General features: G+C 67.4%; 44 protein-coding genes, 1 tRNA gene and 1 pseudogene (1 of these 46 running past the window's edge). 18 read left to right on the top strand and 28 right to left on the bottom strand.

The window, feature by feature from the left end; translation table 11 throughout:
- The 4 genes and pseudogenes from GXY47_02460 to GXY47_02445 form a co-directional block, all read right to left on the bottom strand.
- Positions 1 to 356 carry the 5' portion of a formate dehydrogenase subunit gamma gene (locus GXY47_02460; GenBank protein NLV29992.1) on the bottom strand. It extends 277 nt beyond the left edge of the window, so only the first 356 of its 633 coding nucleotides appear in the window; its start codon is at positions 354 to 356; its stop codon lies off the left edge, out of view.
- On the bottom strand, positions 353 to 1,225 hold the full coding sequence (gene fdxH, locus GXY47_02455) for a formate dehydrogenase subunit beta (protein ID NLV29991.1): 873 nt from the start codon (positions 1,223 to 1,225) through the stop codon (positions 353 to 355). The genes GXY47_02460 and fdxH overlap by 4 nt, the downstream gene beginning before the upstream one ends.
- Before the next feature lie 9 nt (positions 1,226 to 1,234).
- Positions 1,235 to 4,282, bottom strand: coding sequence for a formate dehydrogenase-N subunit alpha (fdnG, locus tag GXY47_02450; protein NLV29990.1), 3,048 nt, complete (start codon positions 4,280 to 4,282; stop codon positions 1,235 to 1,237).
- 197 nt (positions 4,283 to 4,479) lie between these two features.
- Positions 4,480 to 4,674, bottom strand: a pseudogene (locus GXY47_02445) (hypothetical protein).
- A 1,076-nt stretch (positions 4,675 to 5,750) separates the two neighbouring features.
- Between GXY47_02445 and GXY47_02440 the strand changes: the two are divergent.
- The 4 genes from GXY47_02440 to GXY47_02425 are packed head-to-tail and all read left to right on the top strand — an operon-like array spanning position 5,751 to position 11,172.
- The gene (locus GXY47_02440; protein ID NLV29989.1) at positions 5,751 to 6,317 is read left to right on the top strand and encodes a hypothetical protein; all 567 of its coding nucleotides are present in this window, start codon (positions 5,751 to 5,753) and stop codon (positions 6,315 to 6,317) included.
- 11 nt (positions 6,318 to 6,328) lie between these two features.
- Positions 6,329 to 7,129 carry a hypothetical protein gene (locus GXY47_02435; GenBank protein ID NLV29988.1) on the top strand — a complete coding sequence of 267 codons (801 nt, stop codon included), beginning with the start codon at positions 6,329 to 6,331 and terminating at the stop codon, positions 7,127 to 7,129.
- The gene (locus GXY47_02430) at positions 7,110 to 9,914 is read left to right on the top strand and encodes a hypothetical protein (protein NLV29987.1); all 2,805 of its coding nucleotides are present in this window, start codon (positions 7,110 to 7,112) and stop codon (positions 9,912 to 9,914) included. Before GXY47_02435 ends, GXY47_02430 begins: the two co-directional genes overlap by 20 nt.
- Entirely contained in the window at positions 9,904 to 11,172 is a 1,269-nt protein-coding gene (locus GXY47_02425; protein ID NLV29986.1) for a hypothetical protein, read from the top strand. Before GXY47_02430 ends, GXY47_02425 begins: the two co-directional genes overlap by 11 nt.
- Positions 11,173 to 11,206: 34 nt before the next feature.
- Here GXY47_02425 and GXY47_02420 read toward each other — a convergent pair whose 3' ends face one another.
- From GXY47_02420 to GXY47_02405, 4 genes are all read right to left on the bottom strand, one after another.
- Positions 11,207 to 12,142 carry a hypothetical protein gene (locus GXY47_02420; protein ID NLV29985.1) on the bottom strand — a complete coding sequence of 312 codons (936 nt, stop codon included), beginning with the start codon at positions 12,140 to 12,142 and terminating at the stop codon, positions 11,207 to 11,209.
- Positions 12,143 to 12,244: 102 nt separating this feature from the next.
- The gene (locus GXY47_02415) at positions 12,245 to 13,156 is read right to left on the bottom strand and encodes a hydrolase (GenBank protein NLV29984.1); all 912 of its coding nucleotides are present in this window, start codon (positions 13,154 to 13,156) and stop codon (positions 12,245 to 12,247) included.
- Positions 13,153 to 15,390: an FAD-binding protein gene (locus GXY47_02410; protein ID NLV29983.1), complete on the bottom strand. Its 2,238-nt coding sequence runs from the start codon at positions 15,388 to 15,390 to the stop codon at positions 13,153 to 13,155. Before GXY47_02410 ends, GXY47_02415 begins: the two co-directional genes overlap by 4 nt.
- 13 nt (positions 15,391 to 15,403) lie before the next feature.
- Positions 15,404 to 15,625 carry a ferredoxin family protein gene (locus GXY47_02405; protein ID NLV29982.1) on the bottom strand — a complete coding sequence of 74 codons (222 nt, stop codon included), beginning with the start codon at positions 15,623 to 15,625 and terminating at the stop codon, positions 15,404 to 15,406.
- 146 nt (positions 15,626 to 15,771) lie between these two features.
- Here GXY47_02405 and GXY47_02400 point away from each other — a divergent pair, with 146 nt between their 5' ends.
- The 3 genes from GXY47_02400 to GXY47_02390 all read left to right on the top strand — a co-directional run bounded on the left by GXY47_02400 (position 15,772) and on the right by GXY47_02390 (position 17,508).
- Complete coding sequence (locus GXY47_02400) at positions 15,772 to 16,722, top strand: LysR family transcriptional regulator (GenBank protein NLV29981.1); 951 nt, start codon at positions 15,772 to 15,774, stop codon at positions 16,720 to 16,722.
- A 193-nt stretch (positions 16,723 to 16,915) separates the two neighbouring features.
- Entirely contained in the window at positions 16,916 to 17,137 is a 222-nt protein-coding gene (locus tag GXY47_02395; GenBank protein NLV29980.1) for a DUF433 domain-containing protein, read from the top strand.
- Positions 17,137 to 17,508: a DUF5615 family PIN-like protein gene (locus GXY47_02390; GenBank protein ID NLV29979.1), complete on the top strand. Its 372-nt coding sequence runs from the start codon at positions 17,137 to 17,139 to the stop codon at positions 17,506 to 17,508. The genes GXY47_02395 and GXY47_02390 overlap by 1 nt, the downstream gene beginning before the upstream one ends.
- Positions 17,509 to 17,625: 117 nt before the next feature.
- On the opposite strand, the gene GXY47_02385 is transcribed toward GXY47_02390, so the two are convergent.
- The 12 genes from GXY47_02385 to GXY47_02330 form a co-directional block, all read right to left on the bottom strand.
- Positions 17,626 to 17,702 (bottom strand) — tRNA-Ile (locus GXY47_02385).
- Positions 17,703 to 17,917: 215 nt separating this feature from the next.
- A complete protein-coding gene (locus GXY47_02380; GenBank protein ID NLV29978.1) occupies positions 17,918 to 18,184 on the bottom strand; it encodes a BrnA antitoxin family protein in 267 nt (88 codons plus the stop codon).
- Positions 18,156 to 18,449 carry a hypothetical protein gene (locus tag GXY47_02375; GenBank protein ID NLV29977.1) on the bottom strand — a complete coding sequence of 98 codons (294 nt, stop codon included), beginning with the start codon at positions 18,447 to 18,449 and terminating at the stop codon, positions 18,156 to 18,158. The genes GXY47_02380 and GXY47_02375 overlap by 29 nt, the downstream gene beginning before the upstream one ends.
- A gap of 172 nt (positions 18,450 to 18,621) precedes the next feature.
- The gene (locus GXY47_02370; protein ID NLV29976.1) at positions 18,622 to 19,422 is read right to left on the bottom strand and encodes a phosphoribosylformylglycinamidine synthase subunit PurQ; all 801 of its coding nucleotides are present in this window, start codon (positions 19,420 to 19,422) and stop codon (positions 18,622 to 18,624) included.
- Positions 19,412 to 22,399 carry a phosphoribosylformylglycinamidine synthase gene (locus GXY47_02365; protein NLV29975.1) on the bottom strand — a complete coding sequence of 996 codons (2,988 nt, stop codon included), beginning with the start codon at positions 22,397 to 22,399 and terminating at the stop codon, positions 19,412 to 19,414. Before GXY47_02365 ends, GXY47_02370 begins: the two co-directional genes overlap by 11 nt.
- A gap of 88 nt (positions 22,400 to 22,487) precedes the next feature.
- Positions 22,488 to 24,182, bottom strand: coding sequence for an RNA polymerase sigma factor RpoD (gene rpoD / locus GXY47_02360; protein ID NLV29974.1), 1,695 nt, complete (start codon positions 24,180 to 24,182; stop codon positions 22,488 to 22,490).
- Positions 24,183 to 24,202: 20 nt separating this feature from the next.
- A complete protein-coding gene (locus GXY47_02355; protein NLV29973.1) occupies positions 24,203 to 25,981 on the bottom strand; it encodes a DNA primase in 1,779 nt (592 codons plus the stop codon).
- A gap of 123 nt (positions 25,982 to 26,104) precedes the next feature.
- Complete coding sequence (gene larB, locus GXY47_02350; protein NLV29972.1) at positions 26,105 to 26,863, bottom strand: nickel pincer cofactor biosynthesis protein LarB; 759 nt, start codon at positions 26,861 to 26,863, stop codon at positions 26,105 to 26,107.
- Positions 26,864 to 26,926: 63 nt separating this feature from the next.
- Entirely contained in the window at positions 26,927 to 29,134 is a 2,208-nt protein-coding gene (gene pnp / locus GXY47_02345; protein NLV29971.1) for a polyribonucleotide nucleotidyltransferase, read from the bottom strand.
- A gap of 328 nt (positions 29,135 to 29,462) precedes the next feature.
- Positions 29,463 to 29,732 carry a 30S ribosomal protein S15 gene (gene rpsO / locus GXY47_02340; GenBank protein ID NLV29970.1) on the bottom strand — a complete coding sequence of 90 codons (270 nt, stop codon included), beginning with the start codon at positions 29,730 to 29,732 and terminating at the stop codon, positions 29,463 to 29,465.
- A gap of 107 nt (positions 29,733 to 29,839) precedes the next feature.
- A complete protein-coding gene (locus GXY47_02335; GenBank protein ID NLV29969.1) occupies positions 29,840 to 30,139 on the bottom strand; it encodes a DUF721 domain-containing protein in 300 nt (99 codons plus the stop codon).
- Between the two features lies 1 nt (position 30,140).
- A complete protein-coding gene (locus tag GXY47_02330; GenBank protein ID NLV29968.1) occupies positions 30,141 to 34,910 on the bottom strand; it encodes a hypothetical protein in 4,770 nt (1,589 codons plus the stop codon).
- Between the two features lie 541 nt (positions 34,911 to 35,451).
- Between GXY47_02330 and GXY47_02325 the strand changes: the two genes are divergently transcribed.
- On the top strand, positions 35,452 to 38,886 hold the full coding sequence (locus GXY47_02325) for a TonB-dependent receptor (GenBank protein ID NLV29967.1): 3,435 nt from the start codon (positions 35,452 to 35,454) through the stop codon (positions 38,884 to 38,886).
- Between the two features lie 10 nt (positions 38,887 to 38,896).
- Entirely contained in the window at positions 38,897 to 39,604 is a 708-nt protein-coding gene (maf, locus tag GXY47_02320) for a septum formation protein Maf (GenBank protein ID NLV29966.1), read from the top strand.
- Here maf and GXY47_02315 read toward each other — a convergent pair.
- From GXY47_02315 to GXY47_02295, 5 genes are read right to left on the bottom strand one after another with little or no spacing between them, the layout of a single operon-like run.
- Positions 39,570 to 40,409 (bottom strand): NAD(+) kinase, encoded by an 840-nt coding sequence (locus GXY47_02315; GenBank protein NLV29965.1) that lies wholly within the window; start codon positions 40,407 to 40,409, stop codon positions 39,570 to 39,572. The two genes, maf and GXY47_02315, sit on opposite strands and share 35 nt — an antisense overlap.
- A 20-nt stretch (positions 40,410 to 40,429) precedes the next feature.
- Entirely contained in the window at positions 40,430 to 41,215 is a 786-nt protein-coding gene (locus tag GXY47_02310) for a TlyA family RNA methyltransferase (protein NLV29964.1), read from the bottom strand.
- A gap of 6 nt (positions 41,216 to 41,221) precedes the next feature.
- Positions 41,222 to 42,106 (bottom strand): polyprenyl synthetase family protein, encoded by an 885-nt coding sequence (locus tag GXY47_02305; protein NLV29963.1) that lies wholly within the window; start codon positions 42,104 to 42,106, stop codon positions 41,222 to 41,224.
- Positions 42,107 to 42,165: 59 nt separating this feature from the next.
- Positions 42,166 to 42,405, bottom strand: a complete 240-nt coding sequence (gene xseB, locus GXY47_02300; GenBank protein ID NLV29962.1) for an exodeoxyribonuclease VII small subunit — start codon at positions 42,403 to 42,405, stop codon at positions 42,166 to 42,168.
- 23 nt (positions 42,406 to 42,428) lie between these two features.
- The gene (locus GXY47_02295) at positions 42,429 to 43,769 is read right to left on the bottom strand and encodes an exodeoxyribonuclease VII large subunit (protein NLV29961.1); all 1,341 of its coding nucleotides are present in this window, start codon (positions 43,767 to 43,769) and stop codon (positions 42,429 to 42,431) included.
- A 250-nt stretch (positions 43,770 to 44,019) separates the two neighbouring features.
- Here GXY47_02295 and GXY47_02290 point away from each other — a divergent pair, with 250 nt between their 5' ends.
- Positions 44,020 to 45,546 (top strand): glycosyltransferase, encoded by a 1,527-nt coding sequence (locus tag GXY47_02290; protein NLV29960.1) that lies wholly within the window; start codon positions 44,020 to 44,022, stop codon positions 45,544 to 45,546.
- Here GXY47_02290 and GXY47_02285 read toward each other — a convergent pair.
- Positions 45,543 to 46,184 (bottom strand): nucleotidyltransferase family protein, encoded by a 642-nt coding sequence (locus tag GXY47_02285; GenBank protein NLV29959.1) that lies wholly within the window; start codon positions 46,182 to 46,184, stop codon positions 45,543 to 45,545. The genes GXY47_02290 and GXY47_02285 overlap by 4 nt on opposite strands.
- 10 nt (positions 46,185 to 46,194) lie before the next feature.
- A complete protein-coding gene (locus GXY47_02280; protein NLV29958.1) occupies positions 46,195 to 48,531 on the bottom strand; it encodes a xanthine dehydrogenase family protein molybdopterin-binding subunit in 2,337 nt (778 codons plus the stop codon).
- 160 nt (positions 48,532 to 48,691) lie between these two features.
- Here GXY47_02280 and dacB point away from each other — a divergent pair, with 160 nt between their 5' ends.
- From dacB to fsa, 6 genes are all read left to right on the top strand, one after another.
- Positions 48,692 to 50,194: a D-alanyl-D-alanine carboxypeptidase/D-alanyl-D-alanine-endopeptidase gene (dacB, locus tag GXY47_02275; protein NLV29957.1), complete on the top strand. Its 1,503-nt coding sequence runs from the start codon at positions 48,692 to 48,694 to the stop codon at positions 50,192 to 50,194.
- Positions 50,191 to 50,727, top strand: a complete 537-nt coding sequence (locus GXY47_02270) for a hypothetical protein (GenBank protein NLV29956.1) — start codon at positions 50,191 to 50,193, stop codon at positions 50,725 to 50,727. Before dacB ends, GXY47_02270 begins: the two co-directional genes overlap by 4 nt.
- Before the next feature lie 50 nt (positions 50,728 to 50,777).
- Positions 50,778 to 51,320 (top strand): ATP-dependent protease subunit HslV, encoded by a 543-nt coding sequence (gene hslV / locus GXY47_02265; protein ID NLV29955.1) that lies wholly within the window; start codon positions 50,778 to 50,780, stop codon positions 51,318 to 51,320.
- A gap of 116 nt (positions 51,321 to 51,436) precedes the next feature.
- Complete coding sequence (hslU, locus tag GXY47_02260) at positions 51,437 to 52,786, top strand: ATP-dependent protease ATPase subunit HslU (protein NLV29954.1); 1,350 nt, start codon at positions 51,437 to 51,439, stop codon at positions 52,784 to 52,786.
- A gap of 32 nt (positions 52,787 to 52,818) precedes the next feature.
- The gene (locus tag GXY47_02255) at positions 52,819 to 53,901 is read left to right on the top strand and encodes a hypothetical protein (protein ID NLV29953.1); all 1,083 of its coding nucleotides are present in this window, start codon (positions 52,819 to 52,821) and stop codon (positions 53,899 to 53,901) included.
- Between the two features lie 52 nt (positions 53,902 to 53,953).
- Entirely contained in the window at positions 53,954 to 54,610 is a 657-nt protein-coding gene (gene fsa / locus GXY47_02250; protein ID NLV29952.1) for a fructose-6-phosphate aldolase, read from the top strand.
- On the opposite strand, the gene GXY47_02245 is transcribed toward fsa, so the two are convergent.
- Positions 54,607 to 55,920, bottom strand: a complete 1,314-nt coding sequence (locus GXY47_02245) for a bifunctional folylpolyglutamate synthase/dihydrofolate synthase (protein ID NLV29951.1) — start codon at positions 55,918 to 55,920, stop codon at positions 54,607 to 54,609. The genes fsa and GXY47_02245 overlap by 4 nt on opposite strands.
- Before the next feature lie 281 nt (positions 55,921 to 56,201).
- Between GXY47_02245 and GXY47_02240 the strand changes: the two genes are divergently transcribed.
- Both GXY47_02240 and GXY47_02235 read left to right on the top strand, forming a co-directional pair.
- On the top strand, positions 56,202 to 56,825 hold the full coding sequence (locus tag GXY47_02240; GenBank protein NLV29950.1) for a nuclease: 624 nt from the start codon (positions 56,202 to 56,204) through the stop codon (positions 56,823 to 56,825).
- Positions 56,826 to 56,968: 143 nt separating this feature from the next.
- Positions 56,969 to 57,556, top strand: a complete 588-nt coding sequence (locus tag GXY47_02235; GenBank protein ID NLV29949.1) for a hypothetical protein — start codon at positions 56,969 to 56,971, stop codon at positions 57,554 to 57,556.
- Positions 57,557 to 57,671 lie beyond the last annotated feature (115 nt).

Genomic DNA, 57,671 nt, shown 5'->3' with positions numbered 1-57,671 from the left:
CAGAACATCAGCTTCTGGCCGGCGTTGTATTTCCCCGTGTCGGACGGGTGCACCTCCTTGCGCATGAACGCCCACATCTGCCTCACCCACCCGTCGTCGGCCGCCGTCCAGCGGTTGTCCCGCCACACCCTGGCGGCGTAGGGATAGAAGAGCACGACGAGCAGCACCCCGGCGAGCGGGTGCAGGAACCGCATCATCTGGCCGCTCCCGTACAGGGAGGCGATCCAGAAGAAGAAGGGGTGGAACAGCGCCAGTCCCGAGGTGAAGAGGAAGAGGAAGACGATGGCGACGGCCCAGTGAGTGACGCGCTCCCCCACCGGGTGCCGCAGGATCGTGTCGATGCGCTCTCGAGTCATGGCTCGTTCTCCTCTTTTTCCCCGGGGGCCTGCAGCGGCCCGTGCCTCATGTAGTGCAGGATGCCGGCCGCGAGGACCGCGAACATGGTGAAGACGCCGATGCCGCGCGCCACCGGGCTGCGCCACACCTCGACGACGGGGCTTACGGCCGGGTCGCGCGGGAGCCCGTACGCCTCCGGCCGGTCGCCGTGCGGGAGCACGTAAAAGACGTGGGTCCCCGAAACGCCCGGGGGATCGTACGGGGCGGCGTTCCGGTAGCCGCGCCCGCGCAGCTCCGCGACCCTTTCAGCGGCCACGGCGTGCATTTCCCCGCGGGAGCCGAACATCAGGGCCTGCGTCGGGCAGCTCTTGACGCAGGCGGGGGCGAGCCCGACCGCCACCCGGTCGGAGCATAGGGTGCACTTATAGACCCTGGAGTCCTCCCGGCGGAGGCGCGGGATGTCAAACGGGCAGCCCGAGATGCAGTAGCCGCAGCCGATGCACTTCTCCTGGTCGAAATCGACGATGCCGTTCGAGTGGCGCACGACGGCGCCCGGCGCGGGGCAGGCGCGCAGGCACCCCGGGTCGGCGCAGTGCATGCAGCCGTCCTTCAGGATCAGCCACTGGAGCGCGCCGTCGATCTCCTCCTCGTGAAACCGCATCAGGCACCAGTTCTGGTCGTCGAGATCGGGCGGGTTGGTATAGGCGCCCTCGAAGCCCCCCACCGGGCCGCGCAGGTCGTTCCACTCCAGGCAGGCGGCCTGGCACGCCTTGCACCCGATGCAGCGGGACACGTCGATGAGCTTGGCCACCTCCAGCGTCCGGCGCGCCGAGGGGGAGGAGAACGTGGTAGCGGAGCTTTGAACGATGTCGAGCGCATGCTGCGCCATGGCGTCCTCCTATGCCTTCTGGATGTCGACGAGGAAGGCCTTGAATTCAGGGGTCTCCACGTTCGGGTCCCCCACGAAGGGGGTCAGGGTGTTGACGAGGTGCCCCGGCCGGGTCAGCCCGTCGAACCCCCAGTGCAGCGGAAGCCCCACCAGGTGCACCGTGTTCCCCTCGACCTGGAGGGGGCGGATGCGCTTCGTCACCAGGGCCGCCAGCCGGATCCGGCCGCGGCGTGACCGGACCACGACCATGTCCCCGCTTCGGATGCCGCGCAGCTCGGCCAGGCCTTCGCCGATCTCGGCGAAGGCCTGCGGCTGCAGGATGGCCGGGATCCCGGCGTGCTTGGTCCAGAAGTGGAAGTGCTCGGTCAGCCGGTAGGTGGTGGCGACAAAGGGAAACTCGTCGGCCCCTCCGAGCTTTTCCCGGTCCTCCTCGAACAGGCGCACGGCGGGGTTGGAGACGGCCCGGGGCGCGAACCGGTTGCCGCCGAGCGGGGTCTCGAAAGGCTCGTAGTGGGTGGGAAAGGGGCCTTCGGCCATCCCGCCCAGGGCGAAGAGGCGGCCGACCCCCTCCGCGTTCATGATGAAGGGGCCCATGCCGTCCTCCGGAAGGCTGTCGGCCTTGTAGTCGGGGACGTCGGCCCCCCCCCACCGCTCCCCGTCCCAGAACACGTATTTTCGCTCCGGGTCCCAGGGGCGCCCCCCGGCGTCGGCCGAGGCGCGGTTATAGAGGATGCGGCGGTTGGCCGGCCAGGACCAGGCCCAGCCCGGGGTGACGCCCAGACCGTAGGGGTCGGCGGGGTCGCGCCGCGCCATCTGGTTGCCCGCCTCGGTCCAGCAGCCGGCGTAGATCCAGCAGCCGCAGGCGGTCCGCCCGTCCGCCTGCAGGGCGCCGAAGCCCGGCACCTGTTCCCCCCGGCGCGCCAGGAACTTTCCCGGTCGTCCCGGCACGGGGATGTCCTCGAGGGCGTAGCCGTTGAACTCCCGCGCCAGCTCCTCCGCCGACGGCACCGCCTCGATCCGGTAGGGCCAGTACAGGTTGAGGACCGGGTCGGGGAACGCGCCCCCTTCGGCCGCGTACAGCCGGCGCAGGCGCGTGAAGAGACCGGCCATGATCTCGACGTCCCCCCGCGCCTCCTCGGGCGGCTCCGCCCCCTTCCAGTGCCACTGCAGCCAGCGGCCGGAGTTCACGAGCGAACCCTCCTCCTCGGCGAAACAGGTGGAGGGGAGGCGGAAGACCTCGGTTGGAATCGCCGCGGGGTCCACGTCGTTGAACTCGCCGTGGTTCTGCCAGAAGTTCGAGGTCTCGGTCGCGAGCGGGTCGATGACCACGAGGAACTTGAGCTTCGCCATCGCCGACGACAGCTTCCCCTTGTCGGGCACGGAGGCCAGCGGGTTGAACCCCTGGCAGACGTAGCCGTGGACCTTCCCCTCGGCCATCAGCTGGAACACCTGCAGGATGTCGTAGACCTTGTCGTTCTTCGGCAGCCAGTCGTAGGCGAAGTCGTTTCCCCGGGTGGCGGCGGGGCCGTACCACGCCTTCAGGAGCGAAACGAAGAACTTCGGGTAGTTCTGCCAGTAGTTCATCTGCCCCGGCCGCAGCGGCCTCGGCGTGCGCCGGGCGAGATGGGTCCCGAGATCGGGCTCCGCCTCCGTCGGGATGCCGAGGTAGCCGGGGAGGAGGTGGCTCATCACCCCCAGGTCGGTCAGCCCCTGGATGTTCGAGTGGCCCCGCAGCGCGTTCACCCCCCCGCCCGGCATCCCCATGTTCCCCAGCAGGAGCTGGATGCAGGCGATCGCGCGGATGTTCTGACTCCCGACCGTGTGCTGCGTCCATCCGAGCGCGTACAGGCTCGTCAGGGTCCGCTCGGGCGCGGCCGTCGAGGCGATGAGGTCGCAGATCTCGAGGAAACGTTCCGCCGGCACGCCGGTGACGCCGGCCACCGCCTCGGGGGTGTAGGGTTCGTAGTGCCGCTTCATCAGCTGCAGCACCGAGCGCGGGTGCTGCATCGATTCGTCGACCCTGGCGTAACCTTCGGCGTCGAGCTCGTAGGCCCAGCTGCTCCTGTCATAGCGGCGCGCGGCGCCGTCGTAGCCGCTGAAGAGCCCCTCCTCGAAACCGAAATCCTCCCGGACCAGGAACGGGGCGTTGGTGTAGCGGCGCACGTAGTCGTGCTGGATCCGGTCATTCGCGAGCAGGTAGCGCATGACACCGCCCAGGAAGGCGATGTCGGAGCCGGGGCGGATCTGCGCGTAGACGTCCGCGACCGCGGCCGTGCGGTTGAAGCGCGGGTCCACGACGATGAGACGCGCGCCCTTGCGGATCTTGGCCTCGATCGCCCACTTGAATCCGCAGGGGTGCGCCTCGGCGGGGTTGCCGCCCATGACCAGGATGACGTCGGCGTTTTTGATGTCGACCCAGTTGTTCGTCATCGCGCCGCGACCGAAGGTGGGGGCCAGACCGGCCACCGTGGGGCCGTGTCAAACCCGGGCCTGGTTGTCCAGGGCCGTCATCCCGAGCGCGCGCAGCACCTTCACGGTGAGATACCCGGTCTCGTTCGAGGACGCCGAAGCGGCGAGAAACGCCGTGGTCGTCCAGCGGTTGACGGTGAGGGCGCCGCTCTTTTCCAGAAAGTTCCGGTCCCGGTCCTCCTTCATCAGCCGCGCGATCCGGTCGAGGGCCCAGTCCCAGGTGACGCGCTTCCACTCCGTCCCCCCCGGCTCCCGGTATTCAGGATATTTCAGCCGGTTGGGGCTGTGGATGAAATCGATGAGGCTGGCCCCCTTCGGGCAGAGGGTGCCGCGGTTTACGGGATGGTCCGGGTCCCCCTCGATGTGGATGATGGCCGCTCGCGAGTTCTTGGAATGGTCCCCGAGCCCGTAGAGAATGAGGCCGCACCCGACCGAGCAGTAGGGACAGGTGTTGCGGGTCTCGCTCGTGCGCTGGAGCTTGAACCGCCGCGCCTGGGCGAGCGCCGCCGCGGGGGAGAAACCCATGGCCGCCAGGCTCGTGGATCCCGCGGCCGTGATCTTGAAAAATCCGCGTCTGGTGACTTTCACAATACTCCTCCATGAGCCGGCAGGCCGGAAAGATGCAGGCGGTTGAAGAGGGGGGTGAAAACGGGAAAAACACCGCTGTCGATCCAAAGCGGAGCGGCAACCGTCGGAACGTACCTCATTGGCCTATCCCGGAACGTGGTCGTGAAACATTGCCTGACTGCGGACATTATAGTGCAAACGCCCGGAAACCGAACCCACTATTTTCCTCCGGGATCGTGGGACCCGCCCCCCTCGCGGCCGTCGTACTCCGGGTAAAGGGTGCGGAGGCAGTCGGGACAGAGGCCGTGGCTGAATTCCGCCTCCGAATGGGAACGGATGTAGGCCTCGATCTGGTTCCAGTACCCGCGGTCGTCGCGGATCTTCTTGCAGGAGGAGCAGATGGGGAGCAGGCCGCCCAGGGTGCGGGCCTCCTGCACGGCTCGTTCGCGCTCCAGGGCCAGCCGTTCGTAGACCGTGAGGATCAGGGCGAATGCCTGCATGACCAGGAGCATCTTGAGGAGGATGAGAAAGAAGGCTTCGATGTTCCCGGCGCGGAAAAAATCGTATCCCATCGGCGGGCGGGCGAGATTCCACAGGAGGCGCGACAGGAGCACCAGGAGGCAGACGCCGTAGACCCTCTTCACCCAGCGCGCGTTGTGGCGCAGGGGGGGGTCCACGCGCCGCGCCGCGAACCACAGGCCCTGGGCGCAGACCAGCCCGAGCGCGACGCAGAAATTCAAGGTGCGCGCCCAAAGGCTGGGGTGGACAAAGGCGAAAATCGCGTGCAGGAAAACGAAAGCGGCGCAGAGCACGTAGTTGGGCGTCCGCCGGACGGGAGCGTGGAAGAAAAGGCCGAGGCCGATGTAAACGGCGAGGGTGCCCCCTACGATCAGGCCGTTGCCCAGCACCACGGACACCCACTCCGCCACCATGCCGCGCAGCATGATGAGGAGCACTCCCGCGGTGGTGGCGGCCACGCCGGCCACCCAGAGGGCGAGCCCGTCGAACCGCCCTCGGCTCTGGCGCCACAACCCCGCCAGCAGCCAGACGCAGAGCAGGTCGAACATCACCCCCGTCAGCAGCACCGTCCGTATGTCGATCCTGTCCATCCCGCTCCCCCGCCCGGCTTTCCGGGTCCTTCATTTTCGACCTTTCGGCCCCGGGAGACAAGGACAAACGGGGGGGCGGAACCCTCTCCCTCCCCGCCCCCCGCCCTTTCCAAATCCCTAATGCATAGGATGGATGATTGAAAACCAAATTATTTTGGAAAGTAAATCGCATTCCTACCGATATGATCCCCCGGCGCAAGCAGCAGGTTTTCAGGTCAGGGCGCGACCCGGGGACGCCGGGGACGCCCCCCCGCCGAACAGCGGCCGTCGCCGCGCCTTATCGTGCCCGCCCCGCGGGCATGCATTTTGTGTTTCAGCACTCGAGAAGGAACAGGATGACCCAAAGCGGCCGGCATGTCGCCGGCACAAGGAGAGAATTCATGAAACGAACACTCGGTATGATGATTTTCGCCGGAGCCCTCCTTCCCCTGGGCGCCGGCCAGGCTTCGGCCGAAACCGCCACCGCCAGCCACGACATTACCATCAACGTCAGCGAGGTCGCCCTGCTGGGGCTCGACGACGCCTCTACGCTGGTCTTCGGCATCGGCGCCCCGACCACGGCCGGGGAGGCTTTTTCGGTCACGCAGCCGGCGGATGCGGTCAAGTATCTCCAGTACACCTCCATCGTCGAGGAAGGCAAGACGCGCAAGATCACGGCCCAGCTCGGCAGCGACATGCCCGAAGGGCTCGTGCTCGAAATCAGCGCCGAGAGTGCGGATAACTGCGGCGACCTTGGGAGCGCCGAGGAACAGGTGGAACTGACCACCAACGATTCCATCGACATCGTCACCGGAATCGGCAGCGGGTATACGGGCGCCGCGGCCGACTCCGACGGAGTCAAGCTGCAGTACGGGCTGAAGACGGTCGAATGCGAGGAAGCCTGCGACGTCGTTCCCATGTCGGGAACGAGCATCACCATCACCTACACCCTGACCGAAGGGGCCTAGCGGAAACCGTCATGAAAACCATCGCTTTCTCGATAGCGCTGCTGGCGGCGCTGGCGCTCCCCGGCGCGGCCCGGGCGCAGGTCCACGTGGTCGGCGATCTCAGCCGGCACGTGGAACTCGCCCCCGGGGCCGAGAGCCAGGGGGAGGTCCTGGTGCGTAACGGCGGGGACCGGCCGCAGACGGCGCGCGTCTACCTGACCGGGTATCACGCCACCGCCGACGGGCGCACCGTTTACGGGGAGCCCGGGGAGTCCCCCCGCTCGAGCGCCGCGTGGATCCACCTCGTCCCCCGGGAGCAGGAGATCGCCCCGGGCTGCACGGCGTCGTTTCATTACGTGATCCGGGTCCCGCAGGATCCCCGGCTGGCCGGCAGCTACTGGAGCATGCTCATGGTGGAACCGGTGGCCCCCGAAACCCTGGCCCCCGGGGCCACCAGGGGGGGGGTGGGGATCCGCACCGTCACCCGGACCGGCATCCACCTGGCCACCCACATCGCGGGGACCGGGCACGCGGAGCTGAAATTCGCCGACCGGCGCCTCGAACAGGGGGAGAAGGGCGCGGCGCTCCTTCTCGACCTCGAAAACGCCGGGGACCGCTACCTCAGGCTCCACCTCTGGGCGGACCTGTTCGACCGCGAAGGGATCCCCGCCGGCCGCTTCGAGGGGGGGCGCAAGGGGCTCTACCCGGCCGACTCCGGCCGCGTCCGGATCGACCTGGACGGGATCGCCCCGGGGACCTACCGGGCCATCGTCGTGGCCGACGGCGGGGACGAGCGGGTCTTTGGAGCCCGGTATGAGCTGGAAATCCGCTAGGGTTTCCCCGCACCGCAACTTCCTTCGGGGCGCCGGGCTGCTCCTGCTTCTCTGGGCCCCGTCCCTGTCCGCCGGGCCCGCGGGGTTGGAGGTACGGCCGGTCGCCGGCGAAACGGTGGAGGCCGAACCGGGGCGGATCCTGACTTTGGCCTTTCGCGTCACCAACCGCTGGCACGATCGGGTGCCGATGCGCGAGGCGGTGACGCTCCCCGAAAGCTGGCGCCTGGTGATGCCGCTGGTCGATTTCGAACTGGAGCCGGCCGAATCGGTGGTGCGGATGGTCGTGGTCCGGGCCGGGGGCGCCGCGCCTGCCGGAGAATACGAAATCGTCTATGCCGCTTCCGGCCGCGCCGATTACGCCCTTTCGGACCGGGCCGCCGCCCGGATCATGATTTCGCCCGTCTACAATCTGACCCTGCAGCCCGAAGACGCTCCCCCGGAGCGGCTCGCGGCCGGGGAAAACCTCCACCTGAAAATCCGGCTGCTCAACCGGGGGAACGCGGACCTGGCCGTCGCCCTGGAGGCCGGGATGGGTACGGCCGGACACGCGGCCGTCGCGCCGCAGGCCTTTGCCCTCCCCGCCGGAGAAAGCCGCCTGCTCGAGGTGACCGCCGCGGCCGACGCTCGCGCCGACCGGCTGACCCGGTCCCACCTGCGCCTCGTCGCCCGCACCGGCCGCACCGTTTCCGGCCGCGCGGTGGAGGCGACGCTCACCCTCCCGCTCGAGGTGGTGCCCCGCGTGGCGGGGCAGGACACTCACCTGCGCTACCCGGTGACATTCTTCACCCGGCTCGGGGGGGACAATTTCGGCTCGGCCATCCAGTTCGGCCTCGAGGGGGACGGCTACCTCGACGAGGCGCGCCGGCGCCGGCTCGATTTTTCGATCCAGGCGCCCGACCGGCATGACCGGGGGACCCTGGGCCGCCGGGACGAATACCGGCTCCGCTACGAGGACCCCCTGCTCCGCCTCCAGGGGGGAGACCAGTCCTACTCCCTGTCCGAACTGACCTCCTGGCACCGCTACGGCCGGGGGGGTGGAATAGAAATCGGCGGGGGCGCCCTGGCCGGGGGGATGTACTACGTCGAGGACCGGTGGACGCTCCAGAAACGGCGCGACGTGGGCGCCTTCCTTTCCGCGGACCCGGCCCCCGGGACGACGGTGCGGGCCCACTTCCTGGCGCTGGCCTACGACGAGTGGCGCCTCGCTCCCGCGGCCCGGGAGGATATCTGGAGCTTCGGCGCCGAAACCCGCCGGCTGCTCTCGCACCACCTGAAGGGGGAAATCGGCGTCAGCCGGACCGACCGGGCCGGCGCCGCATCCGATGCGGCCTGGAGCCTCGAGGTCCGGAGCCCCTCGCAGTGGGCCGCGCGCTACCACCTCTCGGCCCGGCAGGGGGGCCGCGACTGGGGCGGCCGCTACCCCGATTCGGCCTCCTATTCCGGGTCCCTCTCCCTCCCCCTGGGAGAGCGCCTGAGGGCCGGCGCCGCCTACGACCGCTACGATCGCAACCGCGAATCGGACCCCGCCCGCGGCTCCGCCCCCCGGGAAACCCGCTACCAGGCGGGACTCGAGGCCCGGCTGCCGGGCAGGCACCACGCGAGGGTCGACTACGACCGCTACGAACGGACCGAGGCCGCCGCCGAGGCCTTCCGTTTCCGGGAACACGGCGTCGCCCTGACCATCGGCCACAGCGGCGGCCGCTTCGGGTACCGCGCCGAGGCGCGCCGGGGCCGGAGCCGGGACCTCGCTTCCGGGCGCCGGTACGGCGGCTGGAACTTCGACCTCCAGGGCACCTTCTCACCCCGGAAGGACCTCTTCCTTGCCTTCTCCTCGAGCTTCGGCGACGACGGCTCCCCGGGCGAGAGCCGCCTGCTGCGGCGGGGGCGCAACCACGGCGGGAGCGTGCGCTGGGCCCCCGCGGGCGCTTTTTCCGCCTACCTCGACTATGCGCGCAACGACGCGACCTTCCCCGACGAGCCGCTGCGCGAGCGGGTGGAGAGCGACCAGTGGGGGGCGGGCTTCACCTGGAAAACGCGCCGGGGACCCGCGGTGGAGTTCGCCGCGCGCCGCAGCGGCGGCCTGGGCCGGGAGGAATACACTTCCTATTCCGTGACCTGCAACCTCCCTTTCAAGGTCCCGCTCCGCCGCCGGGAGTCGGTCGGTTCGCTGGCCGGCCGCGTCTTCCGCTCCGACCTCCCCGGCGCCCCGGGCGTCGCCGGCGCCGTGGTCTACGTCGGCGGAACCGCGGCGCTCACCGACCGCGCCGGCCGCTTCACCTTCCGCACCCTGGCCCCGGGCGCCCACGAGGTACGGGTCGACGAACGTTCCGTCGGCATCGAAAACGTCCTTGCGGCCCCGGGCCCCGTAACCGTCACGGTGGAGGGGGGCCGCTCCGCCGCGGTCGAACTCCCCCTGGGCGCCTCGGGCGTCCTCGAAGGATGCGTGGCGCTCGCGCAGGCTCCCGGGGGGGCGCCCAGAGGGCTCGCCAACATCCTGGCGGAGCTGGCGCGGCCGGGGGAGACCCGCCGTACCGTCACCGATTCCAGCGGCCGTTTCCTCTTCGAAAAACTCGCCCCCGGAACCTGGACCCTCAAGGTGTACGAACGCAACCTGCCCGAAAACCACCGGCTGGAGCGGGCGGAGCAAACGGTGACGATCCCTCCCGGCGCCCGGGCCGGCGCCACGGTGCACGTCCTCCCGCGGCCGCGCGCCATCCGCTTCATCGACGAGGGGCGCGTCGGGCCCGCCCCCGGCGGAGAGGAGCGGGTGACCCATGCGCGCTGAAACCGGGGCCCAAGGACGTTCCGGACGGAACGGGATTTTCGCGCGCCTCCTTGTCCCGCTCGGGATCCTCGCATCGGCGGCCGCCCTGTTCGCGGCGGGTGAATCGGGTGGCGTCATCACTTATGAGGGGGACCAGGTCGTTCACACCTTCACCTCGGGCGGCACCTTTGTCCCGGCCGCGGGCGTCGTCAGGGTCGAAGTCCTGATAGTGGCCGCGGGCGGGGGCGGGGGCGGCTCCAACAACGCCCGGCGCGCCGGGGGCGGGGGCGGCGGGGGCGAGGTGATTTACGAACCCTCCGTCGAAACCTCCGGACCCGTCACCGTCACCGTGGGCTCCGGGGGCCAGGGGGGAGCGGGGAACGCCGTGGGCGGGAGCGGCCGCGAATCGGCCTTCGGCCCGCTCGTCGCCCGGGGGGGCGGGGGCGGGGGCAGCGGCAACATGGGCGGCCTCCCGGGGGCGAGCGGCGGGGGCGGGGGCGCGACCAACGGCGCCAACACGATCCCGGGCGGCGCGGGTTCGGCCGGTTGCGACGGCGGCTCCGGCTTCTCCGGCAGGGGAGGCGGGGGTGGAGGGGGCGCGGGTGCGGGAGGCGACGCCCTGGCCGCGGCCGCGGGAGAGGGCGGAGCCGGCCTGCACCTCCCCCGGTTTGCTCATCTGAACGGCGGCTGGTTCGCCGGGGGCGGAGGAGGCGGAGCCGGACTGACCTACGCTCCCGGAGCGGGAAACCACGGGGGAGGGGACGGCGGTCCTTCCGGCGCGCCGGGAGTGCCCGCCCTTCCCTATACCGGGGGGGGCGGCGGCGGAGCCGGCGGCGGCGCGGCCGGCGGGTCCGGGGGATCGGGCGTCGTCATCGTCCGCTACCCCGCCCCGCGGACGGCCCTCTCGGTCCGCAACGACGTCGCCCTGGCGATCGGCCCGGCCATCGTCGCCGCCGGACAGGGACAGGTTGCGGTGAGCGACGCCTCCTCGAGCATGAACTGGTCCTCGGCGGCCGGGCCTGACAGCCCCAACAAGATCCAGGTCCGCATCGCCGGCGGTGCCTTCCCCGCTGGGCTGCGCCTGGGCGTGGACACCGAACGGGCGTCGGCGCCGGTGACACTCGAGGAAACCGCGCGCGATTTCGTCACCGGGATCGGGAGCGAGAGCGTGACCGACCAACCGCTTCGCTACACCCTGGAGGTGACCGATTTCGGCGCCCTGAGCGGGGGCTCCACCTCCCTCGTCATCGAATACACCCTCACCGCCCAGGACCCCTGACTCCCTTCGACATCCCCGGGATCCGTCCGTCCGGCTATTTGCAGACCGGTTCGTCGGGCCAGCCCATCGATTTGGCGCCGGCGCCGATGACTGCCTGGATCAGGTCCACCTTGCCGCCGCGCATCCGGAACACGTGGAAATCGGGGAGGCTGCCGGCGAAATGCACGTAGGCGACGACGGTCCCCGCCTCGAGGTCCACCAGGAAACGCCGGGGCCCGTGGTTGGTGATCACCAGTCCCTTCGGGGAGCAGTCGTGGGCCGTCATCTTGACGCCCCCCATCTCCCCCCCTCCCCGGGTGGTGTAGAAGCCGTTTTCCCAGCGGTCGCACACCTGGGCAAACGGGGTGCGCACCTCGGGCTTCTCGGCGAACATGTCGAAGTAATCATCCGCGGCCGCGATCATGGCCAGCCGGCTGCTCCGCTGCTCTTCCGGGATGATGCTTTCCCAGTCCTGGTCCCTGGTCTCGAGCACGACGGCGGCGTTGAACGCAAACTCGGTTTCCCGGGCGACGAAGGTCTCGATCTCCGTGATCCGCTGATTTTCGACCTTGAGCCGGACCCCGTACAGGATCGGCCGGATGGTGCCGTCGGCGGGCGGTTTCGCCGCCAGGCCGGCGAAGGGGGATTTCGAAGCCGGCGCCGCCGTCTTGGGAGCGGTGTATTTTTCCTCGATCACGACATTGGAATGGGTGCCGCACTTCCGGGTGTCGACGAGGTCCCGCTTGAGCAGCACCTTTCCCGCGGTTTTCCAGAAACCTTCCCCCACGGGCATCTCGACGCCGTTTTCGGTGAATTTGACCTTGGGGGCGAGCGGGAGGCCCGAGGGATCGCGCGCCTCGAGGGCGCTGAAATACTGCCCGATCACTCCCTTGAGGCTGTCGCGGGTGCAGGCCGATTGCGCGTGGGCGGAAACGATCCCCCCGCCGGCGATGAAAGCCAAAGCCAGAAAGCACTGTACCGTTCGTATCATTCCGTAGTTCTCCTTAAAAAAGGTTCCTGAAGAAATTCTCACATCGTTCGCGCCGTCGCACCGCCAGGGGAGCCACTATATCACGGCCGCCGCGCGGCGCGCTCAGCATTCCAGGCCAGGGCCCAGTTCCCGGTAGATGCGGGGCAGGAGGTCGCCCAGGCGCGTGAACTCCCGCACGTTGTGCCGGGCCAGGCCCTGGACGGGCGCCGCGGGGACGGCGACGCCCGGCGGGAGGCACGACTGCGCCCTGCCCGGCCCCGTAAACCGGCACCCCATCCAGAAGCGGGTGCGCTGCACCAGGCCGCCGGGGACCTCGTAGAATACGTGGCACATGATGGCGGGCGCCGCGACGGCGTCCTCCCCGGCGTCGACCGGGACCGACCACCCCTCCCCTCCGGCGAAGGTCGCAGCCACCCTGTGGAAGCGCTCCATGTCGAAGCCCATGTCCGCCGGGGAGCGGAAGCCGATGTCGATCGACTCCATGCCGCAGCCGCAGTTTTCCGTCACGTGGTGCGTCACCCCCCAGTTCTTCTCCCGGTTGGGGATGCCGGGATCGAGGATCCGCGCCCGGTCGGCGCGCTCGAGCGCGACGCCGGCGTGCCCGGGCGGGTACCAGATGCGGTAGCGCAGGTCTTCGAGCGGGTGCCAGGCGAACCACCAGTCGATCATGTCGGCCGTCACCCCGGGGTGGAACATCCGGTTGGCGACGAAGCCGACGCCGTCGGGCAGCAGGCACCAGCCGGTCTCCACCTCTTCGGTTTCCAGCCTCCCGACGTCCAGCAGCCGGTTGATCTCCCCGGGGCCGAAGGCGCGGGCGGGGTCCACGGGCCGGTCCATCAGCGCGTAGTGGGCCGGGTCGCACGGCTTCATCTCTTCGTAGAAGTATTTGGCGAAGGGACGCGCCTCCTCCTCCGGCGTGAGCGGGGGGAGCGCGGCCCTGGCCCGGCTCTCGGCCCGGCTCCGGGCATCGGTCCGGGGGTGCTGCCCTTCGGGTCGGGTTCTGTCGTCGGTCATTTTTTAAGCTTCCTTGCCAGCGAACACTGCCTGTTGATGGCCGGGTCCTCGACCCTCTGCCACAATCGGTAAAGATCGGGGAGGAATTCCGGAAACGTCGATACTTCCGACCGGTCGTGCGCTTTCCAGATCTCCGGCAGCCTGGGAGGGACGGGGCCGAAAAAGCGCATCGTCGACCGCATCCGGGTCCCGCGGGGACTGGCTTCCCACTCGTGCAGGATCATGGCTCCCACGTTCCCATCGGGATCGATTCCCGAAGCGACGATCGCGTGTTCGTACCTCGGCCGGATGGGACAGCGGTCCGGGTCGTCCCACCGGATCCGGATCTTCATCGGCGGCAGGGGGCCCATCTTTTCCTCCGCTACCTGGATGGCGCCCAGGTAGCCGCCCGCGGGGGGCGGCACCTCCCACACGAACGATTTGTGGGCCTCCGGTTCCCACAGGGGGTAGCCCTTCTCCATGTTGACCCACCACCAGTCGATCATCTCGGGGGTGACGCCCACCAGCTCGCCGTGATCGACCACCGCGTCGGGCACGGCCGGAGCGGGCTGGATCCTGAAGCGCTCCACGGGGACGGCCTCGGTGTCGACGACCATTCCGTCCCCCCCCTTTTTCACGATCACCCACCGGAGCCAGTTCGCGTCGTCGCGCCGGGGATGGTCCTCCCGGTAATGCCACCCCCGGCTTTCGGTCCGCGCCAGGGCGGCGCGGAACCCGATCTCGGCGCACAGGGCAATGGCGCGGGCTTCATGGCACCGGCCCAGCTCGTGCGGGTCCCTGGCGCCGAGCCCGGGCAGCCGGGCCTGGACGGCCGCGATCCTGTCCAGGGCCTCCTCGAGCCTCTCGCGGTTCCGGCGCATGCTGTACCTGACCGGGATCACCACCTCCTGTACGGCCCGGATGGCATCCTCCGCCCGGGCGCCTCCCTCCCGGTGAAGCGGCGCGAAGATCGACTCCTCGATGCGCGCCACGTCCGCAGGGTCCGCCGACGGGAGCGCCGTCCCCGCCAGGGAGCCGGACACCGAGGGGGCCGCCCTCAGGGCGCCGAGCAGGGCGTTCATCAGCCCCGAACCCCGGAGCCTCCCGGGGGGAGCCTCCGTCGCGCCCGCCCACGCCGAGCCGGCATAGCTCGTGTCGCCGATGGCCCAGAGCCCCGGAACCGTCGTCCTCATGTCATGGTCGACCCTGACCGGCGAAAGCTCCCCGGTGAAACCGAGCGAGGCCTCCACCCGCTTCGCCGGGGGCGCGCCGTATTGCCGAGCCTTGGCGTCTTCGATCGCGAACAGCGCCTCGAGGTGCGGCCGGTGCCATTTGAAGATTCCGCCGTTCCCCATGGAGCTCCCGTACTCCTCCATGTCGACGTAGAGGGGCCCGCGCCCCTCAAGGACCTCACGCTCCATCCCGAGGATGATCGAAACCGGGATGTCCGGCTGGGGCCCCTCGATGTACCTGGAACTGATCTGTTCGCCGCGGGCGTTGTAGAGATGGTGGAAACCGAAAACGACCGGGATGCCGGTGCCCTTGTTGACGACATCGTAGAAATTGCCGAACTCCGCGTTGCGCATTTCGGCGCCCGCGTGATAGGCGGCCGCAATCCCGTCGCCGGTGGCACTCGCCCACATCCGCATGACGCCGAAATCGCAGTCGCCGTTGGCGAGGATGGTGGCCTTCGCGCCAAAGACCGCCATGCGGCCGTCGAGAAGACGGAACCCGGCGGCGCCGGTGACGCGTCCCTCCTCCTTCAGCAGTTCGACCAGGTGGGTCTTGTCGACGAGCTTCACCCCTGCCCTGGCGGCCTTCGCCCGCAGCGGCCGCATCATGTCCAGGTCCACGGCGGCCAGCGACCACCCGGACGGCAGGCGGCTGAGGTCCAGCTCCCCCGAAGGGGTCTTCATCACCTTGACCCCCCACTCCGCCAGTTTCCTCACCCCCCCGTACGATTCCGCCGCCATCGCGCGGAGCAGCTCCTGGTCGTTGAGGAAGATTCCGATCTGGTTCACGTGATAGGCGACGAAGGCGTCGAGATCGTCTTCGGGACCGAGGACCCACAGCACCCCGGCGCCCTTGTTCGCCTTCCCCCCCCAGCCGATCGTCTGCTTGTCCACGAGCGTCACGCTCGCGTCCGGAGCCAACTCCTTGACCCGGATCGCGGCGGCGAGCCCGCCAAAGCCGCCGCCGATCACGAGGACATCGGAGCTCCAGGCCGTCTCCGGGTCTCTTGCCGTTTCCGTCATGCTCCGCTCCCTTTCAATACGGTTGGACCTGCCGAAGCTGCATGTGCGGCTCGACCGCGATGCACCGGACAGGGCAGTTGAGTTCGCAGGTGAAGCACCAGACGCAGTCGTCCGCGTAGGCGATCCTCGGCTTCTCCGCGGCGTCGTCCCAGCGCAGCACGTCCACAAAGCACGCCTCGACGCAGGTCTTGCAGCCGACGCATTCCTCCAGGCCGATGGTAATACGGGCACTCATACCGCCTCCGATTCGAAGTGGTTTCACGGGCCGGGAGGCCGACGCATCCGCCCGATCCCTTACGGAAAACTACCGGGAATCCCGCTATTTGTAAAATGAATCCTTTGGATATAATGGGATTTGATTATTAAATGCTCGGAGGCGGGATGGATTTTCACGAGTTCGATGCCGGCCTGCTGGTGGCGCTCGACGCGCTCCTGTCGGAAAAGAGCGTGACGCGGGCGGGCGAACGCCTCCACCTGAGCCAGCCGGCCACCAGCATCATCCTGGCCCGCCTGCGGCGCTACTTCGGCAACGACCTGCTGGTGCCCGCGGGACGCAGGATGGTGTTGACCCCGCTGGCCGAAAGTCTCGCGGAACCCGTGCGCGACTGCCTGCTCCAGATCCAGCACACCGTGGCATCCAGGGCGGAATTCCATCCCGCCCTCTCGACCCGGAGATTCCGCCTGGCCGCCTCCGACTACGCGACGGCCGTCCTCCTGGCCCCGGCCCTTCAGGAGGCCGCGCGGCAGGCCCCGGGCCTGACGTTTGAAATGGTGCGCCTGGACGAGAACATCGAGCGGAGCCTGGAAAAGGGCGCCGTCGATTTCGTCATCCGGCCGCTGGTCCATGCGGTGGCCGGACACCCGAAGGAGCCGCTGTTCGAAGACCGCCACACCTGCGTGGTGTGGCGCGACAATCCACTGGTCGGCAAGCGCCTCAGCCGCAAGCGGTTTCTGGAGCTGGGCCACGTCTCCGTCCATTTCGGGCACGCCCCCGCCATCTTCGAGGACTGGTTTTCGACCCGCTACGGGGGGATCCGGAAGATCGAGGTGATCGTGCAGGATTTCGAGGTCGCCTGCCGCCTGGTCGTGGGAACCCACCGGATCGCCACGGTCATGAGCCGCATGGCGCGGCTGTGCGCCGATCACCTCCCGCTCAGGCTCCTCACCCCGCCTTTCGCCGTTCCGGCGGTGACCCATTGCCTGCAGTGGCACCGCTACCAGGACCAGGACCCCGGCAGCCGCTGGCTCCGGGCTCTCCTCGAGGAGGAAGCCGGCAAGATCGGGCCCACGAACCGTTCGGTCGGCCGCCGGCAGGCGAAGGCCGACGGCTGACAGGAATCCTATGCCGTTTCGCCATAAACCTACCGGCATCCCCGACCCGGTATTCGACCGAGCGGGCATGGCAAAATTCAACGTCATCGTTTTGTTGTGCCAGAACTCTTGGTATCATTACTTGGAATTTGGAAAATCTGCCTTCCATCGCGGATACTATGGGAGAACGATCAAGGTGGCAGAACAGGAACTGATGGAAAGGGTTACTTCCAAACCCGACGTATGCGGCGGCAGGCCCTGCATTCGCGACACCCGCATCGAGATCGCCGTGATTTTGGACGGTCTGGCCGAAGGCATGTCCGAACCGGACCTGATGGATCACTATCCGCAACTGACGAGAGACGACATTCACGCCTGTCTCGCCTATGCCGCAGACCTCGCGCACGAGAGCGTCTGGAAGACGGGCACTCTGTAATGAACCTCAAGCTGGATGAAAATCTCTCCCATCACCTCAAACCGGCATTGATCGAACTGGGGCATGACGTCTTGACCGCAGCTGACGAGAATCTTCTTTCCCATCCCGATACCGAGATCGCACAAGCGGCCAGAAAAGAACAACGTATGCTCCTGACCCTGGATGTCGAGTTCGCCGACCTGCGCAAGTATCCCCCTGGCTCCCATCCCGGCGTCATTCTCTTCCGCCCGCTTTCCTTGAGCCCGCTGTCCGTCAATGCCTTCATCACCGATTTTGTCCGCCGCACAGATCTCGATAAACTCGGCACCTGCGTCGCCGTCGTCGATCCCGTCCACGTACGCGTCCGCTGCCCGCTCAGGGCCGCGGAATAAACATCCCAGGCACAGGACAATCAACCCAATCGGGGGATTTCGAGCTGATTCAGGTACCCCGGCGTTACCCGGAGGGGTTTGAGGGGATTTGCTGTCGGCCGTAAGTGCTTTGTTTTGTGGTGGGCCCAGAGGGACTTGAACCCCCGACCCGCTGATTATGAGTCAGCTGCTCTAACCAACTGAGCTATAGGCCCTTTTGTGGTATGCGTCAGAGTAGCATGGAGCCCTATCGCGGTAAAGCGCGAATGCGCCGGCGCACGAATCTGCAGCGCGAGCGGTTGAGACGGGTCCGGATGGGGCGGGCGACGGGGACAAACGCGAACTTATGGGTTCTATGGCGCCGCTATCTGCAATGGGGACAACAATAAGCCTGGTCCGTCCCCGAACTGTATCCCCGAATCGTCAACGGTTACCCCGCTTTTTCCAACAAGACTTCGTTGATAATGGTCTGGTAGCCCACGCCGCGTTTCCGGGCTTCCCTGCGTGCCCAGGCTAATACTTTGGGGTGTAACCGAATCGATGTGGGCTGATATTTCTCCTCTTCTGCTTTCGCCGGTCGGCCTCGCGGCGGACGAGGCTTGCCGGTTTTGGCCTCTATCGCCTTGCGGGCAGCATCCCGTTCTTTCCTGGTGACCCGTCTGGCCTTTTCAAAGGGAAAATCCTCTGAATTCTTCATATCTCTTCCTTTCACGGCGATTCGCCTGCCGGGCACCGATGATGCGATGCACCTGCCCGCGCCGACGTCTTGTGAATACCACCACGAGCACTCCATCATCCGATTCGCCGATCAGCCACTCCCGAATTTCTACTGCGCTGGAGTGCTTTTCATCGGCAGCCACCAAGGCAAAGGGGCCATCGAATGCCGTAACCGCCTGACCGAAGGAAATGCCGTGCTTGAGCGGATTCCGATGGGCTTTCTCCTCATCCCATTCGAATTTCATGTTTTCAGTATATACCATATATATATGTTTTCAAGAAGATCTTGCGCCGTACAAAGCATAGGCGCATTCCTGCGGAACTCGGGGCGGGCGGCGGGGACAAAGGTGGACTTACGGGTTCTATGACGCGGCTATCTGCAATGGGGACAACAATAAACCTGGTCCGTCCCCATTTTTACTTGAGGTAGTCGACGGCGTTGCGGAACAGGAGGAGGCCGAGGCCCTCCGCGGGGAGGGTGCCGTCGAGCTTCTGCAGCTCCCACTGCGGGTGGTTTTCCGGGTAGAGGTAGGCCTCCGGGTGGGGCATCAGGCCGAAGATGCGGCCGGAGGGGTCGCACAGGCCGGCGATCGCGTTCAGGCTCCCGTTGGGATTGTGGGGGAACTCCTGGGTCGGCAGTCCCGTCGCGGGGTCGGCGTAGCGGCAGGGGACGCACCCGAGCGCCTCCAGCCGCTCGAGCAGGCGCCGATCCAGGGTAAAGACCTTCCCCTCCCCGTGGCGGATCGGGAGGGGGAAATGGGTGAGGCCGCGGGTGAAGACGCAGGGGGAGGCGGGCTCGAAGCGCAGCGTCGACCAGCGGTTCTGGAAGGCGCCGCAGTCGTTCTGCACCACCGACAGGCGCTGCGTGAAGTAATCGCGGTCGAGCCCCGGCAGCAGCCCCAGCTTCACCATGATCTGGAAACCGTTGCACACCCCCAGGATCAGTTTCCCCCCGCCGATGAAGCGCTCCAGTTCTCCACTCAGCCGGTGGCGGGTGCGCAGGGCGAAGACGTGGCCCGAGGTCATGTGGTCCCCGTAGGAGAACCCCCCGATGAACATCAGCGCCGCGTAGTCCCTGAGGCGAGCCGGCCGCTCGACGAGATCGCTGAAGTGGACGAGGTCGGCCCGGGCCCCCGCCATCTCCCACGCGACCTTCGATTCGGCCTCGCAGTTGAGCCCGTAGCCCGTGATGATGCAGACCGGAGTGTCAAATGCCATACAGGGTTTCCTTGAATGCGCGCCGGAGCGCTTCGGTTTCGACATCCACCACCAAACGCCCCCCGCTCCCCGCGACGCGGAGCCGGCCGGAGGCGGTCACGGTGCCGACGCGGGCCAGCGGCAGCCCGCGCAGAAGCGCCTCGAGTTCGGCGGCGTCCCCGGGGGCGCAGCTGATGACGAAACGGCTGTTCGATTCCGAGAAAAGGCGCGCGTCGTCGTCGAGCGTCTCATCGGATGGGACGGCGCCCAGGTCGACCTCGGCGCCCAGGCCGCCGCCGACGGCGGCGAGCCCGAGCGCCACCCCGAGCCCCCCGAGGGTGGGCGTGTGCGACGAGAGCAGCAGGCTGCGCGCGGCGGCCTCGTTCATCGCCCGGTAGGTCTCGAGCGCCCGCTCGACGTCGAGGCCGGGGAGCCGCCCCCCGTACGCCCCGGGCGTCCCCTGCTCGCGCGCGAGCATCCGGTGGAATTCCGACCCCCCCAGCTCCGCGCGGGTGAGCCCCAGCACGTATACGGGATCGCCGGGGCGCTTGAAATACATCGTGACCGCCGTCCGGACGTCGTCGATTTTGCCGATGGCCGAGAAGAGGACCGTGGGGGGGATGGAGATCTTCCGCCCGCCCCGGACCGAATCGTTCTTCATGCTGTCCTTGCCCGAGATGACCGGCACCCGGTAGGCGGTGGTGACGTCGTACAGGGCCTTGTTGGCGCGCACGAGCTGCGCCATCTTGTAGCGCCCGTCGGGGTTCCGGTCCGACTCGACCGGGTCGGGCCAGCAGAAGTTGTCCAGCCCGGCGATCCGGTCGAGCCTCCCGCCGGCGCTCACCACCCGCCGCACCGCCTCGTCGATGACGCTGGCCATCATCCCGTAGGTGTCCAGGTCCGAGTAGAAGGGGTTGATCCCCTCGGCCAGGACGATCCCCTCGACCGAGCCGTGCTCCACCCTCATGACGGCGGCGTCGGCCGGGACGTCGCTCTGGACCCCGACGAAGGGCTTCACCACGCTGAGACCCTTGACCTCGCCGTCGTACTGCCGCGATTTGAACTCCCGGGAGCAGACGTTGAGCCCGCGGAGCAGGCCGAGGAGGCGCCCCGTGCGCGCGCCCCGGCGCGCCGGGCGCGGGGGAGCGACCCGCGGGGGCTCCCAGAGGGCCTCCAGCGTCAGGCGCGGCCCCCCCTCGTGCAGGAACTCGAGGTCGAGGCCGGCCACCACCCGCTCCCCGTAGCGGACTACGAACTGGCCGGTGGAGGTGAAGGTGCCCAGCGCCGTCGCTTCCACCTCGCGCCGCCGCGCCAGCTCCACCAGCGCCTCCAGGCACTCCGGCGGGACCGCGAGCGACATCCTCTCCTGGGCCTCCGACAGGAGGATCTCCCAGGGCTGCAGCCCGTCGTACTTGAGGGGGGCTTTCCGCAGGTCCAGGTCCGCCCCCCCCGAGATCCGGCTCATCTCACCGATGGACGAACTCAGCCCCCCGGCGCCGTTGTCGGTGATGGCGCGGTAGAGCCCCCGGTCGCGCGCCTCCATCAGGAACTCGTACATGTTGCGCTGGGTGATCGGGTCGCCGATCTGGACCGCCTGGGCCGGCGACTCCTTGCGCAGCTCCTCGGAGGAAAAGGTGGCGCCGTGAATCCCGTCCATGCCGATGCGCCCGCCGCACATGACGATGACATCGCCGGGGGAGATCTCCTTGCGCTCCGACGGCCTCCCGCCCACCAGGAGCGGAATGCGGCCGACGGTGCCGCAGTACACCAGCGGCTTGCCCAGGTAGCGTTCGTCGAAGCGCTCGAAGCCCCGGACCCACGGGATGCCGCTCTGGTTCCCGCCGTCGATGACGCCCTGGTGCACTCCGTCGCGGATGCGGCGCGGGTGCATCAGCCCCTCCGGCAGGTCCCCTTCGTAAAAGGGGGACCCGAGGCAGTAGCCCCAGACGTTGGCCAGAAGCTCGCACCCCATGCCCGTCCCCATCGGGTCGCGGTTCACCCCCACGATCCCCGTGATGGCGCCGCCGTAGGGATCGAGCGCCGAAGGGGTGTTGTGGGTCTCGACCTTGCAGGAGACGTGGTACCGGTCGTTGAAGCGGATGATGCCGGCGTTGTCGCTGAAGACCGAGACCAGCCAGTCCACCTGCGCGCCGATTTTGGCCGTGGCGTCCCGGATGCAGGTCTTGAAGAGGGAGTCGATCCACTCCCCGGCACCGGTCTCGTCCACGTAGTGCACACGCGCGGCGAAGATCTTGTGCTTGCAGTGTTCCGACCAGGTCTGGGCGATGCACTCGAGTTCCACGTCCGTGGGGTGGAGGGGGAGCCCCATCGCTTCCCGCCGGCGGCTCACATCGTCCGAGGCGAAATAGTCCCGGACGGCGTGCATCTCCTCGAGGCTGAGCGAGAGGATCCCCTCCCGGCTGATGCGCAGCAGTTCCGCGTCCGGGACTCCCAGGTCGTAGCTGCCGACCCGGATGCCGGCCTGCTCCCGGACGGCGGGGACCTCCAGGTCGATGCCGGAGGCGGCCCACTCGCCGGGAGAGAAGATCCGGATCGAATGGATCAGGGGGTTGGCAAGCAGGTCCCGGGACAGGTGCTCCACGTCGGGGCGCGCGAGCGCGCCGCGGAAAAAGTACTGGATGGAGGTGTAGACCGACTCGTCACGGCCCAGGGGGCGGTCCAGGACGTCGCGGGCCACGGCGCAGGCGGTCGAACCGACGTTATCGGTCACCCCCGGCCGGAACCCCACCTCGACCATCCAGTCGAAACGCGGGGGGGGGAGCCGGCCCGCGGCGGAGCGGCAGATGACGGGATCGGTGAAGGCGGTCCGGATCTTCCGGAGCTCGCCGGGCGAGAGCACGAGGTCCAGCTTGTAGACATCGCGCGTCCGGCAGGACACCACGGGAAGCCGAAGAAAACGGTGCGCCCGGGCCGCGACGGCGCGGCCCCGGGCGTCCACCACGCCCCGCTTCAATCCGATCTCTATGCGATGGGTCACGACGCAGTCCGATCCTTTCAGGTTTGCAGGCGCAGGATATTGGGATCGCGGGGCAATTGCAAGGGGCCGCGGGGGGAATTCCCGGCGGTCAATCGCGGACCGAGGAGCCCTCCAGGAAAGCCATCAGCATCCGGCTGCGGGAGGGGTGGCGCAATTTTCTCAGGGCCTTCGCCTCGATCTGCCGGATGCGCTCGCGGGTGACCGAGAAGCGCTGCCCCACCTCTTCCAGCGTGTGCTCGCTGCCGTCGCCGAGGCCGAAGCGCATCTTGATGACCTGCTCCTCGCGCGGCGTCAGAGTCTGCAGGACCGATTCCGTCTGTTCCTTCAGGTTGATGTTGATCACCGCTTCGGCCGGGGAGAGCACACCGCGGTCCTCGATGAAATCCCCGAGGTGGCTGTCCTCCTCCTCGCCGATGGGGGTCTCCAGGCTGATCGGCTCCTGGGCGATCTTGAGGATCTTGCGCACCTTGCTGACGGGGAAGTCCATTTTCCTGGCGATCTCCTCGCTGGTCGGTTCGCGGCCGTATTCCTGGACGAGGCTGCGGGAGGTGCGGATCAGCTTGTTGATCGTTTCGATCATGTGGACGGGGATGCGGATGGTGCGCGCCTGGTCGGCGATCGCCCGGGTGATCGCCTGGCGGATCCACCAGGTGGCGTAGGTCGAGAACTTGTACCCCCGGCGGTACTCGAATTTGTCCACCGCCTTCATCAGGCCGATGTTCCCCTCCTGGATCAGGTCGAGGAACTGCAGCCCCCGGTTGGTGTACTTCTTGGCGATCGACACCACCAGCCGCAGGTTCGCCTCCACCAGCTCCTTCTTGGCGATGTCGGCTTCCAGTTCTCCGGAGCGGATGGTCGCCAGCGTCCGCTTCAGCTCGTCGGCGGGGGCGAGGGCGTCCGATTCGATCTGCTTTATCTCCGCGTCGATCAGCCTCAGGCGCTTCTTGATCCCTTTGGAGTCGTCCAGGCGCCGGGGCGCTTCCAGGCTGCGCAGGAGCCTGTGCCTCTCCCGTTCCAGCCCGACCACCCTGTCGACCGTTTCCCGGATGACGCCGATGAGCCTTTCGTGCTGGATGACGTTCAGCTCCAGTTCCCTCACCTTCCACGCGATCGGGATCCGGTACCGGGCCAGCATGGAGAGGTTCTTCTTGTAGATGCGCGATCCCTTCCGGCAGCGGGCGATCCGGGCACGGATCCGGTGCGCCGCGCGCTCGTGCTTGCGGATGCTGTCTATGACCGAGAGTACTTCCTGCGCCTTCTGCTCCACCCGTTCCTCGGTGACCTCCTCTTCGTTGAAGAGGACGATGTCCCGGACCGATACCTGTTTTTTCTTTAATTGATCACCTATTTCCAGGATTTCCTGAACTACCAGTGGAGATCTGGAGAGCGCCTTGAGGATCACCCGCTGGCCGTGCTCGACCCGCTTGGCGATTTCCACCTCTCCCTCGCGGCTCAGCAGCGGGACCGTCCCCATTTCCCGGAGATACAAACGGACGGGGTCGTTCGTCTTATCGAGATTCAACGCTCCGAAATCGAACTCGCTCTCTTCCCCGGAATCGTCCTCCTTCTTCTCCCCCCGCTTGTTCTCCTCCTGGAATTTCTGCTCGGTGTCGATAACCTCGATTCCCGCGGATCCGAAGAGAGAAAAAATGCTGTCGAGTTCATCCGAGGAACAGACCCCTTCGGGGAGGAGGTCGTTGACCTCGTCGTAGAGGAGATACCCCCTCTCCTTCCCCATCAGGATCAGCTCTTTTACTTCGTCGTATTTTTCTTCGATAGACAAACCGCTGTCTCCTTTCCCCTCTATTTGCTGGAAAGACCGACCAGTTCCCGGTCCACGGCGACGCGCTGCTCGAGCAAACGGGTGAGCGTCTCCTCGTCGTTCCGCCCGGCCGCCTCCGCGATTTCCAGCACGATCTGCTGCCTGTACGCCGTCAGTCTCAGGGTCCGCAGTGCGTTCAGGAAACTCTCCGCCGTATCGGTCGAGGGGCTTTCCGGCATCTCCTCCATTTCCAGGTGGGCCAGCAGGTCCTGTTCGGGCTCGCCCGCGAAACGCCGGTGGAGGTCCGCGAAGCCGCTCTTTTCGCCCCGGTCGAACCCGTCGAGCAGGGCGGCGAAGATCTTCTCCCCCGCCAGGCCCTCGAAATCCTGCCGGCAGCAGAGGGGGAGGATCCGCTCCTGCAGTTCCTCGTGCCCGACGAGAAGCTGGAGCAGCTTCTTTTCCGCCGTTCTCATCGACACGGCCCTCGCCACCGTCTCCTCGCCCAGCCGCCCCCGCTTCTGCTGCGCCGCGCGCTTGGTCTCGGCCAGCAGCTGCCGGTCCTCGATCCCCAGCCTGCGGGCGAACCGGAACACGTATTCCGAGCGCTCCACCGCGCTGGGCAGCCGCGCCAGGTAGGGGAGCACCGTGTTCATGACCTGGATCTTGTTTTTGGGATCGTCCAGCGCGCCCTGGCTGCCGATGGCGGCTTCGAGCACGAACTCGAGGTAGGGGACCGCAGCTTCCGCCTTCTCCCGGTAGGCATCGGCCCCGCTCGCGCGGACGAAGGCATCCGGGTCCTGCCCCTCGGGGAGACGGAGAACCTTCACCCGGAAGTCCCCCTCCAGAAAGAGGTCGAGCGATCTTTGCGCGGCGGCCAGTCCCGCGGAATCCGGATCGTAGCTCACCACGGCCTCGTGCGTATAGCGGCCCAACAATTCCACCTGCTGCGGCGTCAGACTCGTTCCCAGGGAAGCCACCAGGTTGTGCACCCCCTGCTGGAAGGGAATGACGAAATCCATGTACCCTTCGACCAGGATGGCGTACCCCCGTTCCCGGATGGCGTCCTTGGCGAAGCTCAAGCCAAAAAGGTTCCGGCTCTTATTATAAAGCCGGGTCTCGGGCGAATTCAAATACTTCGGCGGCCGCCCGTCCGTGGCCCGCGCGCCGAAAGCGACCGGGCGGCCCTGGACGTCGGTGATGGGGAACATGATCCTGCCCCGGAAACTGTCGTAGGCCCGGCCCCCGTCCTCCGAACGTTTCGCCAGCCCGCAATCCTCGAGCACCTGGAGCGCGAACCCCTTTTTCTGCAGGAGGGGGACCAGGTAATTCCCCCCGGAGGGGGAGTAGCCGAGGCTGAAACGCCCGATGGTCTCCTCGGTGATGCCCCGGTCGGCCAGGTACCGGAGCGCGCTCTTCCCCTCCTCGGTGTGGCGCAGACAGTGGTGGTAGGTGGCCACGGCCTCGGCCATCGCCTTGCGCAGGGCGTCGGAGCCGGAAACGGCGGCGGCCGGGTGGGCGGGGGAGGCCTCCGGGAGCCGGATTCCCGAACGCTCCGCCAGAAACCGCACCGACTCCGGGAAGGAAAGATGCTCGATCTGCATGATGAACTTGAAGACGTCGCCCCCCAGGCCGCAGCCGAAACACATGAAGATCTGCTTTTCCTCGTTGACGTTGAAGGAGGGGGTCTTTTCGTTGTGGAAGGGGCAGCGGGCGAGGTGGTTGCGCCCGCGCTTGCGCAGGCTCACATACTCGGAAACCAGGGATACAATATTGACGGAGTTGCGAACCTCGTCCAGTACGTGATCCTCGAAGAAAGGCATTACCGTGGCCGCCGATAAAGAAATTCCCGCTCCTGCATGGCTCCCGAGAAAAATAACACAATCCGCCCGCAATGGGGAGAAGGGGTTTTCGGGCGCCGGCGGGACGGGCGGAGCGAAGGGCCGTCAGGGCGTGCCGCGCTTCCGGTTGATCAGGCCGGCGACGTATCCGGCGCCGAAACCGTTGTCGATGTTCACGGTCACCACGTTGGAGGCGCAGCTGTTGAGCATGGCCAGCAGCGAGGACACCCCGCCGAAGGAGCTGCCGTACCCGATGCTCGTGGGGACCCCGATGACGGGGACGCGGAGCAGCCCCCCCACGACGCTCGCCAGCGCCCCCTCCATCCCGGCCGCCACGATCACGACCGCCGCCCGCGAGAGCTCTTCCCGGATGTCCAGGAGGCGGTGGATCCCGGCGACCCCCACGTCGAAGGTGGTCCGCACCTCGTTCCCCATCAGCCGCGCCGTAAGCGCCGCTTCCTCGGCGACCGGGATGTCGCTGGTACCGGCGCACACCACGTGGATGGTCCCCTGGCCGTAGAGGGTCTTGTCGAAAACGATGGTGACGGCCCGGGCGTTCTCATCGAACCGTGCCCTGGCGGTGATCCTGCGGATCCGGCGATAGACCGCCTCCGTGGTGCGCGTCACCAGGATGTTCGACTTCTGCCGCAGCAGGCTCCGGACGATGGCCGCGATCTGATCCCCGGTCTTTCCCGGCCCGAAAATCACCTCCGGGAAACCCTGGCGCAGCGCGCGATGATGGTCCACGCGCGCGAACCCCAGGTCCTCGAAGGGCATATGCTTCAGGCGCTCGAGCCCCTGATCGGGCGACACGGCCCCCCGGCGAACCTGCTCCAGCAACTCCAGAACCTGTTTCGAATTCATGGCGGCCCGATGCGTGCGGGGGCGGCCTCACGGCCGCCCCCGGGTTAACGTTCCGGCAGGAGGTCAGTAACGCCCCCTCCCGCCGCGGTCGCCGCCCCGCGGGCCGGACCGGTCACGGTCTCTCCCCTGACGGCCGCGGTCGGAGTCGCGCCGCGGCGGACGGGGGGATGCCTCGATGGGAGGCAAACCCGCCTGCTCGCGCAGCACGGCCCTGCGGCTTAGGCGGATCTTGTTCGGGGGCTCGATGCCGATCACCTTCACCGGGATCTGGTCGCCGACCTTGAGCTCGGAGTTGATGTCCTCGACCCGGAAATCGGCCACTTCCGAAATGTGGAGCAGCCCTTCGGTCCCGGGGAAGATCTCCACGAAGGCGCCGAAGTCCACGATCCGGGTCACCGTTCCCAGGTAGGTCTTCCCCATTTCGGCTTCCATGATCAGGTCCTCGATCATCCGGATGGCGCGCTGGGACGACTCGGTATCGCTCGAGGCGATGTTGACCTTCCCGTCGTCCTCGATATCGATCTTGACCCCGGTCTGTTCGATGATCCCCCGGATCACCTTCCCGCCGGTCCCGATCACGCCCCCGATCTTTTCCTTGGGGATCTGGATGGTGATGATACGGGGGGCGAAGGGGGAGATGTCCGGACGGGAGGCCTCGAGGCACTCGGCCATCCGCTTGAGAATGAACAAACGCCCCACCCTGGCCTGCTCCAGGGCCTCCGCCATGATCTTCCTGTCGATCCCGCCGACCTTGATGTCCATCTGCAGGCTGGTGATTCCCTTCTCGGTGCCGGCGACCTTGAAATCCATGTCGCCGTAGTGGTCTTCCGCGCCGGCGATATCGGTCAGGATGGCGTACTTGTCCCCTTCCTTCACCAGTCCCATGGCCACCCCGGCCACCGGGGCCTTGATGGGGACCCCGGCGTCCATCAGGGCCAGGATGCCGCCGCAAACGGTCGCCATGGACGAGGAACCGTTGCTCTCCATGATGTCCGAAACCACCCGCACCGTGTAGGGGAACGCCTCCTCGGGGGGCATGACCGGCAGGATGCTGCGCTCGGCCAGGGCCCCGTGGCCGATTTCGCGCCGCCCCGGCCCGCGCAGGAACTTGACCTCTCCGACGCTGAAGGGGGGGAAGTTGTAGTGCAGCATGAAGCGCTTGAAGCTCTCCCCTTCCAGGGTGTCCATGCGCTGCTCGTCATCGGAGGTGCCGAGCGTGGCCGTCACCAGGGCCTGGGTCTCGCCGCGGGTGAACAGGGCCGAGCCGTGCGTCCGGGGGAGCATCGAGACCTCCGCGCTGATGGGGCGGATTTCGTCGAACCGTCGCCCGTCCGGCCGCCGGCCCTCCTCGAGCATCTCCCGGCGGAAGATCCGTTCCATCACCTGATGGTAGATCTTCTCCGCCTGCGCCCGCCGCTCCGTCTCCTCCTCCGGGACCGAGGCGACGATCTCCGCCTTGACCACGTCGAGGGCGGCGTAGCTTTCCAGTTTCGCCGGGATGTGGAGCGCTTCCGATATCTTCCCGGCGAAGTCGCGTTCGATCCGCTCGATTTCCGAGGGGTCGAACTCGGGCTTGACGAACTCCCGCTTGACCGGCTGGATCCGCGCGTACAGTTCCTTCTGCAGCCCGATGATCTGGCGGATGATGCCGTGGGCGAAATCGAGCGCCTCCACCATCATCGCTTCCGGGATCTCACTGGCGCCCGCTTCGACCATGACGATCGCATCCTCGGTGCCGACCACCGTCAGGTTCAGGCTGCTCTCCTTCAGCTTGCTGATCGGGGGGTTCACCACGAACCGGTCTTCCATGTATCCGACCCTCACCGCCCCCACGGGGGTGAAGAACGGGATGGCGGAGCAGTACAGGGCGGTGGAGGCCCCCGTGATGCCCATGATGTCCGGGTCGTTTTCCTTGTCCGCGGAGAGCACCAGGGCGACCACCTGGGTTTCGCACATGAACCCGTCGGGGAAGAGGGGGCGCAGGGGCCGGTCGATCATCCGCGAAGTCAGGACCTCCTTTTCGGTCGGCCTCCCCTCGCGCTTGAAGAAGCCGCCGGGGATCTTCCCCGCGGCGTAGGTGTTTTCACGATAGTCGACCGTCAGCGGGAAAAACCCCTGGCCCTCCCTGGCCTGCTTGAGTGCGCAGGCGGTCGCCAGGACCACCGTATCGCCGTAACTGATGTAGGCCGCACCATCGGCCTGCTTGGCGATCTTGCCCATTTCGATTGAAAATTCCAACCCGCCGATCTCGGCAGAAACTCGATGTACCATACTATCCTCCAATGTGTGGGTAAATCCGGGAAGCTGGCAGGCGGGAATTATGAACTAGGAATTATGATTATGAGTACTGAGTTAAGGATTATGCCCGATAACCCTTAACTCATAACTCATAATTCATAATCCACCCAACCCCCCGGTATTCGTTTCTAAAACCAGGCCCCGAACCCGCCCGGCGCCCCTTTCAGTACCCATAAAGGGGAAAACCGGGCTCGGCGTACGAGGCCCGGCTTCGGGGAACGCCGCATCCCTTGTCGCGCCCGGGCAACCCGCCCGGCGACGCAGGACCTGCGGTTGTTCGGAGGGACTCCCGGAGGAGCCCCTACTTGCGGATGCCGAGCCGGTTGATGACCGTCCGGTACCTGTTGATGTCCTTATCCTTCAGATAATCCAGAAGGCGGCGGCGCTTCCCGACCATGCGCAGCAGGCCGCGGCGGGAATGATGGTCCTTGGCGTGAACCTTGAAATGCTCGGTCAGGTACGAGATCTTCTCGCTCAGAATGGCGATCTGGACCTCGGGCGAGCCGGTATCCTTCTGGTGAGTTTTATAGGCTTCCACTAATTCCGTTTTCTTCTCTACAGTCAGTGACAAGCTGCCCTCCGCATAAGCCAGGAATATTAAGCCGATATTAAAAAAAGCGAGTATATCACACGACTTGCGGTGCTGCAATCAGGAAGCGCTCCCTCTTTACCGGGGAGTTACGGGACCCCTCCCCCGGCCCCGCCGACGACGACGGAAAGGTCGGCGACCGCGCCCGCCGTGGCGGCCCGCAATTTTTCCAGGAGCCGGGGTTTCATCCCCCGGAGCGCCTCGGCCCAGCCCAGGTCCCGGGCTGCGATCACCAGTTCCGACTGCCGGAACCGGATCGGTCGGCACTCGGCGGCCAGACGCTCCCCCACTATCCCGGGCCAGGCCGCCCCGAGGCTGGCGACGACCCAATCCCCGTATTGGGGGGATCCCCGGTAGAGCGAAAAGAGCACGCCGGACAACGGTTCCATATTACGGCTCGGGCAGCGCCACCGGGGGCACGGAGGAGATGAACCTCAGCTGCCTGTCGCCCAGCTCGCCCATGGCGTGCAGGGGCAGGCTCGAACGCACCCGCACGTTGCCCGAGATCAATCCTCCCATTCCGGGGAACCAGTCATCGAGCGTTCCGGACATGCTCGCCCCCGCCTCGAGCGTGACGGCACGGGCCGCTTCGAGGGTCCCCTCGACCCCCCACAGTTCCAGGCTCACATTCGCGGCCTGCTCCCCGCTGTTGAGGAGCGAGATCTCCGTATAGAAATCGGCATCCTCGCTGACCAGGGGGTACACCAGGCGGTCCATCGGGTGCCCGGAGAGTTCGAAGGCGGCCAGGAACCGGTTGCCCGCATCCGTGAAGGATACGGTTCCGACGATCCGGTCCACCGTGCTGACGACCTCCAGCCACCCCTCGCGCCCCTCGAGGCCCTGGTCGTTCCCGAAAATGTCCCACAGGTTCCCCTTGATCTGGGCGTTGACCGAAAGGGTGCGGCTTTCCGTCGCCAGGACCTCTCCGCCGGTCGAGTGGAGGATGAGGTCGACATCGGCCACCTGCTCCTGGTTCCCGTTGATCACGTTGAGAAAGGTGATCCTCTCGGAGGAGAGCGTGAACCGGGGGGAATACACGCGCGTCACCCCGACGTAGCGGTCCATGTCGATCCCCTCGACGGAGGTCCTGGCCCCGCCGTTGCTGTAGACCTGGCTGGAGAGCATGCCGACGTCGGAACGAATCCTCAGGTACCCGGCCGAAACCCCCTCGGTCAGAAGCGCCGTGGAGTGCGCCTGGCGCGGGGCGGACATGGCCACCGACATCCGGGTGAACAGTCCCGTCTGCGGGCTGTACAGGTCCCCGACGGCGAGGGTTTCCACCTCCGTGACGTCATCCGAATCGACCAGGCCGTACCCGCCCGAAATGAGCACCCTGTCGTTGTCCCCCTCCCTGTCATCCATGAGGAGCGTCGCCGTATGAAAGCTGCGGTAGGCCGTCATCTGGCCGTTGGTCGCGGAAAAGAGGCCGGTGGAGGGATCGTACAGCTCCGCCGTGTTCAGTCCGCCGGTCGGGGCGGATTCCGAGTTCGAGCCCCCGGTGACCAGCACGGTACCGTCAGCCAGCACCGTGGCCGTGTGGTTGCTCCGGGCCGCCGTCATCGAAGACGCCGGGGAGAAGGTGCCCGACTGCGGATCGTAGAGCTCCGCGCTGTCGAGGGTGGCGCCGTTGTATCCTCCCGCCACCAGGACCCGCCCGTCCCCGAGCAGCACGGCGGTGTGAAACGCCCTCGGGACGCCGAGGCTCCCCGTATAGGAAAAGGCGTCGGTCGCGGGGTCGTAGATCTCCGCGGTGGCGGTCGCCCCCACGCCGTCGAGCCCTCCCACGATCAGCACGCGCCCGTCCGCCAGCCTCGTGGCCGTGTGCGCGTCCCGCGGCAGGTTCATCGGCCCGGAGGTGTAGGAAAACCGGTCGGAGACCGGGTCGTACAGTTCGGCCGTCCGGTTGATGGAGGTGGAATTCTGCCCTCCCGCCAGCAGCACCCTGCCGTTGCCGAGCGCGGTGGCCGTATGCCGGTAACGCTCGGCCCTCATCGATCCGGGCGTGAAGGCGAAGGACCGGCTGGCGGCGGTATACAGTTCGGAGCTGCGCAGGATCCTGAACCCGTTCTTCCCCCCCGCTATCAGGGCTTTCCCGTTGGAAAGCACCGTCGACGTGTGCCCCTGGCGCGGCGTATTGGGCGCCCCGAGGGCCGTGAAGTAGCTGAGGGAGACGGAGTCAAAGAGTTCCGCGGTGCTGTTGGTCTTCTCCGAATCGAGCCCCCCGGTGATGAGGACCAGCCCCCGGGTGATGCTGGACACCACGTCGGTCAGTTCCCGCGTGGCCCGGTTGGCGGCCCCCAGGTTCGCCGCCGCCTTTTTCTGGACCTCGGTTCCATCGGTCCCGTAATGGGTGATTTCATAGACCGCGTTGTTGTAGTTCGGGTTGACGAAGGTCAGCTGGGCGGAGGAACCCGCATCCTGGGGGATCTCGGGAAGGATCCAGTCGTGCAGTTTCCCGAACCCGGCATAGAGGGGGACCGATTCCATGTTGCGGATATAGGCCTCGAGGAAATTGCCCTGGATCTGTCCCGCGGCCGTATGCCCCACGACCACCGGCGCGGCGCTCTCGATCAGGAGGTACCCTTCGTTGATCGCGTCGTTGTTGAGGTTGAAGATCTCCGACAGGTCCACCGCCTTCTGCCCGTTGGGGGGCAACGCCACGATCGCCGGGTTGACGATGTCCTCCCCGAAGGAGAAAAACTCGGCCCCGCTGTCGTTCATCGCGGTTATCACCACGTCCACCGAAACCCCGGAGAGATTGACCAGCGAAAGTCCCGTGAATTTGTCCTGCTGGCTGATGAACTTGGTTTGCCGGAAAACGGCGGAATCCGCAAGGAGGTCCAGCTCGTTGCTGGCCAGGTTCAGCGCCGCCAGCACGCGCCCGTCGGGCGTGATCCCGAGCCTCGAGGTCTGGTCCGCACTCAGGTTGGGGTCGTCCCCGGCCGGGTAGGACCCCACGACGCCGCCGCTCACGAGATCGTGCTGAAGGACGCGATCGGTCGTCGAGGAGGCGTAAAACGCGTAGCGGTTGTCCGCGGAGAGCACGATATTGGCCGAACCCAGGGGCGCGGGAACGATATCGTACTGGATAACTGAAGTCTCCTGGTCGGTCTCCTGGTCGTTTATTTCGTCGCCGTCGTCGGCCGGGTGGACCGTCGGGATCAGGGAGAGGAAATTCTGCGACAGCACCGCCCAATGCTTCCCGCCGGGGAGCAGGGTGGCGTAACTCGGCTGGGAACCCACGCCGTAGATGCCGTCGTCCCCCTCGTCCTCGTCGTTGTCGGTTGTCGACCCGTCGCCGTCGTCGTCGTCGTCGTCGGTGACCAGCGCCCCGGTGGCGGGGTCGAAGATGAAGGCGGCCGACAGTGAGGTCGAGAGCGCGTTGGAATCCTGGCTCGTGATCAGGGCCAGCGTTTCGTCCGCACTCAAAACCACCTGGCTGAAAATGGTGAAGTTCGTGATCGGGTAGACCGGGACGGGATCGAACTGCGCCTTCGAAGCCATGCTGGAGGCATCGACCAGCGTCACCCGGTTCCTCGTCGTGTCGACGACGTAGAGGGTCCTTCCGTCACCGCTCAGGGTGATGCGGGCGGGCGCGCCCAGGCCCGTCAGCCTCCCGAGTTCGGCGCCGGTGGCCAGGCTGAATTTGATCACGGCCCCCGTTTCGGTCGAGGAAATGTAACCCGCCGTGCCGTCGGGGGAGACGGCCGGCACGCTCCCGAACCCGAAGCGGCCATCGAAGGAATAGGTGGCCGCCAGCGTCCGGGCCGCGGCGTCGATGATGAAAACCCGGTTGTCGAGGACGGACACGGCCGCCAGCCTCATGCCTCCGGCGTAGGGAACGAGCCAGGCCGGTTTGCCGCCGGTTTCGATCCGGCCGGTCACCTCCCCGGTGGCCGGCGAAAAAGCCACCACGGTGCCGGAACCGGCGTAGGGGACGAACCCGACCGAGGAATCGGCCGAAAATACGATATTGGGAGCGATGCTGTCGGACAGGCTCTGCACGTTGACGTCGAAGACCAGCGGATCGTCGTTGCGCCCCCCCGCCAGAAGCACCCGGCCGCCCGCGAGGGGGGTGGCCGAGTGCCCGGCCCGGAAGGCGGACATGGTCGAAGCCAGCGGGGAGAAGGTTCCGGCGGCCGGGTCGTAGACCTCGCCGGCGGCGAGATACCCGTCCGACTTCCCTCCGGCGACGAGGACCTTCCCGTCGGGCAGAAGGGTGGCCGTGTGCCCGGTCCGCGCGCCCGCCATGTCCCCGGTCGCGGTGAACAGGCCCGTTTCCGGGTTGTAGATTTCGGCGGAAGGGAGCCCGCCCGCGCCGTCCATCCCCCCGGAAATCAGCACCCTGCCGTCGGGCAGGAGGGTGGCCGTATGCCCCCTGCGCGCCGTCGTCATGGATTGGACCAGCGTGAAGGTCCGGGTGCCGGGATCATACATCTCGGCGGAGGCCAGAAAGTTGTTGCAGAACACTTCGCTGCTCTGCAGGTTGTTGCACCCCCCGGCGACCAGGACCTTCCCGTCGGGCAGGAGGGTGGCCGTATGCCCCGTGCGCGCGGTGCGCAGAAAACCGGTCGCCGTAAAGGTGCGGTCCAGGGGATCGTAGACCTCCGCGTTGGAGAGGAAAGCCCCGTTGAACCCGCCTGTGATGAGGATGGATCCGCTCTGCAGCCGGGCCAGCACGGGGTTCTGCCGCGCGATCGTCATCACCCCGCCGACCAGCGAGAAGGTCCCGGTCACCGGTTCGTAGATCTCCGCGGTGGACAGGTAGGTGCCGTTGTAGCCGCCGGCGATCAGGGCGCCGCCGCTGGGAAGGAGCGCGGCCCCGGCGCCGCTCCGCGTCGACAGCATGGAGTCGGTCGCGGCGAAGGATCCGCTCGATGGATCGAAGATCTCCGCATCCTGCAGGTGGTGGTTGTTGTACCCTCCCGCCAGCAGCACCTTGCCGTTCGCCAGCCGGATCGCGACGTGATCCTCGCGGGCGACGCTCATCGCGTTTCCGGCCGGGGAAAAAGCCCCCGTCGCCGGGTCGTACAGGTCCGCGCTCGCGTTATAGACCGAGGTATTCGGGTTCACCGTCGTGAAAACCCGTTTCTGCGCATGCAGAGGGGAGCCCCAGAGCACGAGAACAGCCGACAGAAACAGTATTGACCGGAAACGCATATCTCTCTCCATACGGCTGCAGCCCGCAGCCAGACAAAGCTTACAAAATATCATGAATGCAGGGCACGCCCTGGTCCTTCGGCCTCACCCGGCCCGCGCGGCCGCGCGGCGAGGCTCCTTTCTTACGATTTTCCACCCGGCGACGTTCCAAAAAGCGGCGACACGGGACTCTCCCCGGCCGGCGCTTTGCGACGCCCGGCTCCAGATCGAGGGAGTCATTATATACGAGGCGCGCCCGGTTGGGGACATAAAGTGGGGGGAGTTTTTGCCCGCTCCCCGGCCCCTTTCCCGGCCCCTCCCCCGGCAAGGCGGAGCCGGCGGAAGCCGTTTGTCATCCACCTGTTTTTGTGCCAATATTGGCAGCTATCGACAAAGGGTGCGTACAGTGCCACAATATTGCGCGCATCCGGCCGATGCATTCGTTCGCCGCCCGGGAGCCGTCCAGGCAGCCCGACGGGGAGCGAATTCCGAAACATCCGTGAGGAGGTGAGGGGTGACGCGGTTTACCTATCGATCGATCCTTGGACTGCTTTGCGCCGTCTTGGCGGCATCAATCACGTGCATACCGTCGCTGCGGGCCCAGACCGGGTCCGTGCGCCTGGAAGGCATCGTCTGGGACCCTGCGGGGAACCCCATTCCGGGCGCCCTCATGACGGCGGTCGAAAGCGACTCCGGCCATGCCTACGACACCGCCAGCGACAGCGACGGCTATTACCGGTTCCTCGCCCTGCGGCCTGGAGTCTACACCGTCAGCGCGAAAGCGGAGGGCTTCAAGGACGTCGTTCACCGGAACCTGTATCTCCACACCCCCGGCAGCACCCAGGATAACTTCAGCTTCGAGGTTTCCGCGATCGAAACGGACATCGGGCCGAGCGAGCGGATGCGGACGCTCGATTCCGACGTCGCTGTGTCGTTTTCCGGCCGCCAGCTCGAGTCCCTGCCCCTCGTGGACCGCGACCCGCTCGCGCTCGCGCCGCTGCAACCCGGCGTACAGACCAACGGGGGGAACGCGGCTTTTTCGGCCGTCAACGGGATCCGCCCTTCGATGCACGCCGTGCGGCGCGACGGCGTCTCCGTCACCGACCCGGAGGATCCCCGGCTCGGCTTTTCCCTGATGCCGGTGAACATCGACGCGGTGTCGGCATTCCAGGTGGTCACGGCCGGGGCCACGGCCGCGTATGGCGGCTCCGGCGGCGCCCACTTCCTCCTCGACTCCGCCGTCGGCACCCGGGCATGGAGGGGAAGCCTCTACGACTACATCCAGAACGACAACCTGAACGCCAACGAGTTCTTCAACAACGCGCGCGGCATCTCCCGCCCCGAAAACACCCGCCACCTCTTCGGGGGAACCGTTTCCGGCCCGCTGGGCGACCGCACCCGCATCTTCGGGAATTTCGAGGGGAACCGCACGAATCAGCAGATGCAGCGCAACCGGCTCGTGCTGAGCGAGACCGCCAGGACGGGGGTGTTCCGATGGTTCCGCCCCGACGCCACCTCCTTCACCGAGGATGAGGTCCAGAGTTTTGACATCGCGGCGAACGACCCGCGCGGGCTCGGGATCGATCCCGCGGTCGCCGCGCTGATCGCCCGGACCCCGCAGCCCAACAATTTCAACATCGGCGACGGGCTGAACACGGCGGGCTACCAGTTCAACAGCGACGCCTATCTCAACGGGGAGCAGGTCAACGTCCGCGTGGACCACGACCTCGATCCGCGCCATCGCTTTTTCGTCCGTTTCGCGTGGAACCGCACCGAAGCGACCGATACCGGGAGCGCCTCCGAAGCCCCCTTCCCCGGGGAGGAATCGGGCATCCGGAAGACGAACGATTTCAGCATCGTGGCCGGATCGCATTTCACCCTGAATCCCACCATGGTCAATGAACTGCGGGTGGGTTATCAGAGGACCGCCACCGACTACGAGCGCCCGGGGGGTTCCCTGGGGCCGATGCTCGTGTCCAATTCCTGGACCAGCCCGCAGATCACCTCGTTCCCCCGGTCCTACCGCTCCCCGTCCTTTGAAATCAGCGACCACTTCTCCCAGGCCCGGAACATCCACGCGTTCAAGTACGGGGGGGCCGTGCGCCGCACGCGCCTCGGCAGCACCGAATACGACGGCGCCTACCCCAGGATCTCCTTCACCCGGGATTTCGGGAACATCCCCTCCGGAGCCATCGGCCCTTCCGACGCCATGGAGATTTCCGTGGAGGACCGGGAATCTTTTGAATACCTGTACAACGATCTCCTGGGAAGGGTCGGGAGGATCGGCCAGACTTACCAGTCGAACCTCCGGGAGTTCCTCCCCGGAGGCTCCCCCCGGGAGCGCGATTTCGCCCTGCTGGAACTTTCGGCCTTCGTCGAGGACAATTGGAAAATCCGCCGGAACCTGACCCTGAATCTGGGGCTCCGGTACGAGTTCCACACCGTGCCCGAGGAATTGAACGGCATCCAGGGCGTGCTGGACCGGGCGTCGGAGGTCTCCCCTTCGGCCCGCATCTCCGATTTCACGATCCGTCCGGGGGACGGATGGTACTCCGCCCCGCTCGGCAATTTCGCGCCGCGGGCGGGTTTCGCCTGGGACATCTTCGAAACCGGGTCGACCGTCCTCCGGGGATCTTACGGGATCCATTACGACCCCCTGATCATGGGGGCGGCGCGCTTCGTCGACCGGAACAGCCCCGGCCTCTCCAGGAACGTCGCCGTGTACCCCAACGAAAGCGGGACGGACTATCGCCTGAGCGACGAGCTCCCGATGCCCGTGAGGCCGGAAGCACCCGGCCTCGAGCCGGAGGCGGACCGTGCTTCCTCCGTCGCCGTCCTGGACTCCGACCTGTCCACCCCCAGGATCCACCAGTTTCACCTGACTCTCGAGCGGCGCCTGTGGGGGGCCGTTTGGGAAGCCGGATACACCCGCACGCGCGGCAGGGATCTCTTCCAGTACCTGAACCTGAACCAGCCCCGCATCGGGGAGGACTTTCTGCAGGCCTTCAGGGAACTGCAGGCCTACCGGAATTCCGGGGTGCCGGTCCCGGAGTCCAACACCCTGGTCCGGATCTTCGGCACCCCTCTCGACGCCTTCGACGCCCTCAAGGGATTCACTTTCGACAGCGGGCAGGCGGGCGTCGCGGCGGACACCCTGGACCGGGACTATTCCCACCTGTATGCCGACGCGGGGGTCAGCCCCTTTTACCTCCGGAATTTCCCGCAGTTCGACAAGTTCCTTTTCGGCACCAACGCGGCCGAGTCCTGGCACGATGCCCTGCGGCTGGGAATCCGCAAGAGCACCTACAACTATAACCTGAGGGCCTCCTATACCTGGAGCAAATCGCTCGACACCAGCTCCGCCGACGGGTCGGACCGGGTGAGTACCGTGGACGCCTCGAACCCCAAATCGGAAAAGGCGTACAGCGATTTCGACCGCGAGCACGTCCTGAATGTCACCGTGGACTATGCGCTCCCCTTCGGCCGCAACCCGGACAGCGACTACGATTTCCCCGGCTGGGTCAACGCCCTGTTCTCGGGGTGGAACCTGGGCGCGATCGGAACATGGGAAAGCGGCGCGCGTTTCGACGTCACTTCCGGGCTCCAGACCCGGTTCCCGGGGGTCGCCAGCCTGGCCAACCTGGACCGCGAGGGGACCGGGCTGCTGGGCACGCTCTTCACCGAAAACAACACCGTGTACTGGATCGGCCCCGCCACGGCGGAAAAGTTCAGCTACCCCGTTGCCGGCGCCCAGGGCGATTCCGGCCGGAACGCCTTCGTGGGCCCGAAATACTTCAACCTGGACATGGCGCTCCACAAGAGGTTCCACTTCCGCGAAACCCATGCGATCCAGTTCAGGCTGGAGGCCTACAATATCTTCAACAACACCCGCTTCGCCCTGCCGAACAACAACATCGACAGCCCGGGCTTCGGGACCATCACGTCGACGGTGGGAACTCCGCGCCTGCTGCAGGTGGCGCTGCGCTACCAGTTCTAGCGGGCCGGTCATGGCCACGGGACGATCCGCCGGGGACGCCTGCCCGGCTGAACAAACCGGGAAAGAGGGCGGGGGCCGGCGGGAATGGGTCCTGGCCTCCGCCTCCCCGCGGCGGCACGAGATCCTGGCCCGCCTGGGGCTCCGGTTCTCCGTCGACCCGAGCGGCATGACGGAGCCCCCCCGGGACCCGGCAGAATCCCCCGCGGCCTACGCCCTCAGGGTTGCCCGGCTTAAGGCCCGGGAGACGGGCGCGCGGCATCCGGGCGCCCTGGTGCTGGCGGCCGACACCATCGTGGTCCTCGACGACGACATCCTGGGAAAACCGGAAGGGCGCTCCGGGGCGCGCGCCATGCTCGGGCGCCTCGGCGGCCGCTGGCACGAGGTCCTTTCCGGGATCAGCCTGCTCGACACCGCGCGGGGCGCGCTGCACTCGACCTGCGGCCGCGCGCGCGTTCATTTCCGCGCCCTGTCCCGGGAGGAGGTGGAGTGGTACCTCGACACCGGGGAATACCGGGACAAGGCGGGGGCCTACGGCGTCCAGGGGTACGCCGCGCTCTTCATCGACCGGATCGAAGGGTGTTACTTCAATATCGTGGGGTTCCCGGTCGCGGCCTTCGAGGCCCTCTGCCGCGAGGCCGGGGTCGACCTGCGCTCCCACCTCGCCACCGGTCAGGCGGACCCGCCTACCCCCAGCCCAGCTTTTCGCGCAGCAGTTTGAAAAAGTTGTTCCCGAACGGGAGCATCAGCTTCAGGGACGTCCCGGCCCGCCCGATCCGGAGGCAATCCTGGGGCCTGAGCGGCATCCCGACCTGGCCGTCCACCGTGAGATAGACGTCCTGCCCGCGGCGCAGGCACACCCGCAGTTCAAGGCGGTCGGGGATGACGAGCGGCCGGTTGGTGAGGGAATGGGGGCAGATCGACTCGATGATGATGGCGTCCAGGGTCGGGTAAAGGATCGGCCCGCCGGCCGCCAGGGAATAGGCGGTGGATCCGGTGGGGGTGGAGATGATCAGCCCGTCGGACCGCGTCAGGAGCACCGGCTGGGAGTTCGCGCTCACCTCGAGGTCGATGATGCGGGCCAGGGCGCCCTTGTTGATCACCGCGTCGTTCAGCGCCCGGTAACGGGCGATCGACCCTTCGTCCCGGATCACCTCGACGTCGAGAAGCATCCGCTCCTCGATGTCGTAGCGTCCGGCGATCAACTCCTCGAGCGCCGTGTACATCTCGTCCAGCTTGACTTCGGTGAGGAACCCCAGGGATCCCAGGTTGATCCCGATGATGGGCACCCCGCTCGAGCCGATCAGGCGCGCCGCGTGCAGCAGGGTCCCGTCCCCCCCCAGCACGATCAGCGCGTCCACCCGCGCGGCCAGGGTGTCCGGGGAGGCCACGGCGGCATCCACGACGACGTGCTCGGCCGAATCCTGCTCGAGCACCACCTCCACTCCCCGCGCCTCGAGCCAGGGGAGGATCTCGCACACCACGTCCCGCACCCTGGCGTCCTGCTTCTTCAGAACCATTCCCATGCTTCTTATGCGCCGGCTCATCATCGGGATAATAGCCCCTTTGTCCAACGAAGATACAATAAAAACTCGAGGTTCCCCCCGGCGCCGGGCAGCGGGGAAACGGTGTCCCCGACCACGCCGTAGCCGGCGGCGGCCGCAGAGTCCTTTACGGCGCCGAGCGCCCGGGCCCGCACCCCGGGATCCCTCACGATCCCCCCCTTCCCCACCTCCCCCCGGCCCGCCTCGAACTGGGGTTTGACCAGCACGACGACGTCGACCACCCGGGCCTCGTCCGCCCCCGGCTCCGAGGGGGGGCCGGCCGAGTCCAGGGCGCGGCCCAGGGCGGGAAGAATCTTGGTGACGGAAATGAAGGACAGGTCCATGCAGACGAAGGAGACGTCCCCCGGCAGGTCCCCCGGGCCCAGGTTGCGGACATTGAACCGGTCGCGCACGACGACGCGCGGGTCGCTCCGAATCTTCCAGTCCAGTTGCCCTCTGCCCACGTCGAAGGCGAAAACGCGCAAGGCGCCGTTCTGGAGCAGGCAATCGGCGAATCCCCCTGTCGAGGCCCCCAGGTCGGCGGAGACCCGGCCCCGCACCTCGATCCCGAAATGCCCCAGTGCCCCCTCGAGCTTGGCGCCCGCACGGCTCACGTAGGGGAGCCGGCCGAGGATGCGGATCGCGGCCCCCGGGTCCACCTGCTGCCCGGGCTTCCCGATCTTCCGTTCGTCGGCCAGCACCTGGCCGGCCAGGACGAGGGCCTGGGCCCGGTGCCGGCTCTCGGCCAGCCCGCGCTCTACCAGCAGTTGATCGATGCGGCACTTCATGGGAAGTCAGGCCGTGCGCTGGAGGAAATAGCGGGCCAGGGCGCGCAGGGCGTCGGCGCCCCCGTCGAAGCCGCGGATCTCCTCGAGGGCCGAGTCGACCAGTTCCCGCGCCTTGCGCCGGGAGGCATCGATGCCGTAAAGAGCGGGATAGGTCGCCTTCCCCGCCCTGACGTCCTTGCCCGCGGTCTTTCCCAGCGCCTGGCTCGTCGCCGTGACGTCCAGGATGTCGTCCACGATCTGGAACACCAGCCCGATCGCGCTCCCGTAACGGTCGAGCGCCTCCAGTTCCCGGCCCGCGGCGCCGGCGGCCAGGGCGCCCGAGCGGACGCACGCCCGCAGAAGAGCCCCGGTCTTGGAATGATGGATATATTCGAGCGTCTTCGCGTCGAACGGCTTCCCTTCCGACTCGAGGTCGGCCACCTGCCCGCCGATCATCCCGTCGACGGTCCCCGTCGCGCACGCAATTTCCCTCACGATCCGGACCCTGGAGCCGTCGCCGACCCCGGGCAGGTCGGCAAGGAGCTGGTAGCACCGCGTCATCAGGGCGTCGCCGGCCAGGATGGCGATGGCCTCCCCGAATACCTTGTGGCAGGTGGGGAGCCCCCGGCGCAGGTCGTCGTTGTCCAGGGCGGGGAGGTCGTCGTGGATCAGGGAGTAGGTGTGCATCATCTCGATCGCCGCCCCCAGGTGGAGGAGACAGTCGTGGTTCCCGTGCACGCTTTCGCCGGAAGCCAGCACCAGTACGGGGCGCACGCGCTTTCCCCCGGCGAAGACCGAGTGGCGCATCGCCCGGTGAATGATCGAGGGCGCTTCCCCCTCCGCGGGGAGCAACCGGTCCAGGCGGGCGTCGACCTCTGCCCGCGCATTCGAAAAATATTCCTTGATATCCATGGCTTCCATCCGGCGTCCGGCGATGGAACGGGGCCGTTCCACCCGGAATCGCGATAGGTTCAGACTTCGGGGGCTTCCTCGAACGGCGTCGCTTCCATTTCCCCTTCCGGGTTCTTCGCCAGGATCTCGACCTTCCGCTCCGCCTCGTCCAGCTTGGCACTGCAGTAGCGGCTGAGCTTCACCCCCTCCTCGAACAGCTCCAGGGAGCGGTCGAGCGCGAGATCCCCCGCCTCGAGACGGGCGACGATATCCTCGAGCGATTGCAGCGCGGATTCAAAATCCTTGACCTTCGGTTCCATGGCTCCCCTGTCCTCGTTGACGGTTAAAGGTTGACGGCTTCCACCCGGCAGTCCAGTTCCCCCCGCGCCAGGGTGACCCGGACCGGGTCCCCCGGGGCCACGGCCGCGGCGTCCCTGACGATCTCCCCGTTGCGGTCACGGCAGAGGGCGAACCCCCGGCCGAGGATGGCGAGCGGGCTCAGGGCGTGGACCCGGCCCGCGGCGATTTCAAACCGGGACCGCCCCGTCCGGAGCACGCCCGCCACCGCCGCGGCCAGCCGCCGTTGCCCCTCGGCAAGGGTCTCCCGCTCGTGCCGGATGAAGCGGGACAGGTCCACCGACCCGAGGCGCGCCGACAGCACCCGCTCCCTCTGCCGGAGCGCGGAACCGTGGCGCCTCATCGCCTGGCAGAGCCGGAGGTTTCCCTCGTCGAACCGCTGCTGGAGGTCCCGGATCCGGCCCGGGGCCACGGCGAAGGCCCGGCTGCGCGCCAGGCGCTCGACGAGGAGCCGGCGCGTGTCCATCCCCCGCCGCATCGACTGATCGAGCCGGCCGCGGAGCCCCGTCACCCTCCCGAGGAGTTCCTCGCGCGCGGCCGATACCAGCTCGGCCGCGGCCGAGGGGGTCGAGGCCCGCACATCGGCGGCGAAATCGGCGATGGTGAAATCGGTCTCGTGTCCCACCGCGGAGATCAGCGGAAGCCGGCAGCCGTGGATGGCGCGGGCGAGCGTTTCCTCGTTGAAGGCCCAGAGGTCCTCGATCGAACCGCCCCCGCGCCCGACGATCAGGACATCGAGATCGGACCGGCCGTCCAGGCAGCGGATCCCCTCGGCGATCTCCCCGGCGGCCCCCGCCCCCTGGACCCGGGCGGGGTAGATCAGCACGTCGATCGAGGCATTGCGCCGCTTGAGCACCCTCAGCATGTCCCGGATCGCGGCCCCGGTGGGGGAGGTCACGATCCCCACCTTCCGTGGGAGGATCGGGAGCGGCTTCTTACGGGCCTGGTCGAACACCCCCTCCAGGAGGAGCTTCTCCTTCAGCCGCTCGTAGGCCAGCTGGAGGGACCCCTGCCCCACCGGCTCCATGTATTCGGCGATGAACTGGTAGTCGCCGCGCGGTTCGTACACGCCCAGCCGGCCGCGCACGATCACCTCCATCCCGTCCTCGGGGCGGAACTTGAGGTACATGTTGTGGTTGCGGAAGCAGGCGGCCCTGATCTGGGCCCTCCCGTCCTTGAGGGAAAAATAGAGATGGCCGGAGGAATGGCGCTTGAAATTCGAAATTTCCCCCTGGATCCAGAGAATGCCGAACTGATCCAGGGAGCGTTTGATCTCGGCCGTCAGTTCATAAACGCTGAATATTTTCCGCTGCTCCGTCGCATCCACCGCTTCTGTTTATCACGAAGAGGCGGGGGAGACAACAGGAGGATTCCGATCCGCCCGCATTCGCCTCTGAAAGAGGGAAGGCGGGCGATTACAATGAATTACAATTAAAAACAATTGAGTGACAACCCCCCGGGGAGCCCGGTCCAAGATAGCGCCTTTATACGGGGAGATTTGTATGCACCTGTTCGGCCCGCAGCTATCCGATTATGAAAAATTCGTCCAGACCGGGAACATCTCCTATCTCTACGAGATGAACGGTTTCGACCTGACGATCGTCATCGCCTATTTCACCGTCCTGGCGATTCTGAGCTTCTACGGCCTGCACCGCTACAAGATGGTGTTCCTGTACCGCAAGCACCGCAAAAGGGTCACCGAGCCGCTCGCCCGCTTCACCGAACTCCCCCGGGTCACCGTGCAGATCCCCTCCTACAACGAGATGTACGTCATCGAACGCGTCATCGACGCCGTCTGCGCCTTCGACTATCCCCCGGACAAACTGGACATCCAGGTCCTGGACGACTCCACGGACGAAACACGCCGGATCGCCCGCGACGCCGTCGAACGCTGGAGCGAAAAGGGGGTGGACATCCGGTACATCCACAGGAAGGACCGGACCGGCTTCAAGGCGGGGGCGCTCGAAAACGGGCTCCGCACGGCGAAGGGGGAGTTCGTGGCCGTCTTCGACGCCGATTTCGTCCCCAACCCCGACTTTCTCCAGAAATCGATCCACCACTTCACCGATCCCGGGGTGGGGATGGTGCAGGGACGCTGGGAGCACCTCAACCGCGACCACTCCTTCCTCACCAGGACCCAGGCGATCTTCCTCGACGCCCATTTCATGCTCGAAAGCTACACGCGCTACCTGAGCGGGCGGTTTTTCAACTTCAACGGCACGGCCGGCATCCTGCGCCGGAAGGCGATCGAGGACGCCGGGGGATGGGAGCACGACACCCTGACCGAAGACCTCGATCTGAGCTACCGGGCCCAGATGAAAGGGTGGCGCTTCGTCTTCCTCCCCGACCTGACGGTCCCGGCCGAACTGCCGGTGGAAATCAACTCCTTCAAGACCCAGCAGTGCCGCTGGGCCAAGGGGGCCATGCAGACCGGGAAGAAGACCCTCCCGCACGTTCTGCTGGGGAAGTTCACGAGGGGGCAGAAACTGGAGGCCTGGTACCACCTGACCGGGAACATCACCTACCCGCTGATGGTGGTCCTGGCGCTCCTTCTCTGCCCGGCCATGATCATCCGCTACAACCAGGGGTGGTTCGAGCTGGTCACCATCGACCTCCCGCTCTTCATCCTCTCCTTCAGCAGCGTCACCACCTTCTATATCGTGTCGCAGAAGGCGCTGCACAGGGACTGGCCCAGGCGCATCCTCTACCTCCCCGGGCTGATGGCGGTGGGGATCGGCATGACCATCCCGGGATCCAAGGCGGTTCTGGAGGGGGCGCTGGGGATCCAGTCCCCCTTCGTGCGCACACCCAAGTTTTCCGTGGACGCCCGCGGGGGCGAGTGGATGAGCAAGAAATACCGCTGCGATATCGGGGTCCTGACCCTGGTGGAGATCCTCTTCGGCGCCTGGTTCACCTTCGTGATCGTCTACGCCTGGAACTCCGGCATCTACGCCGTCATCCCGTTCCTGTTCCTCTTCCAGTTCGGCTACCTGTACATGGGGCTGTGGGCCATCGCCCAGAGCCTCAAACGTTCCGTGCTGGGGGAGGCCTTCGAACGCCTGATCGGCTCGCCCGGGGCGAATCGCATGACGGGCATCGACTAACCCTTCGCCGCGGCGACGGCCGTCTCCACGTCGTCGCCGGTCAGGGCCCGGTAGTCCGCCGGGGTATCGACATCCTCGACGGCGCCCGTCTCCCCGGTCGGCACCAGGGCCATGGCCGCGCGGTGCCGGAGGAGGATGCCCTTGGGCCCCTTCTCGAGCGGGGCTTCCATGAACTCCCCGAAGAGCGCGCGGTGGAAAATGGCCGGGTGCCCCCGCCGGTCGCCGTACAGGGGGCAGGTGACCGGGGCCCCGGTGGCCAGAAACCGCTCGGCCAGGCTGCGCACCAGGCGCGCCGATACCGCGGGCTGATCGACCGGCCAGATCATGGCGCCGAGGCAGCCCGGATCGAGCCGCTCCAGCGCCAACTGGATCGAGGAGAGCTGGCCCCGGCCCGGGTCGGGGTTCCGGAGGATCTCCACCGTCCACTCGCGAACGGCCGGTTCGATGTCGGCGGCCGCGCCGCCGAGGACGACGACGGGACGCGCGAGCCCCACCTGCCGCAGGGTCCCCAGGATATGCGTCAGGAAGGTCTCCCCGCCCAGAGGGAGGAGGGCCTTGGGATAGCCCATTCTCGTGGAATCCCCGGCGGCGAGCACCACGGGGACGATCGACTCGAAAGACGCCGGGATCGTGTCCATGGGATCGGCCCTATGCCTTGCCCAGCGCCTTGAGCACCTTGTCGGGCGTCGCCGGTGGGTCCACCCACCTGCCGATCGCGTTCTGGATGGCGCAGATCACCAGGTGCGTGTTCGCCAGGCTGTGGCTGATTCCGTTGGAGCCGTAGGCGGCGTTCCCCGCCCGCGTCTCGACGAGCTCCTTGTCCACGCGCGGCATGTCCAGCATGCCGACCTTGCGGTAGTCGAGCATGTTGGCGTTGAGCTTGACCCCGGTCGCCCGGTCGTAGAAGAAATCCTCCTGGAGCTGGCAGCCCGCGCTGAAATCCATGACCTGGTCGATCTGGCTCTCGAGCGAGGTCCGGCGGATCACCTTGCCGGTGTCGGCCACCACCCCGAACCTGAGGATCTCCACCTCCCCGGTCTCGAGGTCGACGGCGACCTCGCACATCGCGACGTTCATCGTGTCGAGCAGCTTTCCCATGCCGACGGCCCAGAGCGCGGTCGGGGGCCGGCCCGAGTAGGTCGCGAACAGGTGCGCCCCCTGGGTCGCCCGGGCGAGCGGCACCGATCGTTCCGGGTCGGACTTGACGTAGACGTTCCCGTCCTTCATATCCAGGTCCTCGGGCGCAAAGCCCTTCAGGGGACTCGGCTCCGCTTTCGCCGGCGCTCCGAAACCGGCCGGGGCCGGGGGATTTTCCGCGTTGCGGCTCGCGGTTTCCAGGATCTGCCGCTTCAGGCGATTGGCGCACTCCTTCGTGACCCAGGCGGAGGCCGTGGTGCCGTCGCTGCCGCCTCCCACGGGGGCGAAAACCTCCCGGGGGTCGAAATCGATGCTGACGTCCTCGTACCGGAGGCCGAGCTCCTCGGCGACCACCATGGCATTCCCCTCGACGGCATAGATGCCGGTGCAGGGTCCCTGGGTCGGCATGTGTACCTTCCCGTCGCGCAGTTCCAGTTTCGAGTTGTATCCGGAGAAGGAGTGCCGGGGGCACATCTGGTAACGGAATCCGGCGCCGTGCATCCGCCCGTCGGGGAGCTTCTTCTCCCCCGTGCCGTGCCACTTCCAGTTCATCAACCTTTTTCCGGCCTCGATGCACGCCTGGTAGCTGGGCACGGGGTCGGGATCCGTCTGGCTCGTGGGTCCGTGCAGATTGAGCGTGGCGATATCGATCGGGTCCTTTCCGAGCTTCTCGGCGATCAGCTGGATGGCCACGGTCAGTGAATCCCAGTTGAAGGGGCAATGCTGGCCGCTGGTGTACATCCGTCCCCGGTTGCTGTTGACGACCTCCATGACCTGCCGGATGTTCAGGCACCGGGTCGTGACGTAGGGGCCGTAGCCCTGGTCCCCCGAGGTGCCGAGGGTGGAAACCGGGGGGACGCCGGCGTCGGATATGGAGAAATCGTCGATCGCCGTGATCCGGCCGTCGCTCCGGAATCCCACCTTCACGTGCATGAAGCGCTCGTTCATGTTGAAGTCGTACATCTCCCGGCGCAGCAGCGTCATCCGGACCGGCCGTCCCGTCCTCCGGGCGAGCAGCGGCGTGATCTGCTGCGATTTCCGGAGGCCCCAGTCGCAGTACCTGCCCCCCTGGAACAGCCCTTCCTGCTTCACTTTCTCGGGCGGGAGTCCGTACATGCGCCCGACGGCGTCCTTCCCCCCGCTGGCGGTCCAGACGGCGCCCTCTATGTGCAGGCTCGGCCGCTCCGGGTCGTGATAGGGATCTTCGTACCAGCGGGAAACCGACGCGGGGGGGTTCGGCATGTGGCCGCAGAAGGCGGGCATGTAGAAGTCGTATTCGACCACCTGGTCGGCCTCCCGGAAGCCGGCCTCGACGTCCCCCTGGCTGGCGCTGACCACCGTCACATTCCCCCTGCCCTGGGCGTTGGGCCGGATAACCGGCGCGTCCGGCTTCCTCCCCTCCCGGATCTCCACGACGTGCGGGAGCACTTCCCATTGGGGGTTGAGGGCCTTGAGGGCCTCGTCGCAGAGCTCCGCGCTTTCGGCCACGACGATCACCGCCACCTCGTCGTCCTCCATGTCGGCGACATTGTCGACCCAGGCCGCCTGCGCCCCCCCGGGGCCCCGGCCGCCGCGGCCGCCGAAATTCTTCAGGTCCTCGTCTTCCCATGTCAGCACGTCGACGACGCCCGGGATCCTCTTGGCCGCCTCGACGTCGACTTTCCTCACGACCGCGTTCGCATGAGGGCTCCGGAGGAACTTGGCCTCCAGCATGCCGTCGTAAACGTAGTCGGCGCCGTATTTGGCCATCCCCGTGGCCAGCGCGTAGGACAACTTGCCGGGCAGGTTGGGTTTGCCGACGACCCGAAACCCCTCTCTCTGTCCGTTGACTCCCGCCGTATCCGCCATCCCGCCTCCTCCCGTCGATCCCCCGGCGAGACGCTCACCGGGGAGGCCTGCGTGCGGGCTGAGTGTGGCATTTGTTCCGGACGGCATGCAAGCATTTATTGGCTGGTCTTTCGGGGCGCAAAGGGGACACGGGTGACTGTCCCCATGTTACAATCGCCCTATGAGATGTCTGCCGCGCCTGTCCCGTTCATGGTCCTGTCTCGTCCTGGCGGCGGCGCTGGTCGCCCCGGCCGCCGCCGCGGAAGGGGTCGAACCGCTGCGCGCGGAACTGGAGGCCATTTTTGCCGATCCCCGTCTCCGCGAGGGGCAGTGGGGGGTGGAGGTGGTTTCGCTCGACCGCGGCGAAACGGTCTACGGCAGGAACGCCCACAAGCTCCAGGTCCCCGCCTCCAACATGAAGCTCCTGACCGCCGCCGCGGCCCTGCTGAAGCTGGGTCCCGACTACCGGTTCAGGACCGGCCTCTCGGCCGATGGCCCTGTCCGCGACGGCCGCCTCGAGGGGAACCTGATCGTGGCGGGGTCGGGCGACCCCTCCAGTTCCTCGCGGATTCCGCCCGGAGACCCCTTTCACCCCTTCCGCCTGTGGGCCGCGAAGCTCCGCGAAATGGGGATCCGGGCCATCGGCGGAGACATCGTGGCGGGGGGGGGCCCGCTCCCCGCGCCCGCCCACGGAAGCGGCTGGGCCTGGGACGACCTGAAGATGGGGTACGCGGCCGGGGTGAGCGCGCTGCAGTTCAACGAAAACATGGTGGCGATCCGGGTCTCCCCCGGGCCCGCCGTCGGCGCTCCCCCCTCGGTCGCCGTGGACCCCTATCTGGGCTATCCGGCCGTCTTCACCGAAATGGTCACGGCCTCCCGCTCGGCCCGTCCGCGCATGGAAATCGCCGACGGCGACGGGGGGGACGCCATCACCGTGCGCGGTACGATCCCGCTCGGCGGGGCCCCCCTGGAGCGCACCGCTTCGGTGAAGCGCCCGGTGCTCTACTACCTCTCGGCCCTCCGGCACGCGCTCGGCCGGGAGGGGATCGATGTCTCCAGCTGCGCCGTCAGGGAGGGGGGTGTCCCCTCCCGCCCGCTCTGGACCCACCAATCGCCCCCCCTGTCCGAACTCCTCGCCCCGATCCTGAAGCAGAGCCTCAACCTCCCGAGCGAGACCCTCCTGCGCGCGCTCGGCATGGAGTTCGGGGGGGAGGCGTCCGCCGCCCGGGGGATCGAGATCGTGGAGGACACCCTCGAGGCGGCCGGGATCCCGAAAAAGGACTACGCCTGCGCGGACGGGTCCGGGCTCTCCCGGATGAACCTGGCGAGCCCCCGCACCCTGGTGCGGGTCCTGGGGCACATGCACCGTCATCCCCGGTTCCGGATCTTTTACGACGCCCTTTCCGTCGCCGGCGTCGACGGCACCCTGGAGACCCGGCTGCGGGGGACCGCGGCGGCCGGCAACGTCCGCGCCAAGACGGGCACCCTTTCGGGCGTTTCCGCCCTCAGCGGGTACGTGCGGAGCGCCGACGGCGAGCTGTTCGCCTTTTCCATGATCGCCGGAAACTTCCTGGCTCCCGTCAGGACGGCCGAGGAGGTCCAGGACCGGGCGCTCCTGCGGCTGGCCTCCTTCCGCCGCGGGCCCGGCCCGGGCGCGGAGCCGGAGATACGGAGGGACCGATGATGCCCTGGATCGTGCTTCTGTTTCAACTGGCCTCGGCCCCGCCCCCGCCCGGCTCCGCGGCGATGGAGCGGAGCGCCTTCTTCGCCTTCGCCGACCGGGAATACATCTTCACCGTGGAAATGGTGAAGCCGGGGATCCCCCTGCTGAACTTCGTGTCGATGGCCGAACGGGACGCGCGCCTCCTGGCCCGGAACGTGCGCCTCGAGGTCGGAAACCGGAAGGCCGCCTGCCGCCTGCTGGCCGTGGAAGCGGGCGACTTCCAGCAGCCCATGAAGGTCCCCGCCCTGACCATGCACCCGCGCTCCTCCTTCGGGGTCCGCCTGGAGGGGGACTTCGGCCGGGAGGTCGAACTCCACGGCGCCTCCATCAGGATCGGAGACGAGGATTTCCAGCTGGCCCCCCTGTCCCGCCAGGAGTTCGAAGCTCTGGTGCTGCGGGTGAACCGGCTGAATCTCGGGTCGCCCGATTTCAGCGAGGACTGGCGGGTGCTCGGACTCGAGCCGCTGGGAAGGCGCACGGGGAGGCGCCCATGAGCCCCGCCCGCTTGTACTTTCACCCGGGGCTGGTATACTGCCCGTCTATGATGCCGCGAGACAGCGCCTTTCACGGGACCACCATTCTGCTGATCCGGAAGGGGAACCGCACGGTGATCGCCGGGGACGGCCAGGTCACCCTGGGGGATACCGTCGTCAAGAAGAGCGCGCGCAAGATCCGCCGCGTCTACAACGACCGCGTCCTGGTCGGTTTCGCGGGCGCCACGGCCGACGCCTTCGCCCTCTTCTCCCGGCTCGAGGCCAAACTCGAACAGTTCCAGGGCAATCTCAGCCGGGCGGCGGTGGAACTGGCCCAGGAATGGCGCACCGACCGGGCGCTGCGCCACCTGGAAGCCTTCCTGCTGGCGACCGACGGAAAGGCCGTTTTCCTGATTTCGGGAACGGGCGACGTCATCGAACCGGACGACGGCATCCTCGCCGTCGGCTCGGGCGGCGTTTACGCCCTGGCGGCGGCGCGCGCCCTGCTGCGCCACAGCAAGCTGCCCGTCGTCCGGATCGCCGGCGAAGCGCTCAGGATCGCGAGCGAGATATGCGTGTTCACCAACAGTGAAATCATCGTCGAGGAATTGTAGCCGGCGGCCGGACGCCGGGCCGCCCTCATCCTCCTTTATCGGGCATATTCGGGAAACGGAATTCCATGCAGAAGAGGTCGACGGGCCGCAAGCGGCCTACCCGCGGCCTGGACGAAATGTCGCCCAGGGAAATAGTGAGCGCTCTCGACCGCTATGTCGTCGGTCAGCAGGCGGCCAAGAAGGCGGTGGCCATCGCCCTGCGCAACCGGGTCCGCCGGCAGAAGCTGGACGAGGAGATGGCCGAGGAGGTGATGCCCAAGAACATCATCATGATCGGACCGACCGGAGTGGGCAAGACCGAGATCGCCCGCCGCCTCGCGCGGCTGGCCAACTCCCCCTTCCTGAAGGTGGAGGCGACCAAATTCACCGAACTGGGGTATGTCGGGCGCGACGTGGAATCGATGGTGCGCGACCTGGTGGAGATCGCGGTGGACATGGTCCGCGGGGAGAAGATCGACGAAATCGAGGGGAAGGCGCAGCAGAACACCGAGGAACGTCTCCTCGACCTCCTGCTCGAGACCCTCGAGAGCGTCCCGGGGGAGAAGAGCCCCCTCGGCGACGGCAGGGACCTGGCCAGGCTGGAGAAGGCGCGCGAAAGGCTGCGGCGTCAGCTGCGGGCGGGAAAACTGGAACAGCGCATCGTCGAACTGGAGGTGCGCGAACACCCCGTCAGCCCCGTCGCCTTCCAGTTCCTCGAGGGCTCCAGCCTGGAGGAACTCCAGTTCAACATGAGGGACCTCCTCTCGGGCCTGGCCGAACAGAAGGCTCGAAAGCGCCGCATGCCCGTGGAGGAGGCGGCCGAATACATCATGCAGGAGGAGGAGCAGAAGCTGGTCGACAATGAGCAGGTCGCCCGGCAGGCGCTCGACCGGGCGGAGCAGAACGGGATCCTCTTCCTCGATGAAATCGACAAGATCGCCGGCCGGGAGGCGGGTCACGGCCCCGACGTCAGCCGCGAGGGGGTGCAGCGCGACATCCTCCCCCTCGTCGAGGGAACGACCGTCAGCACGCGCTACGGCATGGTCCGGACCGATCACATCCTCTTCATCGCCGCGGGCGCTTTTCACATAGCCAAACCGACCGACCTCATCCCGGAGCTCCAGGGACGCTTCCCCATCCGGGTGGAGCTCTCGGCCCTCGGGGAGGACGATTTCGTCCGCATCCTGAGGGAGCCCAGGAACTCCCTGGTCAAGCAGTACATCGCCCTGCTCGGCACCGAGGGGCTGAGGCTCAGCTTCGCCGACGACGCGCTCGCCGAAATCGCGCGGTTGGCCTGCACCGTGAATGAAAAAACCGAAAACATCGGGGCGCGCCGTCTGCACACCATCATGGAAGCCCTGCTAGAGGATTATTCCTTCTCGGGGAAGCAGCGCAAACCGAAGAGCGTCCGGATCACGGCGGCCTACGTCCGCCGGAAGCTGGAGAACATAGCCCGGGACCAGGACCTCACCCGGTACATCCTCTGACCCCCATGCGAACCCGATGCGGCTGTCATTCCATGCGGACCAGGGCGGCGGCCGCCGCCCTCCTGGCCCTCCCCCTCATCGGGTGCGCCCGGATCGCCGACCCGCAACCGCCGCTGGTGCGCATTCCGGCCGCCGCCTCGGACCTCGCGGCGCGCCAGGCGGGGATGGAGGTGGTGCTCGAAATCACCCTCCCGGAGCGCAACACCGACGGATCGGCCGCCTCGACGGCGCGGGCGGACGTGTTCCGGATCACCGAAACGGCCCCCCACCCGCACCCCCTTCCGGGGAGGGAATTTCTGCGGCTGGCCGCGCGCGTCCTTTCCGTCCCGAGGGAGCGGTTCGAGCTCCACGCGGACGGCGGGAAGCTGGTGCTGCGCCACCCGGTCCCCGCGGGCCCGGCCGGCTACCCCCCCCTCCGGTACGCCGTCGCTTTCGTCAATGCCGGGGGTCGGGCCGCCGGGCTCAGCAACCAGGTACGGATTCAGCCGGTCCCGGTTCCGGAGGCGCCGCCGGGGGTCTCGGCGGAGACGACCGAAAGCGCGGTCCTGGTCCGGTGGGCGCCCCCGCCGCTGAACATGGACGGAACCGGCCCGCCCCGGATCGCCGGGTACCAAATCTACCGGTCCGAGGACCCGGAGCGATTCCCCGAAGCCCCCCTCGGCGCGGTCCCGGAGGGGCTCACCACCTTCGCGGACCGGGAGTTCGAGTTCGACCGGACCTACCACTACGTCGTGCGCGCGCTGGCGCCCGCCGGCGGGGCGGCCGCCCTGGGGGCCCCCTCGGGGGCGGCGGCGGTCGCCACCCGGGACACCTTCCCGCCGCTCCCCCCGGAGAATCCGAGCGCCCTCGACGAGGGGGAGGATGTCGTGCTGCTCTGGACCCCCTCCCCTTCCCCGGACGTGGCCGGCTATCGCGTCCTGCGCCGCGCGGACGGGGGCGAGTTCGCCCCCGTCACCGGGGAACTGGTCCGCGTCCCCGCCTACCGCGACATCGGGGCGGGCGGGAGGGGATACGAGTATGCCGTCCGTGCGGTCGACGCCCGGGCGAACGAGAGCCCGGCGGCCCGGGCCGCGAGGTCCGCCCCCCGGGTTCCCTCCGCGGGCGATATCTGGTAGGCTCATGGGGCACCCGTGCATTGGAATCTTTTCCTGATGAGGAGTGGAGAGTATGAAATTTTTTCTGGATACCGCCAATATCGATGAAATCCGCGAAGCGGCCGAATACGGCCTCATCGACGGGGTCACGACCAACCCCTCGCTCGTCAGCAAGGAGGGGCGCAGCTTCAAGGACATCATCACGGAAATCGCGGGCATCGTCGACGGCCCCATCAGCGCCGAGGTCGTCAGCACCGATGCCGCGGGGATGCTGCGCGAGGCCTACGACCTGGCGAAGATCCACGAGAACATCGTGATCAAGATCCCGATGATCAAGGAGGGGATGAAGGCGCTGGGGCGGCTCTCCGCGGACGGGATCCGGACCAACGTCACCCTCGTCTTCAGCTCCAACCAGGCGCTCGTGGCGGCCAGGCTCGGCGCCACCTACGTCTCCCCCTTCGTCGGCCGCTTCGACGACATCAGCCAGGTGGGGATGGAGGTGGTAGCCGATATCGCGCAGATCTTCTCCAACTACGACTTCGAAACGCAGATCCTGGTGGCCAGCTGCCGCAACCCGCTGCACATCCGCGAGGCCGCCCTTCTCGGCGCCCACGTGGCCACCATGCCCTACGGCGTGCTCGAACAGCTCCTGAAGCACCCGCTGACCGACATCGGGCTCGCGCGCTTCCTGAAGGATTGGGAAAAGGTGGCCCGGGCCGGAAAAGCCTAGCCCGCCCGTCTCCGGGCCGAAGCCTGGACCGCCGGCAGGAGCTCCCCCACCAGGTAGAGCGAACCGGTGACGACCACGAGCCCCCCCGGGGGACAGGAGGCCCAGGCCGCGGCGAGCGCCCGGTGCATGTCGGCATGGGCCTCCATGCGCGGCCGGTGCCTGGGGTGCATGGCGGCGATGTCGGCCGGGTCGGCCGAACGGGTGTTGACCAGCGGGGTGAGGTGGAGGCGGGTGGCGGCGGGAAAGAGGATCCGGCCGACCTCGCGGATGTTCTTGTCCCGCACCGCGCCGAAAACCATGTGGATCTCCCGCTCCCGCCTCTCCGAGAGCGCCTTGCGGAGCAGGGCCGCCGCCTCGGGGTTGTGGGCCCCGTCGAGGAGGGTGCGCCGCACGGCCCGGTACTCGTCGAGCCGCCCCTCCCAGCGCGTCCGGCCGAGTCCCTTGCGGATCACCCCGATCCCGAGGGGAAACGCCCGCTGGGTCCGGAGCGCCATGACGGCCAGGGCCGCGTTGTGCGCCTGGTGCTCTCCATGAAGCCCGGGGGCCAGCGCGGGGATCCTCCCCTCCGGGGTTTCGAGGTCGAAGCGAAAACGCCCCCCCCTCCCCTCGAGCCCGCGGATCGCGAAATCGCGGCCGAGTTCCAGAAGCGGGGCGCCGACCGCTTCCGCCCGGGCGCGCACCACCCTCCTCGCCGCGGGATCGAGGCAGCCGGAAATCGCGGGAACCCCTTCCTTGATGATGCCGGCCTTTTCGCGCGCGATTCTGCCGACGGTCCGGCCGAGATAGTTCTGGTGGTCGAGCGCCACCCCCGTGACCACGCTGACGATGGGGCGCACGACGTTGGTGGCGTCGAGCAGTCCCCCAAGCCCCACCTCCATGACGGCAACCTCCACCTTCCGCAGGGCGAAATGCAGGAAGGCGGCGCAGGTGAGAAACTCGAAGGTGGTCAGGGGGCGGTCGATGACCTTCCGCGCCTCGAGGTCCTCCTCCGCCCTGCGGATGCGGGTGGACAGGCGGGCGAAGGCGGCCGCCGCGATCGGCTCCCGGTCGACGCGGATCCGCTCCTCGACCCGCACCAGGTGGGGCGAGGTGTAGAGCCCCGTTCTCCTCCCCGCGTGGCGCAGGACCGATTCGGCCATGGCGGCCACGCTCCCCTTGCCGTTGGTCCCGGCGATATGGATCACGGGGTATTTTTCGTGGGGGTCGCCCAGCAGCTGCATCATGGCCAGGGTGCGGTGCAGCCCGAGGTGCATCATCTGCACCTCGTTCCCCTTGCCGGCAAGGTAATCCAGGGTCTCTCGATGGTTCATGGGAACAGGGGGAAGCGCGCGGCTCCCGAAAAAGGATGGCGGATTCGGCGACGGCTCCCGCCGCGCGGATTCGGGCCGGTCAGGGGTCTCCAGTCAACCGGAAGCGGCACCCCGCCGCCCCGGGGATGCATTATAGTCCAGATCCGGGGGAGCGACCAGAGGCCTCCCGGGGTTTCGAAGTGTACGGTAAGGACCCGCCCCCCTGATGCCGATAGGACTCATGGGCTGTTCCTGTAACAGGGTACGACGGACGCACTTCCGCTTTTCACGGAGCCACTTCCATGCCGAAACCATCCGTTCCTCATCTCCTCCGTCCCGGCCGGGTACGGTATTCCCTCCCCTTGCTGCTCCTTCTCCTGCTCCCGTTCGCGGCCGCCCTCCCCCCCGCCTTCCGCGCCGAATGCACCCGGATCGTGGACGGGGACACCATCGACGTCGCCCACGCCGGAGAAACCGTCCGGATCCGCCTCGAGGGGATCGACTGCCCGGAGCGTGACCAGCCGTTCGCCGAGGAGGCCAGGGCCCTGACCGCCCTCCTCGTCGAGGGGAAGACGGTGGAGGTGATCGCGAAGGAGAAGGACGCCTACGGGCGCACGGCCGCCAGGGTGTTCGTCGACGGGCGGGACCTCTCGGCCGAACTGCTGAAGGCGGGGCTGGCCACCCACTACCGAAAGTACAACTCGGACTGGCTGCTGGCCTCGCTCGAGCGGCAGGCCCGGGCCGAAGGGGCCGGCATGTGGGGGACGGCGCCCGCCCCCGCCGTCTACCACGGCAATGTCGGGAGCCGGGTGTTTCACTCCCCCGCCTGCCCCCACTACGACTGCCCCGACTGCACCCGCCGGTTCGGGTCGAGGGAAGAAGCCCTGGCCGCGGGCTTCCGCCCCTGCGGCCGCTGCAGCCCCTGACCGCCGGGACGCTGCCGCCGCCGCCCGACGGGACCGCCCCGCCCGGGAAAACGGGAAACATACGCTACGTCCCCCTTTTTCCCGCCATCGGTGGTAGAATCCCTCCGTGGGCCGTTCGGGCCCGGGATTACGGGAAGAGGACCATGGAGATCACTCAGAAGCGCTTTTCAAACCGGGCCACCTTCGGGTTCGGCGAAGCACGGCTGGCCTACACCATCAGCGACCCGAGCGGCAGCCGCTCCTTCACCATCGAATACGGGTACATCCCGACCGACGTCGGCGAGCTGGAGGAGCGGGCGCCCTGGCTGCGGGACGCGGGGATATTCCTGGGCGCACTCGGCCTGCTCCTGACGGGGGTGCAACTCGCGCTCGGGCAGCCGCCCGCGGCCCTGGTCTGGCTCCCGATCGGGGCCCTTGCCCTTGTCGCCTACCGCGTCCTGAGAGCGCGCTTCACCGTCATCCCCACCGAAATGGGCCGCATCTTCGTCCTCAGGGACGCCCGCCACGACGAGGTGATGGAACAGCTGGACCGGCGCCGGATGGCCCAGTGGCGCCAGTGGTACGCGGAAGTCGACCTCGACAACGACCCCGACAGCGAAATGGACAAGTTCGACTGGCTCCGGGAGCGTAACGTCATTTCCGAGGCGGAGTACCGGGAGGCGATGAAGGCCATCGCGCTGTACCACGACCTCGAGCCGGAGAGCGTCGGCGACGACCCCCTCGTCCACTGAGCCCCGGACTCCCGCCCGGGCGACAAAAGGCCCGAAGACCTGAACCTGATTTTTCCTGGTTGCAAGTGGTGGGCGGTACTGGATTTGAACCAGTGGCCCCCGGTGTGTAAGACCG

It is taken from the genome of Acidobacteriota bacterium (assembly GCA_012729555.1).
GTDB lineage: Bacteria > Acidobacteriota > UBA6911 > UBA6911 > UBA6911 > UBA6911.
Note: the sequence above shows the minus strand (reverse complement) of the source record. Positions and strands in the feature narration are given on the sequence as shown.

Coding starts and splice junctions, on each gene's coding strand:
- larB (NLV29972.1), bottom strand. CDS start 26,863: ATGAATTCGAAACAGGTTCTGGAGTTGCTGGAGCAGGTTCGCCGGGGG.
- GXY47_02425 (NLV29986.1), top strand. CDS start 9,904: ATGCGCGCTGAAACCGGGGCCCAAGGACGTTCCGGACGGAACGGGATT.
- GXY47_02355 (NLV29973.1), bottom strand. CDS start 25,981: ATGCCTTTCTTCGAGGATCACGTACTGGACGAGGTTCGCAACTCCGTC.
- GXY47_02290 (NLV29960.1), top strand. CDS start 44,020: ATGAACGGTTTCGACCTGACGATCGTCATCGCCTATTTCACCGTCCTG.
- GXY47_02415 (NLV29984.1), bottom strand. CDS start 13,156: ATGACCGACGACAGAACCCGACCCGAAGGGCAGCACCCCCGGACCGAT.
- GXY47_02315 (NLV29965.1), bottom strand. CDS start 40,409: ATGGGAATGGTTCTGAAGAAGCAGGACGCCAGGGTGCGGGACGTGGTG.
- GXY47_02420 (NLV29985.1), bottom strand. CDS start 12,142: ATGATACGAACGGTACAGTGCTTTCTGGCTTTGGCTTTCATCGCCGGC.
- GXY47_02390 (NLV29979.1), top strand. CDS start 17,137: ATGAACCTCAAGCTGGATGAAAATCTCTCCCATCACCTCAAACCGGCA.
- GXY47_02335 (NLV29969.1), bottom strand. CDS start 30,139: ATGGAACCGTTGTCCGGCGTGCTCTTTTCGCTCTACCGGGGATCCCCC.
- GXY47_02240 (NLV29950.1), top strand. CDS start 56,202: ATGCCGAAACCATCCGTTCCTCATCTCCTCCGTCCCGGCCGGGTACGG.
- GXY47_02245 (NLV29951.1), bottom strand. CDS start 55,920: ATGAACCATCGAGAGACCCTGGATTACCTTGCCGGCAAGGGGAACGAG.
- fsa (NLV29952.1), top strand. CDS start 53,954: ATGAAATTTTTTCTGGATACCGCCAATATCGATGAAATCCGCGAAGCG.
- GXY47_02410 (NLV29983.1), bottom strand. CDS start 15,390: ATGACGGAAACGGCAAGAGACCCGGAGACGGCCTGGAGCTCCGATGTC.
- GXY47_02285 (NLV29959.1), bottom strand. CDS start 46,184: ATGGACACGATCCCGGCGTCTTTCGAGTCGATCGTCCCCGTGGTGCTC.
- GXY47_02270 (NLV29956.1), top strand. CDS start 50,191: ATGATGCCCTGGATCGTGCTTCTGTTTCAACTGGCCTCGGCCCCGCCC.
- GXY47_02305 (NLV29963.1), bottom strand. CDS start 42,106: ATGGATATCAAGGAATATTTTTCGAATGCGCGGGCAGAGGTCGACGCC.
- GXY47_02255 (NLV29953.1), top strand. CDS start 52,819: ATGCGGACCAGGGCGGCGGCCGCCGCCCTCCTGGCCCTCCCCCTCATC.
- GXY47_02380 (NLV29978.1), bottom strand. CDS start 18,184: ATGAAGAATTCAGAGGATTTTCCCTTTGAAAAGGCCAGACGGGTCACC.
- xseB (NLV29962.1), bottom strand. CDS start 42,405: ATGGAACCGAAGGTCAAGGATTTTGAATCCGCGCTGCAATCGCTCGAG.
- GXY47_02430 (NLV29987.1), top strand. CDS start 7,110: ATGAGCTGGAAATCCGCTAGGGTTTCCCCGCACCGCAACTTCCTTCGG.
- GXY47_02370 (NLV29976.1), bottom strand. CDS start 19,422: ATGGCATTTGACACTCCGGTCTGCATCATCACGGGCTACGGGCTCAAC.
- GXY47_02375 (NLV29977.1), bottom strand. CDS start 18,449: ATGAAATTCGAATGGGATGAGGAGAAAGCCCATCGGAATCCGCTCAAG.
- fdxH (NLV29991.1), bottom strand. CDS start 1,225: ATGGCGCAGCATGCGCTCGACATCGTTCAAAGCTCCGCTACCACGTTC.
- GXY47_02405 (NLV29982.1), bottom strand. CDS start 15,625: ATGAGTGCCCGTATTACCATCGGCCTGGAGGAATGCGTCGGCTGCAAG.
- dacB (NLV29957.1), top strand. CDS start 48,692: ATGAGATGTCTGCCGCGCCTGTCCCGTTCATGGTCCTGTCTCGTCCTG.
- GXY47_02395 (NLV29980.1), top strand. CDS start 16,916: ATGGAAAGGGTTACTTCCAAACCCGACGTATGCGGCGGCAGGCCCTGC.
- GXY47_02280 (NLV29958.1), bottom strand. CDS start 48,531: ATGGCGGATACGGCGGGAGTCAACGGACAGAGAGAGGGGTTTCGGGTC.
- GXY47_02435 (NLV29988.1), top strand. CDS start 6,329: ATGAAAACCATCGCTTTCTCGATAGCGCTGCTGGCGGCGCTGGCGCTC.
- GXY47_02400 (NLV29981.1), top strand. CDS start 15,772: ATGGATTTTCACGAGTTCGATGCCGGCCTGCTGGTGGCGCTCGACGCG.
- hslV (NLV29955.1), top strand. CDS start 50,778: ATGCCGCGAGACAGCGCCTTTCACGGGACCACCATTCTGCTGATCCGG.
- GXY47_02330 (NLV29968.1), bottom strand. CDS start 34,910: ATGCGTTTCCGGTCAATACTGTTTCTGTCGGCTGTTCTCGTGCTCTGG.
- GXY47_02440 (NLV29989.1), top strand. CDS start 5,751: ATGAAACGAACACTCGGTATGATGATTTTCGCCGGAGCCCTCCTTCCC.
- hslU (NLV29954.1), top strand. CDS start 51,437: ATGTCGCCCAGGGAAATAGTGAGCGCTCTCGACCGCTATGTCGTCGGT.
- pnp (NLV29971.1), bottom strand. CDS start 29,134: ATGGTACATCGAGTTTCTGCCGAGATCGGCGGGTTGGAATTTTCAATC.
- GXY47_02235 (NLV29949.1), top strand. CDS start 56,969: ATGGAGATCACTCAGAAGCGCTTTTCAAACCGGGCCACCTTCGGGTTC.
- GXY47_02310 (NLV29964.1), bottom strand. CDS start 41,215: ATGAAGTGCCGCATCGATCAACTGCTGGTAGAGCGCGGGCTGGCCGAG.
- maf (NLV29966.1), top strand. CDS start 38,897: ATGGCCACGGGACGATCCGCCGGGGACGCCTGCCCGGCTGAACAAACC.